The sequence below is a fragment of the Massilia putida genome (assembly GCF_001941825.1).
Lineage (GTDB): Bacteria > Pseudomonadota > Gammaproteobacteria > Burkholderiales > Burkholderiaceae_D > Telluria > Telluria putida.
On record NZ_CP019038.1, the window covers coordinates 2119370 to 2176836 of the forward strand.

General features: G+C 66.7%; 51 protein-coding genes (2 of these 51 running past the window's edge). 19 read left to right on the forward strand and 32 right to left on the reverse strand.

The genetic code is table 11. From position 1 onward, the window contains the following. The 14 genes from BVG12_RS11725 to ndk all read right to left on the reverse strand — a co-directional run. Nucleotides 1-782, reverse strand: the 5' portion of a protein-coding gene (locus BVG12_RS11725) for an ATP phosphoribosyltransferase regulatory subunit (RefSeq protein ID WP_075792538.1). Its footprint begins 373 nt before the window's first position; only the first 782 of its 1155 coding nucleotides appear in the window; the start codon lies at nt 780-782; its stop codon lies beyond the left edge, outside the window. 283 nt (nt 783-1065) lie between these two features. Next, nucleotides 1066-1944 carry a protease modulator HflC gene (hflC, locus tag BVG12_RS11730; protein ID WP_075792539.1) on the reverse strand — a complete coding sequence of 293 codons (879 nt, stop codon included), beginning with the start codon at nt 1942-1944 and terminating at the stop codon, nt 1066-1068. After that, nucleotides 1944-3323, reverse strand: coding sequence for an FtsH protease activity modulator HflK (gene hflK, locus BVG12_RS11735; protein ID WP_075792540.1), 1380 nt, complete (start codon nt 3321-3323; stop codon nt 1944-1946). The genes hflC and hflK overlap by 1 nt, the downstream gene beginning before the upstream one ends. A gap of 3 nt (nt 3324-3326) precedes the next feature. Continuing rightward, a complete protein-coding gene (gene hflX, locus BVG12_RS11740; RefSeq protein ID WP_075796316.1) occupies nt 3327-4508 on the reverse strand; it encodes a GTPase HflX in 1182 nt (393 codons plus the stop codon). A 29-nt stretch (nt 4509-4537) separates the two neighbouring features. After that, nucleotides 4538-4774, reverse strand: coding sequence for an RNA chaperone Hfq (gene hfq, locus BVG12_RS11745; protein WP_036168820.1), 237 nt, complete (start codon nt 4772-4774; stop codon nt 4538-4540). 283 nt (nt 4775-5057) lie between these two features. Beyond that, complete coding sequence (gene der / locus BVG12_RS11750; protein ID WP_075792541.1) at nt 5058-6395, reverse strand: ribosome biogenesis GTPase Der; 1338 nt, start codon at nt 6393-6395, stop codon at nt 5058-5060. 6 nt (nt 6396-6401) lie between these two features. Next, a complete protein-coding gene (gene bamB / locus BVG12_RS11755) occupies nt 6402-7556 on the reverse strand; it encodes an outer membrane protein assembly factor BamB (RefSeq protein ID WP_075792542.1) in 1155 nt (384 codons plus the stop codon). Between the two features lie 134 nt (nt 7557-7690). Further along, nucleotides 7691-8350, reverse strand: coding sequence for a YfgM family protein (locus tag BVG12_RS11760; RefSeq protein ID WP_075792543.1), 660 nt, complete (start codon nt 8348-8350; stop codon nt 7691-7693). Between the two features lie 63 nt (nt 8351-8413). Next, a complete protein-coding gene (hisS, locus tag BVG12_RS11765) occupies nt 8414-9715 on the reverse strand; it encodes a histidine--tRNA ligase (RefSeq protein WP_156895613.1) in 1302 nt (433 codons plus the stop codon). Nucleotides 9716-9850: 135 nt separating this feature from the next. Continuing rightward, nucleotides 9851-11131, reverse strand: coding sequence for a flavodoxin-dependent (E)-4-hydroxy-3-methylbut-2-enyl-diphosphate synthase (gene ispG / locus BVG12_RS11770; protein WP_075792544.1), 1281 nt, complete (start codon nt 11129-11131; stop codon nt 9851-9853). 26 nt (nt 11132-11157) lie between these two features. Further along, nucleotides 11158-12201, reverse strand: a complete 1044-nt coding sequence (locus BVG12_RS11775) for a RodZ domain-containing protein (RefSeq protein WP_075792545.1) — start codon at nt 12199-12201, stop codon at nt 11158-11160. A gap of 10 nt (nt 12202-12211) precedes the next feature. Then, nucleotides 12212-13036: a type IV pilus biogenesis/stability protein PilW gene (pilW, locus tag BVG12_RS11780; protein WP_075792546.1), complete on the reverse strand. Its 825-nt coding sequence runs from the start codon at nt 13034-13036 to the stop codon at nt 12212-12214. Continuing rightward, nucleotides 13036-14205, reverse strand: a complete 1170-nt coding sequence (gene rlmN / locus BVG12_RS11785; protein WP_075792547.1) for a dual-specificity RNA methyltransferase RlmN — start codon at nt 14203-14205, stop codon at nt 13036-13038. Before rlmN ends, pilW begins: the two co-directional genes overlap by 1 nt. A 131-nt stretch (nt 14206-14336) precedes the next feature. Beyond that, a complete protein-coding gene (gene ndk / locus BVG12_RS11790) occupies nt 14337-14762 on the reverse strand; it encodes a nucleoside-diphosphate kinase (protein WP_075792548.1) in 426 nt (141 codons plus the stop codon). Between the two features lie 257 nt (nt 14763-15019). Here ndk and BVG12_RS11795 point away from each other — a divergent pair, with 257 nt between their 5' ends. The 4 genes from BVG12_RS11795 (at nt 15020) to BVG12_RS11810 (ending at nt 21426) form a co-directional block, all read left to right on the forward strand. Continuing rightward, nucleotides 15020-15703: a Bax inhibitor-1/YccA family protein gene (locus BVG12_RS11795; protein WP_075792549.1), complete on the forward strand. Its 684-nt coding sequence runs from the start codon at nt 15020-15022 to the stop codon at nt 15701-15703. A 262-nt stretch (nt 15704-15965) separates the two neighbouring features. After that, entirely contained in the window at nt 15966-16304 is a 339-nt protein-coding gene (locus BVG12_RS11800; protein ID WP_075792550.1) for a hypothetical protein, read from the forward strand. Nucleotides 16305-16392: 88 nt separating this feature from the next. Further along, nucleotides 16393-18396 carry a TonB-dependent receptor gene (locus BVG12_RS11805; RefSeq protein ID WP_075792551.1) on the forward strand — a complete coding sequence of 668 codons (2004 nt, stop codon included), beginning with the start codon at nt 16393-16395 and terminating at the stop codon, nt 18394-18396. A gap of 345 nt (nt 18397-18741) precedes the next feature. Further along, complete coding sequence (locus tag BVG12_RS11810) at nt 18742-21426, forward strand: hybrid sensor histidine kinase/response regulator (RefSeq protein WP_075792552.1); 2685 nt, start codon at nt 18742-18744, stop codon at nt 21424-21426. A gap of 89 nt (nt 21427-21515) precedes the next feature. On the opposite strand, the gene rlmD is transcribed toward BVG12_RS11810, so the two are convergent. From rlmD to BVG12_RS11855, 9 genes are all read right to left on the reverse strand, one after another. Continuing rightward, nucleotides 21516-22901 carry a 23S rRNA (uracil(1939)-C(5))-methyltransferase RlmD gene (gene rlmD / locus BVG12_RS11815; protein ID WP_075796317.1) on the reverse strand — a complete coding sequence of 462 codons (1386 nt, stop codon included), beginning with the start codon at nt 22899-22901 and terminating at the stop codon, nt 21516-21518. Nucleotides 22902-23094: 193 nt separating this feature from the next. Then, complete coding sequence (rpoS, locus tag BVG12_RS11820; protein WP_075792553.1) at nt 23095-24108, reverse strand: RNA polymerase sigma factor RpoS; 1014 nt, start codon at nt 24106-24108, stop codon at nt 23095-23097. A 9-nt stretch (nt 24109-24117) separates the two neighbouring features. Then, a complete protein-coding gene (locus tag BVG12_RS11825) occupies nt 24118-25014 on the reverse strand; it encodes a peptidoglycan DD-metalloendopeptidase family protein (protein ID WP_075792554.1) in 897 nt (298 codons plus the stop codon). A gap of 33 nt (nt 25015-25047) precedes the next feature. Further along, nucleotides 25048-25902 carry a protein-L-isoaspartate(D-aspartate) O-methyltransferase gene (locus BVG12_RS11830; RefSeq protein WP_075792555.1) on the reverse strand — a complete coding sequence of 285 codons (855 nt, stop codon included), beginning with the start codon at nt 25900-25902 and terminating at the stop codon, nt 25048-25050. Beyond that, nucleotides 25899-26636: a 5'/3'-nucleotidase SurE gene (gene surE / locus BVG12_RS11835; RefSeq protein WP_075792556.1), complete on the reverse strand. Its 738-nt coding sequence runs from the start codon at nt 26634-26636 to the stop codon at nt 25899-25901. The genes BVG12_RS11830 and surE overlap by 4 nt, the downstream gene beginning before the upstream one ends. Before the next feature lie 84 nt (nt 26637-26720). Next, entirely contained in the window at nt 26721-28232 is a 1512-nt protein-coding gene (locus tag BVG12_RS11840; RefSeq protein ID WP_075792557.1) for a hypothetical protein, read from the reverse strand. Nucleotides 28233-28240: 8 nt separating this feature from the next. Next, nucleotides 28241-28849 carry a toll/interleukin-1 receptor domain-containing protein gene (locus BVG12_RS11845; protein ID WP_075792558.1) on the reverse strand — a complete coding sequence of 203 codons (609 nt, stop codon included), beginning with the start codon at nt 28847-28849 and terminating at the stop codon, nt 28241-28243. Between the two features lie 272 nt (nt 28850-29121). Continuing rightward, complete coding sequence (yoaA, locus tag BVG12_RS11850) at nt 29122-31158, reverse strand: DNA repair helicase YoaA (protein ID WP_075792559.1); 2037 nt, start codon at nt 31156-31158, stop codon at nt 29122-29124. A gap of 35 nt (nt 31159-31193) precedes the next feature. Beyond that, nucleotides 31194-31394, reverse strand: a complete 201-nt coding sequence (locus BVG12_RS11855) for a YdcH family protein (protein WP_075792560.1) — start codon at nt 31392-31394, stop codon at nt 31194-31196. A 177-nt stretch (nt 31395-31571) separates the two neighbouring features. Between BVG12_RS11855 and BVG12_RS11860 the strand changes: the two genes are divergently transcribed. Next, nucleotides 31572-32342, forward strand: coding sequence for a PP2C family protein-serine/threonine phosphatase (locus BVG12_RS11860; protein ID WP_075792561.1), 771 nt, complete (start codon nt 31572-31574; stop codon nt 32340-32342). A gap of 108 nt (nt 32343-32450) precedes the next feature. Here the strand turns inward: BVG12_RS11860 and BVG12_RS11865 are convergent, their stop codons facing one another. From BVG12_RS11865 to BVG12_RS11895, 7 genes are all read right to left on the reverse strand, one after another. After that, nucleotides 32451-33146, reverse strand: a complete 696-nt coding sequence (locus BVG12_RS11865; RefSeq protein WP_075792562.1) for a hypothetical protein — start codon at nt 33144-33146, stop codon at nt 32451-32453. Between the two features lie 18 nt (nt 33147-33164). After that, on the reverse strand, nt 33165-34262 hold the full coding sequence (gene zapE, locus BVG12_RS11870; protein WP_075796318.1) for a cell division protein ZapE: 1098 nt from the start codon (nt 34260-34262) through the stop codon (nt 33165-33167). Nucleotides 34263-34414: 152 nt separating this feature from the next. Then, nucleotides 34415-35848, reverse strand: coding sequence for a dihydrolipoyl dehydrogenase (gene lpdA, locus BVG12_RS11875; RefSeq protein ID WP_075792563.1), 1434 nt, complete (start codon nt 35846-35848; stop codon nt 34415-34417). A 204-nt stretch (nt 35849-36052) separates the two neighbouring features. Next, the gene (locus tag BVG12_RS11880) at nt 36053-36391 is read right to left on the reverse strand and encodes a PspC domain-containing protein (protein ID WP_370662837.1); all 339 of its coding nucleotides are present in this window, start codon (nt 36389-36391) and stop codon (nt 36053-36055) included. A gap of 59 nt (nt 36392-36450) precedes the next feature. Next, on the reverse strand, nt 36451-37713 hold the full coding sequence (gene odhB, locus BVG12_RS11885; RefSeq protein WP_075792565.1) for a 2-oxoglutarate dehydrogenase complex dihydrolipoyllysine-residue succinyltransferase: 1263 nt from the start codon (nt 37711-37713) through the stop codon (nt 36451-36453). A 70-nt stretch (nt 37714-37783) separates the two neighbouring features. Next, the gene (locus tag BVG12_RS11890; protein WP_075792566.1) at nt 37784-40639 is read right to left on the reverse strand and encodes a 2-oxoglutarate dehydrogenase E1 component; all 2856 of its coding nucleotides are present in this window, start codon (nt 40637-40639) and stop codon (nt 37784-37786) included. Nucleotides 40640-41256: 617 nt separating this feature from the next. Further along, on the reverse strand, nt 41257-42687 hold the full coding sequence (locus BVG12_RS11895; protein WP_075792567.1) for a carboxylesterase/lipase family protein: 1431 nt from the start codon (nt 42685-42687) through the stop codon (nt 41257-41259). A gap of 223 nt (nt 42688-42910) precedes the next feature. Here BVG12_RS11895 and BVG12_RS35650 point away from each other — a divergent pair, with 223 nt between their 5' ends. The 4 genes from BVG12_RS35650 to BVG12_RS11915 all read left to right on the forward strand — a co-directional run bounded on the left by BVG12_RS35650 (nt 42911) and on the right by BVG12_RS11915 (nt 48699). Next, nucleotides 42911-44626, forward strand: coding sequence for a methyl-accepting chemotaxis protein (locus BVG12_RS35650; RefSeq protein ID WP_075792568.1), 1716 nt, complete (start codon nt 42911-42913; stop codon nt 44624-44626). A gap of 1 nt (nt 44627) precedes the next feature. Continuing rightward, nucleotides 44628-45878, forward strand: a complete 1251-nt coding sequence (locus BVG12_RS11905) for a chemotaxis protein CheW (protein WP_075792569.1) — start codon at nt 44628-44630, stop codon at nt 45876-45878. Nucleotides 45879-45948: 70 nt separating this feature from the next. Beyond that, the gene (locus tag BVG12_RS11910) at nt 45949-47154 is read left to right on the forward strand and encodes an SGNH/GDSL hydrolase family protein (protein WP_169926810.1); all 1206 of its coding nucleotides are present in this window, start codon (nt 45949-45951) and stop codon (nt 47152-47154) included. Nucleotides 47155-47286: 132 nt separating this feature from the next. Continuing rightward, nucleotides 47287-48699 carry an OmpP1/FadL family transporter gene (locus tag BVG12_RS11915; RefSeq protein ID WP_075792571.1) on the forward strand — a complete coding sequence of 471 codons (1413 nt, stop codon included), beginning with the start codon at nt 47287-47289 and terminating at the stop codon, nt 48697-48699. A 157-nt stretch (nt 48700-48856) separates the two neighbouring features. Here BVG12_RS11915 and BVG12_RS11920 read toward each other — a convergent pair whose 3' ends face one another. Next, the gene (locus BVG12_RS11920; RefSeq protein ID WP_229503863.1) at nt 48857-50296 is read right to left on the reverse strand and encodes a methyl-accepting chemotaxis protein; all 1440 of its coding nucleotides are present in this window, start codon (nt 50294-50296) and stop codon (nt 48857-48859) included. A gap of 201 nt (nt 50297-50497) precedes the next feature. On the opposite strand from BVG12_RS11920, the gene BVG12_RS11925 reads away from it, so the two are divergent. The 10 genes from BVG12_RS11925 to arsH all read left to right on the forward strand — a co-directional run bounded on the left by BVG12_RS11925 (nt 50498) and on the right by arsH (nt 56768). After that, a complete protein-coding gene (locus tag BVG12_RS11925) occupies nt 50498-52051 on the forward strand; it encodes a HAMP domain-containing histidine kinase (RefSeq protein WP_075792572.1) in 1554 nt (517 codons plus the stop codon). Continuing rightward, complete coding sequence (locus BVG12_RS11930; RefSeq protein WP_075792573.1) at nt 52048-52725, forward strand: response regulator; 678 nt, start codon at nt 52048-52050, stop codon at nt 52723-52725. The genes BVG12_RS11925 and BVG12_RS11930 overlap by 4 nt, the downstream gene beginning before the upstream one ends. A gap of 89 nt (nt 52726-52814) precedes the next feature. Beyond that, on the forward strand, nt 52815-53318 hold the full coding sequence (locus BVG12_RS11935) for a hypothetical protein (RefSeq protein WP_075792574.1): 504 nt from the start codon (nt 52815-52817) through the stop codon (nt 53316-53318). 54 nt (nt 53319-53372) lie between these two features. Further along, nucleotides 53373-53756 carry a BlaI/MecI/CopY family transcriptional regulator gene (locus BVG12_RS11940; protein WP_075796320.1) on the forward strand — a complete coding sequence of 128 codons (384 nt, stop codon included), beginning with the start codon at nt 53373-53375 and terminating at the stop codon, nt 53754-53756. Beyond that, nucleotides 53753-53944, forward strand: a complete 192-nt coding sequence (locus tag BVG12_RS11945) for an oxidoreductase-like domain-containing protein (protein ID WP_075792575.1) — start codon at nt 53753-53755, stop codon at nt 53942-53944. The genes BVG12_RS11940 and BVG12_RS11945 overlap by 4 nt, the downstream gene beginning before the upstream one ends. Next, nucleotides 53941-54447 carry an arsinothricin resistance N-acetyltransferase ArsN1 family B gene (locus BVG12_RS11950; protein WP_075792576.1) on the forward strand — a complete coding sequence of 169 codons (507 nt, stop codon included), beginning with the start codon at nt 53941-53943 and terminating at the stop codon, nt 54445-54447. Before BVG12_RS11945 ends, BVG12_RS11950 begins: the two co-directional genes overlap by 4 nt. 62 nt (nt 54448-54509) lie before the next feature. Continuing rightward, nucleotides 54510-54821, forward strand: coding sequence for an ArsR/SmtB family transcription factor (locus tag BVG12_RS11955; RefSeq protein ID WP_075792577.1), 312 nt, complete (start codon nt 54510-54512; stop codon nt 54819-54821). Nucleotides 54822-54835: 14 nt separating this feature from the next. Beyond that, nucleotides 54836-55315 (forward strand): arsenate reductase ArsC, encoded by a 480-nt coding sequence (locus tag BVG12_RS11960; protein WP_075796321.1) that lies wholly within the window; start codon nt 54836-54838, stop codon nt 55313-55315. 12 nt (nt 55316-55327) lie between these two features. Next, a complete protein-coding gene (locus BVG12_RS11965; RefSeq protein ID WP_075792578.1) occupies nt 55328-56050 on the forward strand; it encodes an aquaporin in 723 nt (240 codons plus the stop codon). 1 nt (nt 56051) lies between these two features. After that, on the forward strand, nt 56052-56768 hold the full coding sequence (arsH, locus tag BVG12_RS11970; protein ID WP_075792579.1) for an arsenical resistance protein ArsH: 717 nt from the start codon (nt 56052-56054) through the stop codon (nt 56766-56768). 6 nt (nt 56769-56774) lie between these two features. Here the strand turns inward: arsH and BVG12_RS11975 are convergent, their stop codons facing one another. Next, nucleotides 56775-57467, reverse strand: partial view of a hypothetical protein gene (locus BVG12_RS11975; protein ID WP_075796322.1) — the 3' portion only. Its footprint extends 270 nt past the window's final position; 693 of the gene's 963 nt are visible here — the last part of the coding sequence; the start codon falls outside the window, past its right edge; it ends in the stop codon at nt 56775-56777.

Here is a 57467-nt window from a genome sequence, read left to right on the forward strand (position 1 = left end):
GCGAGGTCGATCGCGATCTGCGCGCGGCTCAGTGCCGAACCGGCCAGCGCGGCGAGTTCCGCCAGCGCGCGGGCGATGCCCGGCAACGCGGGCAGCACGTCTTTTGCGCGCGCGAGCACGTCGATGTCGCCGTACAGGTTCGGCAGCGCCAGCAGCGCGGCACGCGTTTGTTCGGTGTAGGTCGCAGTCGCCTCTTCCAGCCCCGGCACGTCCTTCGAGCGCAGCAGGCTGTACAGCAGTTGCTCGTCGCGCTTGGCGGCCGGGTCCTCGGCGAGGATGGCGCGCAGCACGCCGACGTGCGACAGGTCGAGGCGCGGCGCATCGAACCCGGCCAGCGCGAGCGATGCCAGCGCCAGTTCCTGGATCTCGGCATCCGCTTCGAGGCCCGCGTGGCCGTAGATTTCGGCGCCGATCTGCAGCGGCTCGCGCGTGGCGTGCAGGCCGGACGGCTGCGTGTGCAGCACGCTGCCGGCATAGCACAGGCGCGTGACGGTGTCGCGGTTCAGCAGGTGGGCATCGATGCGGGCGACCTGGGTCGTCATGTCGGCGCGCAGGCCGAGCAGGCGGCCGCTCATCGAATCGACGAGTTTGAAGGTGCGGAGATCGGTGTCCTGACCGGCGCCGGCCAGCAGCGAATCGACGTATTCGAGCAGCGGCGGCATCACGAGTTCGTAGCCGTAGGTACGGAAGGTATCGAGCATCAAACGGCGCAGCTCTTCGATCTTGCGCGCTTCGGACGGCAGGACGTCGGCGATATTCTCGGGCAGGAGCCAGGTGGGCATGGGCAAAGCGGGTCGGGTTGTTAAAGGTCGGACAACATTCGGGCGGCATGAACGCGGCTTTGCACGCGTCCACTGCGCCGAATCGACGATTTTAACCGAAAACGCCGGTCGGTTGGCGATGAAACCAAAGCCAACGTTGTCGATATTCCACGTAGGGTGGCCACCCCGGGCCCATGCGTTACGCCGGCACGGCGCGAACGATACGCGTGGGCAAGGGGTACCACCCTACGGCGCCACCCTGCGAATCGACGGTAACGTAGGGTGGGCGCCCCGAGCCCACCGATTATTTGCCGGCGCCCGGCCCTTTGAAGTACTTGAAGAATTCCGAGCTGGAATCCAGCACGATCACATCGTTGCGCCCCTTGAAGGTGGCCTTGTAGGCCTCCATCGAGCGATAGAACCGGTAGAACTCCGGGTTCTTGCCGAACGACTGCGCATAGATCTGCGACGCCTGCGCATCGCCTTCTCCCTTGATCGTCTCGGCGTCGCGCTGGGCGTCGGCCAGGATCACGCTGCGCTGGCGCTCGGCGTCGGCGCGGATCGTTTCCCCCTCGGCCACGCCGGTCGCGCGCAATTCGTTCGCCACGCGCACGCGGTCGGCCTTCATGCGTTCGTACAGGGCATTGTTGACCGGCTCGGTGAAATCGATTCGCTTCAGGTGCACGTCGACGACTTCCACGCCCAGGTCGCGCACCGCCGGCACCAGGTCCGCGCGGACGGCCTCGGCGACGTCCGCGCGCTTGCCGCCGGTCAGCACGTCGGCCAGTTTGCGCTTGCCGACCTCGGCCGTGAGCGCGTTGCGCACGAGCTGGTTCAGGCGCTCGCCGCCGCGGTCGGCGTTGCTGCCGATGGCGATCACGTACTGGCGCGGATCGACGATGCGCCATTTGACGAAGGCGTCGACGAGCAGGTCTTTCTTTTCGGCCGTCAGGAAGCGCTCGCCGTCCGGCGTGTCGAGCGTCTGCAGGCGCTTGTCGAGGTAGACGACGTTCTGGAACGGCGGCGGCGCCTTGACATTCAGGCCCGGTTCCTTGATCACCTCGCGCAGTTCACCGAACGCGTACACGACGGCATAACGGTGCTGGTCGACGACGAACACGGACGACGCCGCGAGCGCGACGACGATGGCGGCACCGATCAGGGTGGCGAGAAGGCGGCTCATCAGCGGCTCTCCCGTTCGCGACCCGTGTCGCGGCTGCGCAGGTCGCGCGTGCGGTTCGATTCGCCGCCCGACGCTTCCGGCTGGGCCGGCGCGGCCGGCGACTGCGACTGCGCTTGCGGCTGCTGCGCCGGGGGCTGCTGCGCGCCCATCACCGGACCGGAGCCCGAGCCGCGCGCGGCCTCGTTGGCCGTCGACTGGGCCAGCAGGCGGTCGAGCGGCAGATAGATCTGGTTGGTGCCGGTCTTGGCGTCGATCATGACCTTGCTGGTGCTGGAAAGGATCTGCTGCATCGTTTCGATATACATGCGGTCGCGCGTGACGGCCGGGGCCTTCGCATACTCGGCCACGATCTTGTCGAAGCGCGCGGCGTTGCCCGTCGCCACGCTGACGGTGCTGGCGCGGTACGCTTCCGCATCCTGCAGCAGGCGGGCGGCCTTGCCCTTCGCTTGCGGGATGACCTCGTCGGCAAAGGCCTGCGCCTCGCTGCGCGAGCGGGCGCGCTCTTCCTGCGCCTTGTTGGCGTCCTCGAACGCGGCGGCGACCTGGTCGGGCGGTTGCACGGACTGCATCGTCACGCCGACGATGTCCGCGCCGAGCTTATAGCGGTCGGCCATGCGCTGGATCGCTTCGCGGGCTTGCGCGGCCAGCTTGTCGCGGCCTTCGTACAGGACGGTGTCCATCTTGTTCTGGCCGACGAGTTCGCGCACGACGGTCTCGGCGGCGTCACGGACGGTCTCGACCTGGTCGCGGTTGTTGAACACCCAGGCAACCGGGTCCTTGATCTTGTACTGCACGGAGAACTGGACGTCGACGATGTTCTCGTCGCCGGTCAGCATCAGCGCTTCGTTGCGCTGCTTGTTGCGCACGTTGGCGCGGTAGCCGATCTCGGCGGTCTGCACCTGGGCCGTGTTCACGGTCTCGTGCGCCTGGAACGGCGCGGGCCAGCGCCAGTTGAACCCGGCACCCGTCACGTGCGACAGGCGGCCGAACGTCGTCACGATGCCGACCTGCCCTTCCTGCACGATGAACGCGCCGCTGGCCAGCCAGATCAGCAAGGCGATGGCGCCGACGACGGTCGCCGTCAGGCCAATGCCGCGCGCTTCCGGGCGGAACGAGCCGTCGCCGCCGCCGCGCTTGCCGCCGAACAGGCGGTTGAGGCGCTGGTTGAAATCGTTCCACAGCTGCTCGAGGTCGGGCGGACCGTCGCTGTCGTTCTTGTTGTTGTTATTGTTCGGACGGCGGCCTTCGTTCGATTTGGGTTTGTGGCCCCAGCGCGGATCATTGAGGGACAACAGGGGAACGCCGGCCTTGCGCGCGCCGGCGTGACGACCGATCGGCGCCAGCCGCGCGCCGATCCGTTTGATCAGAGAAACAAGCATAGACTAGTGTGGTCCGGAATGGGGAGTCGCGGGCAGCAGGTCGGTCGCCCCCGTCTGCACCTCGTGCGCGAAGCCGGCTTCCTCGTCTTCCTGCTCGTCGGCGTTCGGTGCGGCGGCGCCGCTGCCGGCCGCTTCGACGATCGCGTCGCGCAGCAGGTCGAGTCCGGCGCCGCTCCTGGCGCTGATGAAAACGCGGCTGATCTTACCATATTCATCACGCTCGATCCCGGGCTCGAGGCCCGCGGTATCGATCTTGTTCCAGACGAGGATCTGGGGAATATGGTCGGCGCCGATCTCGCGCAGGACCTCGTTGACCTGCTCAATCTGTTCCATCCGCACGGGCGACGCGCCGTCGACGACGTGCAGCAGCAGGTCGGCGTGGATGGTTTCTTCCAGGGTGGCGCGGAACGCCGCGACCAGCTGGTGCGGCAGTTCGCGCACGAAACCGACGGTATCGGACACGACGACATTGCCGACGTCCGGACCGAGATACAAACGGCGCGACGTGGTGTCCAGCGTCGCGAACAGCTGGTTCGCGACGTACACCCCGGCCTTCGTCAGGGTGTTGAACAGCGTCGACTTGCCGGCGTTGGTATAGCCGACGAGCGACACGGAAAACGTCTGGTTGCGTCCGCGCGAACGGCGCTGGGTCTCGTGCTGCTTGCGCAGTTTCGTCAGGCGCGTGCGCAACATCTTGACGCGCTCGCCGATCAGCCGGCGGTCGGTCTCGAGCTGGGTTTCGCCGGGGCCGCGCAGGCCGATACCACCCTTCTGGCGTTCCAAGTGGGTCCAGCCGCGGATCAGGCGCGTGGCCAGGTGCTGCAGCTGGGCCAGCTCGACCTGCAGCTTGCCCTCGTGGCTCTGGGCGCGCTGGGCGAAGATGTCGAGGATCAGGCTGGTGCGGTCGACCACGCGCACGTTGAGCCGCCGCTCCAGGTTACGCTGCTGGGCGGGCGACAGGGCGTGGTTGAAGATGACGATCTCGACCTTGTCGGCCAGGCAGGCCTGCGCGATCTCGTCGGCCTTGCCGCTGCCGACGAAATACGCGGGGTCGGGACTGTTGCGCTTCGCGGTGATCGTGGTGATCGGTTCGGCCCCTGCCGAGCGCGCCAGCAGGGCCAGTTCTTCCAGGCTGGCCTTGAAGTCGCCAGCGCTGAAATCAATACCGACCAAGGCGGCGCGCATGGTGTTGCCGGAAACGTCAGCCATCGACCTCACTCGGCGTCTTGTTCGAGGTTGAGGTTGACGGCGCGGGCCGGGACGACGGTGGAGATAGCGTGCTTGTAAACCATCTGGGTGACCGTGTTACGCAGCAGGACCACGTACTGGTCGAAGGACTCGATATGGCCCTGGAGCTTGATCCCGTTGACCAGGTAGATCGAGACCGGGACGTGCTCTTTGCGCAAGGCGTTGAGGAATGGGTCTTGTAACAGTTGCCCTTTGTTGCTCATGACAGCTCCGTGATGTTGTTGTCGTATAAAAATTGTGGCGGGATGCCGGATTTCAAGTGGCTGCGCCAACATTCTCAAGCTGTGAATGTTCGCCCAAGCTAACTGTAACCTGTTTTGCTCTTTTTTGTCGTACTGCTATGGTTAAACCTGGCTTAAAAAGCGCCCGACCCATTTGCAGGGTGGACGGCTCGCCGTCCACGCGCCGTTGGCGGCTCCGACTTCGCGCGCGACATCGGAACCGACGCGTACCGCCGCGTGGACGGGGACCCCGTCCACCCTGCGGTCATTCCTTGGCAAACGGGTTCTTGCCGCTCTTCAGCTCGATACGCAACGGCGTGCCGATCAGGTCGAACGTATCGCGGAAATGCTTTTCCAGGTAACGCTTGTACGGTTCCGTAATGCCATCCAGCGCATTGCCGTGGATGACGATGATGGGCGGGTTCTGGCCGCCCTGGTGGGCATAGCGCATCTTCGGACGCGTGCTGCCCTTGCGCTTCGGTTCCTGCTTCTCGACGGCTTCCTGCAGCGCGCGCGTCAGGCGCGGCGTCGACAGTTTCGCGGTCGCCGCCGCGTACGCCGTGTCGATCGCCTTCATCAGGTGGTTGATGCCCGTGCCCTTCAGCGCCGAGATGAATTTCGTCTCCGCGAAGTCGAGGAAGTTCAGCTTGCGGTCGATGTCGTTCTTGACCTGGTCGCGCTGGTCGGAGGTGAGGCCGTCCCACTTGTTGACGGCGACGACGAGCGCGCGGCCCGTCTCGAGGATGAAGCCGGCGATGTGCGCATCCTGCTCGGAGATATCCTGCTGCGCGTCCAGCATCAGCACGACGACGTTCGCTTCCGAGATCGACTGCAAGGTCTTCACGACCGAGAATTTTTCGACCGCCTCGAACACCTTGCCGCGGCGGCGGATGCCGGCCGTGTCGATCAGGGTGTAGTGGCGGCCGCCCTTTTCGAACGGGACCTCGATCGAATCGCGCGTGGTGCCCGGCATGTCGAACGCGATCACGCGCTGCTCGCCGACCAGCGTGTTGATCAACGTGGATTTGCCGACGTTCGGACGGCCGACGAGCGCGATCTTGACGCCGTAGTCGGCCGGCTCCAGCTCCTCGGCCTCCTCGGGACGCTGCTGCACGGCTTCGTCGATGGCCTCGTTGACAAGGTCCAGCACGCCGTCGCCGTGGGCGGCGGAGATCACGTACGGATCGCCCATGCCCAGCTCATAGAACTCGGCCGTGACGGACGTGTACTTCATGCCCTCGCTCTTGTTCACGACGAGCATGACCTTGCGGCCCGACTTGCGCAGGAAGTCGGTGATGGTCTTGTCGTGCGGCGTGAGACCCTGGCGGCCGTCGACGATGAACATCACGACGTCCGCCTCGGCGACGGCCTGGCGCGTCTGCAGCGCCATTTCGTGCATGATGCCTTCCTTGGCGACCGGCTCGAAACCGCCGGTATCGATGACCAGGAACGGCCGTTCGCCCATGCGCCCTTCGCCATAGTGGCGGTCGCGCGTCAGGCCGGGCAAGTCCGCCACCAGCGCGTCGCGCGAGCGGGTCATGCGATTGAATAAGGTCGACTTTCCGACGTTGGGACGACCTACGAGTGCGATTACCGGCTTCATTGAATCTTATTCGACCGCGATGGCGGTCACGGTTCCATTTTGTGTTTGAAAAATCAGGTTCGAACCGACGACCAGGGGCGTGGATCCGATGGCGCTGCCGTCGGTGGCGAGCCGGGACAGGAACGACCCGTCTTCGCGCGACAGGAAGTGCACATAGCCCTGGTAGTCGCCGACGGCGACGGCGCGGCCGTACGACACCGGCGTGGACAGGCGGCGGTAGGCCAGCTTGTCGTTCTTCCACGCGCTCGCGCCGCTGTCGCGGTTGTACGCATAGACGGCGCCCTTGTCGTCCGGGACGAATACGAAGCGCTGGTCCGCGGCCACGCCGACTTCCGACGAGATGTCGCGGGTCCAGCGCGGGCTGCCCGTGGCCAGGTCGAAGCAGCCGACGCGGCCCTGGTACGACACGGCGCACACGTCGTTGTCGATCACGACCGGCGTGCCGCCCATGTCGGTGACGCGTTCCAGTTCCGTCGCGCCGCGTGCGACGCCGACCTCGATCTCCCAGCGCGGCGCGCCGGTGGCGAGGATCAGCGACATCAGCTTGCCGCCCGGCTGGGCGATCAAGACGTCCTTGTCGTGGATGACCATGCCCGGCGCGAGGCGCAGGGTCAGTGCCGGCGCGGTGCGCTGCACGGTCCATTTCTTCTGGCCCGTCCTGGCGTCGTAGCCGACGATGCGGTTGTCGATGCTGCGCGCGACGACGATGCCCTGGCCCACGACCGGCGACGACAGGATCTCGGAGGACAGCTGGGCATCCCACAACTTCTTGCCGTCCATGTCGAACGCGAGCAGCACGCCCTTGGCGCCGCCGAGCACGATGACGCTGCCGTCCGTGCCGACGCCCGCCGTCAGGTCCATGCCGGCTTTCGTGCGCCAGATCTGGCGGCCCGTGGTGGCTTCCGCCCGCACGATGGTGCCGTCGGCCGCGGCCACGATGACGGTGTTGTCGGCGACGGCGGGCGAGAACATGTAGTTCTGCGACTTGCCGACTTCGAGCTTCCACGCCGTGCGCACGGCCATCGAACCCTTCATGTCGACCAGCGGCGCGGGCTGGTTGCCCTTGGGTTTCGATGCGAACGGATTGAGCGAATTCATGGTGGAGCAGCCCGTCATCAGGGCGAGGACACCGGCACCAACGAGCTTGCGGCTAATACGCATATTCTTCTTACCTTGTTCTTAGAGACGTCGTTCCCGCGCAAGCCTCGGCGGCCCCGTGGGAACCCATGCTGACTTACCGAATCCTGCAACTCAGTATGGATTCCCGCCTGCGCGGGAATGACGGGGTTGTTATGTTACGCAGCTGCCTTCTGCGCCGGCGCCGGCGCCGAACCGCCGATCGCATCCAGCTTGACCTGCACGACCTGGCGGCCCGGATGGTTCTTCTCCATCTTGTCGAGCGCGGCCTGGTAGGCGGTGCGGGCATCGGGCAGCTTGTTCTGCGCGACATAGACGTCGCCCTTGCGGTCCTGCACCTCGGCCGCGAACTGCGCCGGGAACTCGCCGTTCAGCAGTGCCAGCGCCTGGTCGTAGGCCTTCTCGTCGAGCAGCACGCCGGACAGGCGCAGGCGGGCGATGGCTTTGTATTCGTCGTCGCCATGGTCGATCGCCCATTGCAGCTGGGCCTTCGCGGTCTTGAGATCGTTCGCGTCGAACGCGGCCTTGGCGGCAGCCAGCGCCGCCATCGGGGCGTACGCGGTCGAGCCGAACTTGTTCTCGATATCGCCCGTGATGCGCGCGACCTTGGCCTTGTCGCCCGCCTGGATCGCTTCCGTCAGGCCGTCGTACAGGCCGGACGCTTCCGCGGCCTGCGTGCGCTGGTGCGAGTTCCAGAAGTTGTAGGCGGCATAGCCGCCCAGCGCAATGATCAGCACCCAGCTGATGAGGTTGCCAAAGCGGTCCCAGAAGGCCTTGAAATTGGCTATCTGTTCCTGTTCTTCGAGATCGTATGCCATGGACGTCGGTCTTTGTCTTATCGTTGGTTGAGAAGGCCCCCGCGCGCCGGCGCGGGTTCTGAATTACGGATGATAGTGCACGTGATCGTGATCGTGGTCGTGGCCACCGACGATCTGGTCGACGATGAAGTCGACGGCTTCGTCGAACGGCACGCTGTGCTGCTGCTGGCCAGCATCAAGCTCGCGCAGCGCCTTCACGGCCACGACGTCGTTCTTGACCTCGTCCTCGCCGATGATCACGGCGAACGCGGCGCCGGAACCGTCGGCCTTCTTCATCTGGCTCTTGAAGCTGCCGGCGCCCGTCGGCGTCGCGCAGTGCAGGACCACGTCCAGGCCGGCGTCGCGGATGCGCTCGCCGAGGATGAACGCCTTCATCTGCGCTTCCTCGCCCTGGTGCACGAGATAGACGTCGCACTGGGCCGGCTCGGCCGGTTCGCCCTGCGCCTTCATCAGCTCGATGAGGCGCTCGATGCCCATCGCGAAGCCGATGCCCGGCGTCGGCTTGCCGCCGAAGGTCTCGATCAGCGGATCGTAGCGGCCGCCCGCGCAGACGGTGCCCTGCGCGCCCAGCAGGTCGGTGACCCACTCGAACACGGTGCGGTTGTAGTAATCGAGGCCGCGCACGAGGCGCGGGTTCACGGTGTACTGGACATTGTTCGCGTCCAGGATCTTCTTGAGGCCCTCGAAGTGCGCGAGCGATTCGCCGCCCAGGTAGTCGAGCAGCTTCGGCGCCGCGTTGACGAGGTCCTGCATGGCCGGGTTCTTCGTGTCCAGGATGCGCAGCGGGTTCGCGTGCAGGCGGCGCTTGGCTTCCGCGTCGAGCTGGTCGATGTTCGCTTCGAAGTACGCGATCAGGTCGGCGCGGTGGCGCTGGCGCTCTTCCGCGTTGCCGATCGAATTCAGTTCCAGGCGGATGTTATCCAGGCCGAGGTCGTCCCACAGGCGGCGGCACAGCATGATCAGTTCCGCGTCGATGTCCGGGCCGGAGAAGCCGATGGCTTCCGCACCGAACTGGAAGAACTGGCGGTAGCGGCCGCGCTGCGGACGCTCGTGGCGGAACATCGGGCCCTTGTACCACAGGCGCTTCGGGCCGTCGTAGGCGAGGTTGTGCTCGATGACGGCGCGCACGACGCCGGCCGTGCCTTCCGGACGCAGCGTGAGCAGGTCGCCGTTCATCGAATCGGTGAAGGAATACATCTCCTTCTCGACGATGTCGGTGACGGCGCCGATGGCGCGCGCGAACAGGCCCGTCTCCTCGACGATGGGGGTGACGATCTTCTGGTAGCCGTAGCTCTTGAGCACGGATTCCGCGGTGTTTTCGAACAATTCCCACAGCGGCGCGTCGGCCGGCAGGATGTCGTTCATGCCTTTGATGGCGACGATTTTCTCTTTTTATCGGACATTTCTATTTTCCGTTACCGTCGTCCCCGCGAAAGCGGGGATCCATGCTGAGGTGGCTAAAGATGCTCAGTATGGGTTCCCGCTTTCGCGGGAACGACGTTAGATGGTTTCGGCTTCCTTGCCGTAATTCTTTTTCACGTAATCGAGCACGATCGTCTTGAACTCATCCACGATCCGCTCGCCCCGCAGTGTAGCGACCTTTTGCCCATCCACAAAGACCGGTGCCGCCGGCGATTCGCCGGTGCCCGGCAGCGAGATGCCGATGTTCGCGTGCTTCGACTCGCCCGGGCCGTTCACGATGCAGCCCATCACGGCCACGTTCATCGCTTCGACGCCCGGATAGGTCTTCTTCCACTCCGGCATCTGCTCGCGCAGGAAGGTCTGGATGTTGTCCGCGAGTTCCTGGAACACGGTCGACGTCGTGCGGCCGCAACCCGGGCAGGCGATGACCATCGGCGTGAACTTGCGCAGGCCCATCGTCTGCAGGATTTCCTGGCCCACGACCACTTCCTTCGTGCGGTCGCCGCCCGGTTCCGGCGTCAGCGAGATGCGGATCGTGTCGCCGATGCCTTCCTGCAGCAGCACGGACAACGCGGCGGTCGACGCGACGATGCCCTTGCTGCCCATGCCCGCTTCCGTCAGGCCCAGGTGCAGCGCGTAGTCGCAACGCTTGCCCAGTTCGCGGTAGACGGCGATCAGGTCCTGCACGCCGGACACCTTGCACGACAGGACGATCTTCTCGCGCGCCAGGCCGATTTCCTCGGCGCGCTGCGCGTTCTCGATCGCCGACGTGATCAAGGCTTCGTACATCACCGACTGCGCGCTCCACGGCTGGGCGCGCGCGGCGTTCTCGTCCATGATGCGGGCCAGCAGCGCCTGGTCGAGGCTGCCCCAGTTGACGCCGATGCGCACCGGCTTGTCGTACCTGATCGCGGTTTCGATCAACTGGGCGAACTGGGTGTCGCGCTTGGCGCCCTGCCCCACGTTGCCCGGATTGATGCGGTATTTCGACAGCGCCTGCGCGCACTCCGGATAGTCGCGCAGCAGCAGGTGGCCGTTGTAGTGGAAGTCGCCGACGAGGGGGACGTCGACGTCCATCCTGTCGAGCTGTTCGCGGATGGCCGGCACGGCGGCCGCCGCTTCCGGCGTATTCACGGTGATGCGCACGATCTCCGACCCGGCACGCGCCAGTTCCTTGACCTGGATGGCGGTGCCGATCACGTCGGCCGTGTCCGTGTTCGTCATCGACTGCACGACGACGGGCGCATCGCCGCCGACCATCACCTTGCGCGCGCCGTGCTGCACGAGCACGCCGCGGCTCGCGCGGCGCGGCAGCGGGCCGGATCCGATCGGCTCGTTCGCGTTGTTCGGAAAAGTCATCTTTCTGATCCTGTTATTACACGCTTTTACTGGAGATTGACGCGCGAGAGCGTCTTGCCCGGCACGGGCGGCAGCGCGACGGCATTGCCGCGCAGCGTGGCCGTGACGCCGCCCGGATTGCCGACGACCACGCGCACGGGCTGGTCGACGCTGACGGTTTCCGTGCTGCCGGCCTTGACGAGGCGCGACAGCAGCGGCGCGCCGCCCTTGGCCGGCCGTACTTCGATCCACGAATCCTCGCGTACGTTCAATACGAGCGCGTTGGCGCCCGCGGCGGCCGGGGCGGCGGCGGGTGCCGGCGCGGTCGCGGCCGGCGTGGCGGCAGGCGGCACCTGCGTTGCAGTCGGCGCCGCCGGTGCCGCGGGGGCAGTCGCCGGCGGCGCGCCGGTCGCGGTCGTGCCCGGCACGTTGACGACGGGGCCCGGTGCCGCATTCGCTGCAGGCGCAGGCGCAGGCGCAGATGCCGCGGCGCCCTGGCCCGGCACGGAAATCAGCGGCACGGCCGGATTCTGCAGGGGCTCGACGGAGCTGCCGCTGGCGACCTCGGTCGCGACGCCGTTCGCGGCCGGCGCGGCCACGCTTGAACTCGCCGTCTCGCCACGCTGGCTGCCCGGCACGAGGCCGAAATGCCACGCGGCGGCGGCGGCCACGACGACGGCCACGGCGCCGGCGATCCAGCCCAGCGGCAGGCTCGAACGCTTGCCATGGCTCGGGAACCTGGATTCGGAGAACGAGGCCGGCGTCGGACGGCGGTTCGCCGTGACGGCGCTCGTATCGGGCGCGGGCTCGGTCTCCATGGCGATCTGGGCCACCAGCGGCGCCGGATCGAGCTTCACCAGCTTGGCGTAGGCCCGGACGAAGCCGCGGGTCACGGCTGGGCTGGGCAGCGAGGCGTAATCGCCCGCTTCCAATGCGACGACCTGGCGCACGGCCAGTTTCAACTGGTCGGCCACCTGTTCGACGGACCACCCCATCGCCTCGCGCTGCGCGGCCAGGGCCTGGCCCGGGACGCCGTGCACGGGCGGTTGGTTGTCGGGCGTCGCCGGCTGATCTGCACGCTCGGAACTCATTGTCGTTGTCTCACTCACTAAATGCACCGCGCTCGAAGGCCGCGTACTCGGGCGAACCGGGGAAGCGCTTGCGCAACTGCGCCGCCAGCGAAGCTTCCGTGGCCCGGTCGCCGAGCATGTGTTTGACCCGGATGGCCAGCCACAGCACGTCGGCCGACAGCGTGTCGAGCTTCGCTGTCTCCGTCAGGCGGTTAATGAAAAACCCGGCGCGGGAATAATCGCGCCGCTCGAAATACACCCGCGCCAGCCCGGCGCTCGTGGCCGGCAGGTCGGGATCGTAACGCAGGGCATCGAGCAGATAGCGCTCGGCCGCGTCGACATTCTTCATCTTGAGGCTGCAATTTCCGGCATTGATCATGGCTTTGACCGGCGTCGCGTAATTCTGATTCTTCAGCGCCGCCTCGAAATAAGTCATGGCCTCCGCCGGCTTGCCGCCGGCGTCGCACAGGAACAGCCCGTAGTTGTTGGACAGGTCCGGATTGCGCGGCGCCAGGCGCAGCGCGTGCCGGTAGTTCTCGTCGGCCAGGGCATTCTCGCCCATCGCCGCGTAGATCAGCGCACGCACGCCGTATGCGTCGGCATAGTCCGGGTTGGCGACGATCGCCTGCTTCACCTCGTCCAGCGCGATGTCGTACTTGCGCTCCTGGTAATAGCCCACTGCCAGTTGCAGGCGGATCTGGGCGCGCTTTTCCGCGGCCGTCTGGTCGGACAGCGTCTTGAGCTCGTGCGTGTCGCCCGCCAGGCCGCCGTTATTGCCGGCGCATGCCGCCAGCAGCAAAGGCAGGACCAGGAGCGGGGCGAGCGCGCAGGCCAGGCGTCCGGACAGCCGCGGCATCAGGACGCGATCTCCACGATCTTGCCGAAGTTCGGGCCGAATTTTTGCTGGTATTCAGCCATCTTGCTCATGCGCTCGTTCACGCGGGTACGGTCCTTGACCTCGCCCGCCAGCTGGCCGCAGGCGGCGTCGATGTCGTCGCCACGGGTCTTGCGGATGGTGGTGACGATGCCGGCGTCCATCAGCACCTGGGCGAACGCCTTGATGCGCGGGTTCTTCGAGCGCACGAGGCCGGATTCCGGGAACGGGTTGAACGGAATCAGGTTGAATTTGCACGACACGCCGACGACCGGATCGTTGACGAGGGCGACGAGTTCGCGCGCGTGCTCGTCCGTGTCGTTGACGCCGTCCAGCATGCAGTATTCGAACGTGATGAAGTCGCGCGGGGCAAATTCCAGGTAGCGCTTGCACGCGGCCATCAGTTCGCGCAGCGGGTATTTCTTGTTCAGCGGGACCAGCATGTCGCGCAGCGGGTCGTTCGAGCCGTGCAGCGAGACGGCCAGCGCCACCGGGCATTCCTGGCTCAGCTTGTCCATGTTCGGCACGACGCCCGACGTCGACACGGTCACGCGGCGGCGCGACAGGCCGTAGGCGTTATCGTCCAGCATCAGCTTCAGCGCGGTGACGGTCGGGTCGAAGTTCAGCAGCGGCTCGCCCATGCCCATCATGACGACGTTCGTGATCTGGCGCTCGCCCTTCGGCCCCGGCTCGATGCCTTTCGTGCGGCGCAGTTCGAACTCGGCCATCCACAGCTGGCCGATGATCTCGGCGACCGTGAGGTTGCGGTTGAAGCCCTGCTTGCCCGTCGAGCAGAAGCGGCAGTTGACGGCGCAGCCGGCCTGCGTGGAAATGCACAGCGTGCCGCGCGTCTCTTCCGGGATGAACACGGTCTCGACGGCATTGCCGTTGCCCACGTCGACGAGCCATTTACGGGTGCCGTCGGCGGACGTGTGGTCGCTGATGATCGCCGGCGCCGTTACTGTCGCGCGCGTCTTGAGCTTTTCGCGAAGCGATTTCGCCAGGTCCGTCATGTCGTCGAAATCGGCGACGCCGAACTGGTGGATCCAGCGCTGCAGCTGTTTGGCGCGGAACGGCTTCTCCCCCAACTCGGCGCAGTAAGCGACGAGCTGCGCGGGATCGAAGTCCAGCAAGTTGGTGAGAGTTGCCATGATTGAATCCTGTGCCTTCAAAATAAGTCCCGCCCGCCGGGCTCTTTGAGCATGGGCGAGCGGGATATTGCGATGTTAAATCAGCCTTGGGCCGACCAACACAAAAAATTGCTACAAAAAATAAACTGCGATTAACGCGAATAGACGTTCAGTGCCGGGAAGAAGTAAGCGATCTCGACAGCTGCGGTCTCGGCAGCGTCCGAACCGTGCACGGCGTTGGCGTCGATCGAGTCGGCGAAGTCGGCGCGGATGGTGCCCTTCTCAGCCTTCTTCGGGTCGGTTGCGCCCATCAGTTCGCGGTTCTTGGCAATCGCGCCTTCGCCTTCCAGCACCTGGATCATGACCGGGCCCGAGATCATGAAGTCGACCAGATCCTTGAAGAACGGACGCTCTTTGTGGACGGCGTAGAAACCTTCGGCTTCGGCGCGCGACAGCTGTGCCATGCGGGCAGCGACGATCTTCAGGCCGGCGCCTTCGAAGCGGCTGTAGATTTGGCCGATCACGTTTTTAGCGACTGCGTCAGGTTTGATGATCGACAGGGTGCGTTCGATTGCCATTTAAAAACTCCAATAAAAAGAAAGGTTTAAATCGAGATTTGGGAACTCAATCAACCTTCTATTTTACCATACATCCGCCATCCTACCGATATTGCGCCGGCTGGACGCGAGATGTTAGAGTGGCATCGATAGACCTCGTCCATACGGGGGCCGCTTATGCAAGGCTTAAAGCTTGCGTTTACGGCAGATTCCCCCCTGTTGACGGCGGGGCCAGACCCCATATGGGGAGCAAAGTGATTTCTTCCAACGGAGGCATTATGATTCCCAGCCTGCAGAAAACCTTCGACGTCTCGGCCATCCAGGCCACGCGTCACCGCGTGTTGCGCAACACCTACTGGTTGTTGGCATTGTCCATGGTCCCGACCGTGCTCGGCGCCTATATCGGCCTGCAACTGGCCCTGCCGATCTTTGCCGGCGGCATGGGCGTACTGTTGTTCCTCGCCATCGCGTTCGGCTTCATCTTCGCGATCGAGAAAACCAAGAACTCGGCGGCCGGCGTGCCGATCCTGCTCGGCTTCACGTTCTTCATGGGCCTGTGGCTGACCCCGCTGCTGCGCTACACGCTGCACTTTTCCAATGGCGGCACGCTGATCATGACCGCGTTCGCCGGCACCGCCGCCGTGTTCGCCACGATGGCGACGATCGCGACCGTCTCCAAGCGCGATTTCTCGGGCATGGGCAGCTGGCTGTTCGCCGGCGCCATCGTCGTGATCCTGGCCGGCCTGGCCAATGTCTTCCTGCACCTGCCGGCGCTGATGCTGGTCGTGGCGGCGATGGCGATGGCGATCTTTTCGGGCTTCATCCTGTTCGACGTGAACCGCATCGTCAACGGCGGCGAGACGAACTACATCAGCGCGACGCTGGCCATCTACCTGGACATCTACAACGTGTTCACGAGCCTGCTCCAACTGCTGGGCATCGGGTTCGGCAACCGCGACTGACTTTCGCTCGATGCATGAAGAGCCGGCCTGATGGCCGGCTTTTTTATTTGCTTGGCCGTATGCATACGCGTGGGCACGGGGCCCACCCTACCGAGACGTAAATTCGGGGTCAGAGCCCGTTTCTGATCAATGTGGCCGAAGCACGCTTGCTTCGAAGATCATGCACCAAAAAGTGCCCTGACCCCGAATTTTTAACGGCAGAGCGCAGCGTCACCAAAAGTGTCGTTGTCAGAATCGAACGGGCCTGCGTACAATATGATGCATGTCCCGTAGCCTGGTCCACGTACTGCTGTCGCTTCTGCTGCTTGTTTCGCAGCAGTTGTCGCTCGGCCACGGCTATACGCACTGGGCGGACATCGACGAGACACTCGTCCAGCAAGCGGGCGCCGACGACGGCAGCGGCAAGCTGCCCAAGCCCGGCCTGCACGACCTGTGCGGCCAGTGCGCGGCCAGTGCCCAGATCGCGTTTGCGCTGCCGACCACGCTGCGTCGGTTCGTCCCTGCCGAGCTGGCTTATGCCGCCCCGGCCGTGCCGGAGACTCCGGGCATCTGCCTGCTGGCGGCGTGCCCGTTCCAGTCGCGCGCCCCACCCCAAGCTTGAATAACGTTCAGAGTTTTCTCGTACCGCCCGGCCCGGCACGTCCCGGCGGCGCGGGTCGTTATCCATCTGCTTGAGGTTTTAAAAAGTCATGAAAATCGAACGTACGCTGCTCGCCAGCGCGCTCCTGCTCGCCTTCCACCCGGCCGTTCGCGCGGCCGACGATCAACAGACCATCAACGAAGGCAAGATCCAGCAAGTCGTCGTCACCGCCAGCCCGCTGCGCAACGGCGAAGGCGACCAGATCCTGACCCCGGCGAAAGTGCTCGCCGGCGACGAACTGCGCGACAAGGTCGGCAGCTCGCTGGGCGAGACGCTGCAGAACGAACTGGGTGTATCCGCCTCCGCGTTCGGCGCCGGCGCGTCGCGTCCCATCATCCGCGGCATGGAAGGTTCACGCGTAAAAATGCTGGAAAACGGGATGGCGACGTCGGACGTGTCCGGCCTGTCGAACGACCACGCCGTCGCGTCCGAAGGCGCGGTCGCGCGCCAGATCGAGATCCTGCGCGGCCCGGCCGCCCTGCTGTACGGTTCGGGCGCCATCGGCGGCCTCGTCAACGTCGTCAACGAACGCATCCCGACGGCGCTGGAACCCAAGCCCACGGGCCAGATCGAGACGCGGCTCAGTACCGTCGACAACGGCAAGAACATGTCCGGCACGCTGGACGGCGCCGTCGGCAAGATCGGCCTGCACCTCGACGGCAATATGCGCAACACGGACGACTACCAGATCCCCGACCTGCGCGTGGTGAACGACCCGGCCTCGCGCATGAACCGCCTGCCGAATTCCGACACCAGGGAGCGCAACATCGGCGTGGGCGGTTCGTACATCGACGACTGGGGCTATGCGGGCCTGTCGGCGTCGCACCTGACGAATTTCTACGGCATCCCGACGAACGAAGGCTCGCACATCAGCCAGCGCCAGAACCGCTACGACTTCGACAGCATCGTCAAAAGCCCGCTGGACGGCTTCGAAAGCGCGCGCATCAAGGCCGGCTATACCGATTACCACCACGCGGAACTGGACAACGGCGTGCCTGCCACGCTGTTCTCGAACAAGTCGTTTGAATCGCGCATCGAACTCACGCACAAGCCGCTGACGAGCCTGGGACTGCACGGCACGTTCGGCGTGCAGACGGAAAACACGCACTTCTCGGCGCTGAGCGCGGAAGGCGGCCCGGACACCGTGCCCGTCACCCACTCGACGACGCAGGCCGCGTTCCTCGTCGAGGAATGGAAGCAGGGCCCGCTGCGCTGGAACGCGGGCCTGCGCTACGAACACGTCGACCGCAAGCCGGTCAGCAACAAGGAACGCAGCTTCGACTTGCAATCCGGTTCGATCGGCGCGCTGTGGCCGTTCACGACAGGCTATTCGTTGGGCGCGACCCTGTCGTACGCGCAGCGCGCACCGTCGACGGACGAGCTGTACTCGGGCGGCCCGCACGATGCCACCCTCACCTTCGACATCGGCGATCCGGACCTGCACAAGGAAATCTCGCGCAACCTCGAACTGTCGCTGCAAAAGACGAGCGGCCTCTTGCGCTGGCGCGTGAATGCCTATCGCAACAACGTCAACAACTTCATCTTCGGCCACATCACGGGCGCGACGTTCGACGCCGACGGCAACCCGGGCGGCGATTTCCGCGAGCGTCTGTTCCAGCAGGCCAAGGCGCACATCCAGGGCGCGGAGGCGGAGATGACGTGGAACCAGGTCGGCATGGGCTGGAACGGCCGCGTGTTCGCGGACACGTCGCGCGGCTACCTCGACGATGTCGGCAACCTGCCGCTGCAACCGGCCGACCGCGTCGGCGCGGCCGTCGGCTACCGCCAGCCGCACTGGCGCGCCAGCCTCGACTGGACGCATGCGCGCGCCCAGGACCGCCTCGCCGCGTTCGAAGCTACGCCGACGCCGTCGTACAACCAGGTCGACGCCAACGTCTCGTACACGCAGAAGCTGGAGAAGATGGACCTGACGTATTTCCTCACCGCGAAGAACCTGCTGAACGAGGACATCCGCCTGTCGACATCGCTGCTCAAGGACATCGCGCCGCTGCCGGGGCGCAACATCACGTTCGGGGTGCGGGCGAAGTTCTGATATTACCCGTCGTTCCGGCACTGCCGGAACGACTTCCGCGCAGGCGGGAACCCAAGTATTCAGCGGCCGCGCACGCGAAAATGGGTCCCGCTTCCGCGGGGACGACGAGCGGCGTATTGACGTCCCGTGCGCCGCGCGCGCGGGACGTCCATTATAGTCTTGCCATTAAACCCAATCCCATCGGCATTTGTACAACGTTTGCCGCCTAAAATGGTCCTTTGGAGACATTTTATTCTCCAGGTATCAACGGAGTTTCTCGCCCGGAAAATGTATTTTTTTTCATAGTCGTTCCAGCTTATGCATTTGCGCATAGAATGACCGCTTTCGGGCTCGGAAGCGATCAGCATGGAAGCAGCGACGCGCGACTTTCATCTCCTCGGCAGCACCGGCGCCGTTCGCGCCGGTTACCACGTCCATGACTGGTCGGCGTCGCCACTCGGCTCGCCGGATCGGTGGAGTCCCGCATTGCGCAATGCGGTCAGCCTGATCCTCGAATCGGAATTCCCCATGTACCTCGCCTGGGGCCCGCACCTGGCGCTGCTGTACAACGCCGCCTTCATTCCCCTTCTCGATGGCACCCATCCGGTGTCGCTCGGCCGTCCGCTGGCCCAGGTCTGGCCCGACCGCTGGCCCGGCCTGAAGCCGCTCGTCGAGCGCGCCCTCGCCGGCCACGCGACGTATGGCGAGGACGTGCCGAGCCCGATCGACCGCAACGGCAAGCCGTACAACGCGTGGTTCACGCTGGCGTACTCGCCGCTGCGCGACGACAGCGGCAACGTGCGCGGCGTGCTGTGCGTGACGAGCGAGACGACCCAGCGCGTCCAGCTGGAACGGCGCCACGCCGTGCAGCTGCGGGTGGTGGACAGCCTGCGCCGCATGCACCACCCGTCCGACATCATCGAATGCTCGTGCACGCTGCTCGGCAGGCATTTGGAACTCGAGCGCGCCTGCTATGTCGAAACGGATGAAGCGGACGGTAGCTTCGAAGTGATGCACGACTGGGCCCGCGATGCGAGCGCGCCGCTCATCGGCCGGCGCGCCCGCCTCGACGATTTCGGCCCGCAGGCACTGGCCCTGCTGCGCACGGGCTCGCCGCTGGCCGTGCGCGACGCGACGGCCGACCCGCGCCTGCCCGAACGCGGCGACCGCTATGCGGCGGCCGGCGCGCGCGCGATCCTCGTCGTGCCGAAGGTCAGGCGCGGCCAGCTCGTGGCGGCCCTCGTCGGCTATTCGACCCTGCCGCGCGACTGGGACGAGGAAACGCAGCGCCTCGCCACCGACATCGCCGAGCGCAGCTGGGAAGCGCTGGACCGCGTGCGCGCCGAGCAGGCCTTGCGCGACGCCGTCGCGCGCCAGACGACGCTGCTCGACATGAACGAATTCCGTCTGGAAGTGTCGGACCAGCTGCGCCACCTGAACGACCCGTCGCAGATCTTCGTGCAGACCGGCGCCCTGCTGGGCCGCTTCCTGCAGGCCAGCCGCGTGCTGTACGGCGATTACGACGCCGACAAGCAGCTCGTGACCTTCCATTCGAATTACACGGACGGCATCGTCGCCGAACTGAACGGCACGTTTCCCGCCGCCCTGTTCGGCACGGCGAACTTCGCCTCGCTGGCCCAGGGCACGTGGGTGTCGAGCGACCTGCAGCGCGATCCGCGTACGAGCGGTGCCGACGTCTGGCCGAACTATGCCGCGCTGCAGATCCGCTCCAGCGTCGTCGTGCCGCTGAACCGCAACGGCGCGCTGACGAGCTGCCTGTTCATCAACGACAACCTGCCGCGCGTGTGGAGCGCCGACATCGTGCGCCTGATCGAGGACGTCGCGGAGCGGGCCTGGAGCGCCGTCGAGCGCGTGCGCGCGGAGGACGCGCTGCGCCTCGCCGACCGCCGCAAGGACGAATTCCTCGCCATGCTCGCGCACGAGCTGCGCAATCCGCTGGCCCCGATCTCGGCCGCGGCCCAGCTCTTGAACATGGGCCCGCCGGACGGCGCGCGCGTGGAACGCACGAGCGCGATCATCGCGCGCCAGGTGGCGCACATGACGGGCCTGATCGACGACCTGCTGGACGTCTCGCGCGTCACCCGCGGCCTCGTCGTGCTCGCGCGCGAAGAGGTCGACCTGCGCCGCGTGATCGGCGACGCCGTCGAACAGGTGCGCCCGCTGATCGAGGCGCGCCGCCACCAGCTGGCGCTGCACCTGTCGACGGAACCGGCCATCGTCCAGGGCGACCCGAAGCGCCTCGTGCAGGTCGTCGCCAACCTGTTGAACAACGCGGCCAAGTACACGCACGAGGGCGGCCGGCTGTCGATCTGGATGGGCATCACGGCCGAGCAGGTGCTCGTGTCCGTGTCCGACAACGGGATCGGCATCTCGGCCGAACTGCTGCCGACCGTGTTCGAGCTGTTCTCGCAGGCCGAACGTACGCCGGACCGCTCGCAAGGCGGCCTGGGCCTCGGGCTCGCGCTCGTGAAGAGTCTCGTGGAATTGCATGGCGGGATGGTGACGGCGGCCAGCGAAGGCCGCAACCTGGGCAGCGAATTCACGATCCGCCTGCCGCGCCTGCACGGCGCCGGCGTGCCGCCCTGCGAGAAGGTCGTGTCCACGCAGGCACCAGGCAGCACGCAGGGCCTGTCGCTGATGCTCGTCGACGACAACGTCGATGCCGCCATGACGCTGGGCCTGTTGCTGGAATCCGGCGGCCACGATGTGACGGTGATGCACCACCCGGGCGAAGCGCTGGAACAGGCCGCGCAGGGGCGCTACGACGCCTTCCTGCTCGACATCGGCCTGCCCGGCATGAGCGGCTACGAACTGGCGCGCCGCCTGCGCAAGCTGCCCGCGTGCGCGGACGCGACGCTCGTCGCGATCACGGGGTACGGCCAGCAATCGGACCAGGCGAGCGCGGCGTATGCCGGCTTCGACAGCTACTTCGTCAAGCCGGTCGATCCGGCAGGGTTATTCGCACTGCTCGACCGGGTGGCACCCGGTAGGGTGGGCGGCCCTCCGCCCACGCGTTCACCCGCCGCGTGAACGGACGAAAGTTGCGTGGCAAAGCTTACGCTGGTTGAACGCGTGAGCACGTGATTGGTGCCCCCGGCATCAATCACCCGCCCTACCGGCTATTCCACGTCTTTGGGCGCACTGAATTCGCGCGGCTGGAATTCGTCGAGCAGCTCGAACACGCCGATCGATTCCACGTGCGACGTGTGCGGGAACATGTTCGCCACGCCGGCCTTCTTGAGCACGTAGCCGGCGCGGTGCGTGAGGATGCCGGCGTCGCGCGCCAAGGTCGACGGGCTGCACGACACGTACACGATCCGCTTGGGCATCAGGTCCGGATTGGTCAGGCGCAGTTCGGCCAGTGCGATGGCCAGCGCGACGGCGCCGTCGCGCGGCGGATCGACCAGCATGCGGTCGAATTTGCCCAGCGCGATCAGGTCGTCCTTCGTCACCTCGAACAGGTTGCGCGTGTAGAACGTCGTCTTGCCGGCGAGGCCGTTGGCGCGGGCGTTTTCCAGCGCGCGCGTCGTCAGCGCCGTACTGCCTTCGATGCCGACGACCTCGCGCGCCTGCGTGGCCAGCGGCAGCGTGAAGTTGCCGAGGCCGCAGAACAGGTCGGCCACGCGGTCGTCCTTCTGCACGTCCAGCAGGGTCAACGCCTTGTGCACCAGCAGGCGGTTGATCTGGTGGTTGACCTGCGTGAAATCGGTCGGCTTGAACGGCATCTTGATGCCGAATTCCGGCAGCGTGTAATACAGTTCCTTGCCGAGGGGGTAGTACGGCGCGGCGGTGTCCGGGCCCTTCGGCTGCAGCCACCACTGGATGTTCCACTTGTCCGCGAACGCCTTCACGAGCGTCTCGTCGGCGGGCGAAAGTGGCGCCATGATGCGCAGCACGAGCACGGTGGTCTCTTCGCCGACGGCGATCTCGATCTGCGGCATCTGCTGGTAGATCGACAGCGCGCCGACCAGCTCGCGCAGCGGCACGAGCATGTTCGAGAGGTGGTCCGGCAGGATTTCGCAGCTCGTCATGTCGGCCACGTACGACGAGTGGCGCTCGTGGAAGCCGACCAGCACCGTGCCCTTCTTCGCCACATGGCGCACGGACAGGCGCGCGCGGTAGCGGTAGTCCCACGTGGGGCCGTACATCGGACGCATGATGTTCTCGGCCTTCGTCTTCCCGATGTGCCACAGGTTGTCTTCCAACACGCGCTGCTTCATCGCGACCTGGGCCGACGGTTCCAGGTGCTGCATCGAGCAGCCGCCGCAATGCCAGAAGTGCGGGCACTTGGGCTCGACGCGCATGCTCGAGGCCTTTTGCAGCGTGACCATGCGGCCCGATTCCCAGTTCTTCTTCTTGCGCAGCGTCTCGAAGCTGACGCGCTCGCCCGGCAGCGCGCCTTCGACGAAGATCACTTTACCCGGCGTGCCGTCCTCGTTCTCCAGGTGGCCGACGCCGCGCGCGTCCATGTCGAGGGATTTGATGTTGATGAAGGTTTCTTGCATGGGATAGAAGAAAGCAAATCGGGACAACGGCCGGTGCATATCCGCGCCATCAAACAACGTCATCCCCGCGCACGCGGGGATCCATGCCGAGCGTCGCGGAGCCGGGATGTCAACGTATCGACTGCGGGTGCTCGGTATGGGTTCCCGCCTCCGCGGGAACGACGACATGCGGCCTATTCCGGCCAGCCGGGCATCATAGCAAGGAATCGCGGACGACGCCACGGGCGGCCATCGCCCGTTTCAGTTTGACGAGGGCTTCCTGCTGGATCTGGCGCACGCGTTCGCGCGTCACGCCCATCTCCTCGGCCAGCGTTTCCAGCGTGGCCGGATCGTCGTTGTCGAGGCCGAAGCGGCGCATCACGACGAGGCGCTGCTTGTCCGGCAGCTTTTGCAGCCAGTCGCGCACGAGCACCGTCATCTCGTGCTGTTCCGCGTGCGCGTCCGGGCTGACGTCGCCCTCGTCCGGCAGCATGTCCATCAGGCTGCTCTGCGGATCGTTGTCGAGGGGCGCGTCGAGCGACGTCGCGTGTTCGGACAGCGCGAGGATGTCCTGCACTTCTTCCACGGGCCGGCCGACGAGGCTGGCGATGTCTTCCGCGCTCGCTTCCTTGCCGTCGTGGTGCTGGGCTTCCAGGTGATACTTCGCGCGCAGTACCTGGTTCAGTTCGCGCACCATGTGCACCGGCAGGCGCACGGTGCGGGCCTGGTTCATGATCGCGCGCTCGATGCTCTGGCGGATCCACCACGTGGCGTACGTCGAGAAGCGGAAGCCGCGCTCCGGCTCGAACTTGTCGATCGCGCGCATCAGGCCGATATTGCCTTCCTCGATCAGGTCGAGCAGCACGACGCCGCGGTTGATGTAGTGCTTGGCGATGGAGACGACGAGCCGCAGATTATGCTCGATCATCTTTTGGCGCGCATTGAAATCGCCGGCCTTGGCCAGCGTGGCGTAATGCGATTCCTGCTCGGCGTTGAGCAGCGGCTTGGCGCCGATCCGGTTCAGGTAGTGCTGGGTGGTGTCCGTCGAGAGCTCGGCCTGGAGCACGCTCTTGAGCTCGTCGACGGTGTCGACGACGGCGACCACGGCCCCTTCCGGCAGCAGTTCGGCACGGTCGACGCCGTCCGCTCCGAACTCGCTGTCGTCCAGCGGTTCATCCGGATTGTCTTCCGGCGTGTCGTGGTCCAGCGGATCGGGGGGCAGCGTCATCGGCTCTCTCTAGCGACTGGGCAGGAACTTCGCCGGGTCGACCGGCTTGCCCTGCTGGCGTATCTCGAAATGCAGTTTGACCGCGTCGGCATCGGAATCGCCCATTTCCGCGATCGGCTGGCCTTTGGTCACGTTCTGACCTTCCTTCACCAGGATGGTGCGGTTGTGCGCATAGGCCGACAATAGGCTGTTGCTGTGCTTAACAATCACGAGATTACCATATCCGCGGATGCCGCTGCCGGCATACATCACCTTCCCGGAGCCGGCCGCCATCACCTGCTGGCCCATCTTGCCGGCGATGTCGATGCCTTTGTTCTTGCCTTCGTCGAAGGTCGCGACGATCTTGCCGTCGGACGGCCACATCCAGCTCAGTTTCTCGTCGTCGTTGGCCGTGACGGTGGTGCCCGGGGTCACGCCGGCCGAGATCACCCTCTCCGCCTTCGGATTGTCTTCCTTGGCCAGGTTCGATTCGCTGTACGGCTTCTTGGCGCCGTTCGGTTCGGTCTTTTTCGGGACGGCGGGGGCCTTCTCGGCGCCCGGCATCGTGATCGGCGTCGTCACGACGGCATTGCCGCCGCGCTCGGGCTGCGCCACCTTGAGCACTTGCCCGACCTTGATGTCGTCCGGATCGGCCAGGTTGTTCCAGGCGACGAGGTCGCGGTAATTCTGGCCGTGGTCGAGGGCGATGCGCAGCAGGGTGTCGCCGCGGCGCACGGTATAGGTGCCGCGCGCGTCCGGTTTGTTCTCTTCAGCGACCGGCGCCGGCGCCGGCTGAGGGCGCGGACGGAAGCTGGACGCGGTCGGGGTCGGACGATCGATCACGGGGGCAACGCGGGTCTCGGTGCTGCAGGCGGACAGGATGCCGAGACTGAGGGTCAACAGGGCTAAGCGGGGTGTGGGTTTCATTCTCTCTATAATTCTTTTACAACGTTCCGGCATTCAAGCGGTGCCCGGGCGCAGCGGCACAAAATGGCAGGCTTCCAGCGTCTCGCTGGTCCATTCCGCCTTGCCGATACGGATAATGCGCTGCAGGTGCTGGACCTGAGCACCGAGGGGCGCCACCAGTCGGGCGCCAATGGCCATCTGCTCGAGCAGTGCGCGTGGCACCTCGAGACCGGCCGCCGCCAGGATGATGCCGTCGAACGGGGCCACCTGCGGGAGCCCTAGCATACCATCTCCGTACTGCAAGCGCAGATTGGCGATACGCAACGGGCGCAGATTGGCCTTCGCCAGCTCGTGCAGCGGCTTGATGCGCTCGATGGAATACACCTCCTGCGCCACGCGCGACAGCACGGCGGCCTGGTAGCCGCAGCCCGTGCCGATCTCGAGCACGCGGCGCAGCGGCTGGCCGCTGCCCTTCAGCAGTTCGATCATGCGCGCCACGATATACGGCTGCGAAATCGTTTGATTATGACCGATCGGCAGCGAGATGTCGGCATAGGCCTGGCCCAGCATGCCGGGCTCGACGAACATATGGCGCGGCACGATTTCCAGCGCGGCCAGCACTTGCGCGTCCTTGACGCCCTGGCGCGCGGTCCGGGCCGCCATCGCGCGGCGCGGCGCTTCCGTGGCCGCCAGGTCGGACCGCGCCACCGTCTGCTGCGGAGGCAAAGGCGCCGGCTTGGCCGTGCCCGGCACGTTCGGCGGATTGCCGGCGCGGTGCTGGTTGTTCTGACGCGCGTTCTGGGTCGCCGTCTGCGGCGTGGCGACCGGCGCCGGCGCAGCGGGCTTTCGGGTGCTCCCGCCCGTCACGGACGACAGCGGCAGAGGAAACTGGCTGCGCTTTTCGCTCATCCCAACCCTCGCCGCAGCAGGTCCAGCTGGTCGCGATGCGTGAGGTCGACCTGCAGCGGGGTCACCGACACGCAGCCCTTGCTGGTCGCATAAAAATCCGTCCCCTCGCCCGCGTCGCGGCAGGCGCCGGGCGCGCCGATCCAGAAGATCTCGCGCCCGCGCGGGTCCTGGGCGCGGACGACGGGCTCGGACTGGTGGCGCCGGCCCAGGCGGGTCGGCGTAAGCGGTCCCATCTGCTCGTACGGCAGATTCGGGATATTCACGTTCAACAGGAACGGCGACTCCAGCATGTCGAAGCGGCGCAGCACGATATCGCGCGCCACCCGCGCAGCCGATTCGATCTCGGCCCAGCCGCCATGGACCTGGGAAAAGGCGATCGCCGGGATGCCGAACAGATACGCTTCCGTCGCCGCCGCCACCGTGCCCGAGTACAGGGTGTCGTCCCCCATGTTCTGGCCATTGTTGATGCCGGAAACGACCAGGTCGGGGCGTGTGTCGAGCATCCCGGTCAATGCGATGTGCACGCAGTCGGTCGGGGTGCCATTGACAAAATAATAACCATTGGCAGCCTTCGACACCGACAGCGGACGGTCCAGCGACAATGAGTTGGACGCGCCCGAGCGATTGCTGTCGGGCGCGACCACCACGATGTCGGCGACTGTCGCAAGCGCATCGGCCAGGGCGTTGATGCCGGGGGCGAGGTAGCCGTCGTCGTTACTGATAAGGATACGCATGCAGCGATTTTACCTGAAGCAACGGCGAGATCGACCTATCGGGCGGCACATTTATTGGCCCGCCGGCGCGGGCCCGGCGCCGCGTCAGCCCGTCACCAGCGGCCGCCCTCCCGCCGCCTGGATCAGGGCGCCTTCGAGCGACGACACCTCGTCCAGCGTGAAGGCCAGCAGCGCGTCCTTGTCGCCTTCCTGCAGGTAGACCTGCTTGATCATCGCGGCCCCGCGCCGTCGTAGCGGATGCGCCACACTCGGCCTCAGGATCGTCGAGCGCAGGCTGTCGGCGAGTGCGCGCGCCTCGTGCGGACTGCGGTTGTCGATCAGTTCCTGCAGGCGCGACAGCTTGTCGTCCAGCGCGTCCGGCGGCGGCTCGCCCGGCCGGCGCGACGCCGCGTGGCCGCGCTTGCCCTCTTCCATCGCGTGCAGGCCCTGCTCCAGTGCGATCACGTGCTGTTCGATGCGGCGCGCGGCCTCCAGTTCACTTTGTTGCCCTAAATACAATTGCGCCAGCCGGGCCAGTTCGCGCACGAGCGCGGGCGCCTGCGGATCGGCCGCGCGCTCGCGCAGGGACTCGACGGCCTGCACGAGCCGGACCTCGGGCAGCGGGCGCCACGGGAAATGGCCGGGCTCCAGCCATTCGAGCAGGGCTGCGATGGCGCACTGCGGTCCATAGCGGTCGTGTTCGCCCGCCTGGGCCCGGCCGCCGGCCGGCGGCATGCCGACGATGGCGGCCTGCGGCAGCAGGACTTCGTCGAGGTAGCTGTCGAGCACGACGCTGGACAGGCCGTAGCACTCGGCCAGCATGTGTTCCAGCGTGGCCTGGTAGCCGGCCTGGCCGCGCTGGGCGTCGCCGAAGCGCCAGCGCAGCCGCGCCTCCCCCGCCCCGTCGACGGGGCAAGGCAGCGGATAGACGAGCAGCGGCCGCTGCTCGTCCTCGTGGCTGCAGCGGTAATCGAGGGCGCGCGCGACGACACCCTGCAACCCGTCCAGGCTGCGCGCATCGGGCGTGAACAGGCCGACGATCTTGTCCGGCAACAGCGCCGTGCACACGCTCGCCGCCGCCGAGCGTCCGCTGCGGCAATCGATCAGGACGTGGGCGAAGCGCCGCGCCACGTGGGCCGCGAACGTGCGGAACAAGGCCGGACAGGCGCAGAACAGCGCGTCCCAGTCGAGCCGGTCGACGCGCTCGCCGTAGCTGTCGTCGAAGCGGCCGGCGCGCATCAGGTACAGCGGGCGGCTGTCGTCGACGCGCACGATGTAGTCGTCCCAGTCGAGCGTGTCGAGCATGCGGGCGGCCAGCGCGTCGGCGTCGTCGTTCGATGTGTTGCCGCTCAGTTGCTCGCGACAAGTTTCGAACAGCTCGAGCAGGCCGTCGGCGCGGTGATTGCCTTCCGCGCAGGGAAAATAGTGGTGCAGGCCCGGAGCTTCCAGGTCCCAGTCGATCATCAGCACCGGTGTCTTCGCAGACGCACGCCCGGCGAGCAGCCAGGCGGCATGGGCCAGCGCAAGGCTGCGCGCGGGTGAGCTGTCGTAGGAGTAAAACGTCGTCACCTCGCCGGTCTGCCCGGCCGGTACTGCGGTGATGCGGTTGGTTTCCATAAGGCTCCTCATTTTTTGGGGAAGGTTGGATCCGGTAACTCACGCCATGCGGGTGGGACAGCGGGAAGTACGAATTGGTTGCAGTCATGCGCCGGCGGCATGGTCTTTTTCTGATACTGGTAATGGGTCACGATGCGCCGGACCATCTTGTCGATGTCCGGCAGGAAATCGGGATTCGACTTGAGGTCGGCCGTGGCCATCGTGAAGCGCGAGAAGTCGACGTAGAACGTGGATTCGCTGATCTGCGGCGGCAGACTGACGGGGTGCCGGGTCATGACGACGGGAATGATCAGCTGGCTGGGCAGCGTGTACCACGTGCTGCGTTCGGCCTCGATCAGGCGCATGGCGGCGTACTCGCGGCGCGTGTAGGCGTGGGCTTCGTATTTGGGCGTGTAGATCAGCACCATGCACGCGCTTTCGCACAGCGCGCGGGCGATCTTGCGGTCGAGGTCGTCGCCACCACCGAGTTGTTCGGTGTCGACGAACAGTTCGTCTTCGTTGTCGAAATACGGTTCGAGGTAACAGCGCAGCGCATCGGCCAGCGTGGCCTTGAAGCGCTGCATCAGCTCATGCCGCCCATGGGCATAACTGAAAAAGCAGCCGTAACGAATCGCCATTGCTCCCCCTTGTAGGTCTGCCACCGGCCGGGCCAGTGAGACTCTAAACAAGTCACCCATCCTGCATGTTGTGGGAGCACAAGCGGCGGGCGGTCTCGACGGAGAGGTAGCGTATGACGAAGCGAGGGGCCAGAGCCCGGTGTTGCCTTTAAAGGGCTCTGACCCCGGCTCTCAAAGGTAGCGTATAACGAAGCGAAGGGGTCAGAGCCCGGTGTTGCCTTAAAAGGGCTCTGACCCCGGTTCCCAGAGTCAGCGCATAACGAAGCCCGGAATCAGGCCTTGGGCGACTTGAAAAACTCGATGACGTCCGCCTGCACCCGCGTCCGCCTGAACGGCGGCAAGCTCTGCCAGATCCGCCGCCCATACGGCTTGCTGATCACACGCGGATCGCACAGCATCAGCACGCCGCGGTCCTCGACGTCGCGGATCAGCCGGCCGGCCCCCTGCTTCAGGTTGATGATGGCTTCCGGCAAGGTGTGGTGGACAAAGCCGTTCATGCCCTTCTTTTCCATCACTTCGATGCGCGCGGCCAGCACGGGATCGTCGGGCGGCGCGAACGGCAGCTTGTCGATGATGACGAGCGACAGCGCCTCGCCGCGCACGTCGACGCCTTCCCAGAAGCTCTGGCTGCCGACCAGCACCGCATTGCCCGCGTTGCGGAACGAGTCCAGCAATTCCGTACGGCCCCGTTCGCCTTGGACGAACAGGGGGAAGTCGAGGCCGCGCGCGGCGAACTCTTCGCGCAGGCGTTCCGCGACGCGGTTGACGGCGCGGATCGTCGTGCACAGGAAGAAGCAGCGGCCGCCGGCGGCCTCGATCACGGGCAGCGCCATGTCGACGACGGCGTCCGTGTAGCCGAACGTGTTCGGTTCCGGCAGGCCGGTGGGCACGTACAGGATGCCCTGGTCCTGGTAATTGAACGGGCTGGGCCAGCTCTGCGCCGGCTCGCCCGTCATGCCGAGCTGCGCGGTGAAATGCTTGAAGTCGTTCTTGACCGCGAGGGTGGCGGACGTGAAGATCCAGCTGCGCGGCGTGCCGGCGCGCTGGCCGGCGAAGATCGGCGCGATCGACAGCGGCGTCTTGTGCAGCTGCAGCGACGACGAGAACGCTTCGACCCACAGCACGGCGTCGTCCCCTTCGATCTCCTTGCCCTTCTTGGGCTCGGACTTCCACGCCTTGTACTGGTCGAGGATCTCGATGGCGCGCACGCGGCATTGTTCGATCGTCTCGGCGCGCTCGGCCTGCGCTTCCAGCACGTCGATCATGCCTTCCAGTTCTTCCTTCAGCTTGTCCAGCGCGGGGAAGAATTCCGAGCTGGGCGGGATCTGCGGCAGCGACAGGCGCGTGCCGCCTTCCGGGAACGTCAGGCGCAGGTCGCGCGCGGCCTTCTCGACGACGGTCACGACCTTCGCCCAGTCGACGCCGCCGCGCGCGTGCGCAAGGCCTTCGGCCAGCACGTCGCGGCACAGTTCGAGCACCTGGCCCGTCGACACCGTCGTGCCGAAGAACAAGGTCGCCACTTCCGGCAACTGGTGTGCCTCGTCGAAGATGATCGTATTGGCCGACGGCAGCAGTTCGGCCATGCCGCCTTCCTTCAGCGCCACGTCGGCGAAGAACAGGTGGTGGTTGACGACGACGACGTCGGCCTGCTGCGCCTCGCGGCGCGCCTTCATCACGAAGCAGTCCTGGTAGTACTGGCACTCCTGGCCCACGCAGTTCTCGCGCGTGGACGTGACGAGATTCCACACGGACGCCGTTTCCGGGACCTTGGTCAGCTCCGCCTTGTCGCCCGACTGGCTCATCTTGATGAAGCGCGAGATTTCGCGCAGGTGGCCGACGTCGTCGCGCGACGTCAGGCGGCCGTTCGACAGCGTGCGTTCCAGGTGGTAGTGGCAGAGATAGTTCGAGCGGCCTTTCAGCAGCGCCACCGAGACGGGCGCGCGCAGCGCCCCGCGCACGGTCGGGATGTCGCGCGAAAACAGCTGGTCCTGCAGGTTCTTGGTGCCGGTCGAGATGATCGTCTTGCCGCCCCACAGCAGCGCGGGGACGAGGTAGGCGAACGTCTTGCCCGTGCCTGTGCCGGCCTCGGCGATCAGGGTGCCCTGTGTGCCGATCGCGTGCGCGATCGCTTTCGCCATCTCGGTCTGGGACTCGCGTGGCTTGAACGTGCCGACGGCGGGCGCGAGCGGGCCGCCGGCGCCGAAGATGCGTTCGACTTCGGCGTCGTACTTACCGGCGGGTTCGGCACTCGCCGGCGCGGCGTCGGGCTCGCCGGCGTCGACGCCGGACAGGGGAAGGTGATCGGTCAAGGTTGACTGCTTAAGACAGAGGCTAATGCCGGAAATCAGGCGGGAACATCGGGCACCAACTGCATTTTCAGCAGTGTGATGTGGTCCTTCAACTGCAGCTTGCGTTTCTTCAGACGACGCAGCTGCAACTGGTCGGAATGACCGTCGCGGGTCAGCATTTCTATGACTGCGTCGAGGTCGCGATGTTCCACGTCGAGTTCAATAATACGGCGCTGGATCTCCTGGACGTCGATCATGTTTGGCATTTCCGAACAGTTAAGCGTAAAGGGGTGGGAAGGCACATGCCCGCTGGCTCGGGGCGGCGCTATTCATTGTTACGGCTTGCAACTCCTGTGCAAACCGGTGCATAGTTTAAACTACACCGTCGTTGCCGCCAACAAAGTCCGGCATGACGGCATCGGAAAGCCACGTTTATGACCTCATACAAGTTAGAAGCGGGAACCGCGCAACACATCGGTAACCGCCCGCAGCAGAACGACCGGGTCGCGCTCATGACCGGCGCCCGCGCGCCCGGCTACGCATTGGCGGTGCTGTCCGACGGCGTCGCCGGCGCGGCCGGCGCGGACCAGGTCCTGCACACGGCCAAGCAGGTGTTCGACGAATTCAAGCCGGGCGACCGCCCCACCGCCCTTCGCCTGCAACAATTGCTGCGCGATATCGTGCAGGAAACCCATCTGGTCATCAACATGAATGCGGTCACGACCCAGGTCGAGGCCCACGCCAGCTTCGTCGGCCTCGTGCTCACGCCGCACGGCGACGCCGTCTGGGCCCATGTGGGCGATTCACGCCTGTACCACTTCCGTGACGGCAAGTGCCTGTCGCGTACGAGCGACGCGGCCTATGTCGAGCACCTCGTGTCCAGCGACCGCCTGCCGCCCGAGGCGGCGAAGAACCACCGCAAGTCCAAGCTGCTGGTGAACTTGCTGGGCAATAGTCGCAAGGATCCGTTCATTACGTTCGGCCAGCGGCAGGACCTGGCGCCGGGCGATACCTTCCTACTGTGCTCGGACGGTCTGTGGCATTTCTTCACTGATGCCGAGCTGGGCGCGGCGACGGCCAAGGCCAGTCCGCGCCAGGCGTCCGAGATGCTCATCAACAAAGCCGGCGAACGTTCGCAGGGCAAGGGCGGGAATTGCAGCATGGCGATCGTGAAACTCGTCAAGCCGGTGCTCGAACGGCCGTAGGGTGGGCGGCCCTCCGCCCGCGCGTGACGTTTGCATCGTGCCTGCGTTACGCGTGGGCACGTTTCATTTGAGGCCCCCGGCCTCGAACGCCCGCCCTACGTTTAATCGTTATTTTTTCGTCGTGTCCTGCGCCGCTTTCGCCTTCGCGTCTTCGGCTTCCTTCGCCGCCTTCGCGGCCTTTTCGGCCTTGCGCTCCGCGACCTTGCGCTGGCGTTCCGCCGATTCGGCCTTGCGCTTCTCGAACTCGCGCACGTTCTGCGCGCGCTTGTCGGCGTTGGCCGCTTCCTCCTGGCGCTCGGCGCGCAGGCGGGCGTCGCGCTCGGCCACGCGGCCGGGCACCGTCGGCTTGCGCGGCGGCGGGGTCGGCGTCGGTTCCGGGGTCGGCTTCGGCGGTGCGGCCGCCAGGCGCGCTTCCTGTTCCTGGAAGCGGCGTTCAGCCTCGGCCAGGTTGCGGTCGCGCTCCTCGACGATGGCCTGGCGCTTGAAGCGGTCGGCCTGCACTTCGATCGCACGCTGGGCCGCGAGGGCGCTGCGGCGGCGTTCCTTGGCCTCGTCGAGGCAGTTATTCACGAAAAACTTGTCGTAGCAGACGCGCTCCCGCTCGGCGAAGCGGGCCTCGATCGCCGCGCGCTCGCGCGCCACCGCGGCCAGTTGCTGGTCGGCCTGGGCGACGGACGTCACGGGCGGCGGCGGCACCTCGCGCGGCACCACATCCGGACCGGCGCACGCCGTCAGCAGCGCGGCGAACGCGATCGCGGGGAGCGCGCGCAAGGCGCGGGGGTCTGTTACGAAGTCAGCTTTCATTCGGTTCCTTTGATCGTGTCAGGCCAGCGCATCCGCCGCGCCACGGCGCTCGGCCAGCATGTATTCGCGCGACTGCATCTCAATGATACGCGACACGGTGCGATGGAACTCGTTCGACATCGCGCCCTCCGTGTACAGCTGCTCGGGCTCGACCTCGGCCGACATGATCAGCTTGACCTTGTGATCGTAGAACACGTCGATCAGCCATGTGAAGCGGCGCGCCTCCGACGACATCGCGGCCGACATGCGCGGCACGCCCGACAGGATCACGGTGTGGAACTGGCTCGCCAGTTCCAGGTAGTCGTTCTGCGAGCGCGGTCCGCCGCACAGGGTGGCGAAATCGAACCAGATCACGCCGCCGGCACGCCTCAGCGCCCGTATCTCGCGTTGCTCGATGTGCACGCGGGGATCCTCGTCGGCCGTGTCGGCGATTTTCGAATACGTGTCGCGCAGCGCGTGGTCGGCCGCGGCGCCCAGCGGCGTGTAATACGCCTGCACCTGTTCCAGCGCGCGGTGGCGGTAGTCGATGCCGGCATCGACGTTCAGCACGTCCAGCTTGTCCTTGAGCAGCGCGATCGTCGGCAGCATGCGGTCGCGGTGCAGGCCGTCCGGGTACAGCTTGTCCGGGTCGTAGTTCGACGTCATGACGAACGACACGCCGTGCGAGAACAGCGCGGACAGCAGGTTGTACATGATCATCGCATCGGCCACGTCGCTGACGTGGAATTCGTCGAAGCAGATCAGGCGGTATTTCTTGGCGATGCGGCGCGCGACCTCGAGCAGCGGGTCTTCCATGCCCTTGAGCTCATCGAGCTGGCGGTGCACCGCGCGCATGAATTCGTGGAAGTGCAGGCGCGTCTTGCGCACGACCGGCACCACCGAGTAGAAGCTGTCCATGAGGAAGGACTTGCCGCGCCCCACCCCGCCCCACATGTAGACGCCCTGCGGGACCTCGGGCCGGTTGATCAGGCGCTTGAACGCGGACGAGCGCTGCGACTTGTACGCGACCCAGTCGTCGTACGCCTCTTGCAGGCGGTCGACGGCGCGCTGCTGCGCGGGATCGGACTTGAATCCGCGCTCGGTCAGCGCGTGCTGGTAGTACTCTTGGACGTTCATGTAAAAGGACCGCATAAATGTAGGGTGGACGGCTTGCCGTCCACGCGTCGATAGGCAACGGCTCCGATATCGCGCACGATCACGAAGCCGCCGACAATCACCGCGTGGACGGCGGAGCCGTCCACCCTACGAATCGGCCAAAGGCCAATGAATTAGAAGTTCAGCGAACGCTTGTCGACGGCGAGCGCGGCTTCCTTGGTCGCTTCGGACAGCGACGGGTGGGCGTGGCAGATGCGGGCGATGTCTTCCGACGACGCGCGGAATTCCATCGCGACGACGGCTTCCGAGATCAGCTCCGACGCGACCGGGCCCACGATGTGCACGCCCAGGATTTCGTCGGTCGTCGCGTCGGCCAGGAATTTCACCATGCCCGACGTGTCGCCCAGCGCGCGCGCACGGCCGTTGGCCATGAACGGGAACGTGCCGGCCTTGTAGGCCACGCCTTCCTTCTTGAGCTGCTGCTCGGTTTTGCCGACCCACGCGATTTCCGGCGAGGTGTAGATGACCCACGGGATCGTGTTGAAGTTGACGTGACCGTGCTGGCCGGCGATGCGCTCGGCGACGGCAACACCCTCTTCTTCCGCCTTGTGCGCCAGCATCGGGCCGCGCACGACGTCGCCCACGGCCCAGATGCCCGGGACGTTGGTACGGCACTCGTCGTCGACGGCGACGAAGCCGCGCTCGTCCAGCTGCACGCCGACGGTCTCGATGCCGAGGCCGTTGGTGTTCGGCACGCGGCCGATCGAGACGATCAGGCGGTCGAACGTTGCGCTTTGCGCGGCGCCCGACGCATCGGCGTATTCCACGGTGACGTTGTTATCGCCCTTGGTGACGCTGTTGATCTTCACGCCCAGCTGGATGTCCAGGCCCTGCTTGGTGAACAGCTTGTGCGCTTCCTTGGCGATCTGCTCGTCGACCGCGCCCAGGAACGTCGGCAGGCCTTCCAGCACGGTGACCTTGGCACCCAGGCGGCGCCACACGGAGCCCATCTCCAGGCCGATCACGCCGGCGCCGATGACGCCCAGCTTGGCCGGGACGGCGTCGACGGTCAGCGCGCCGGTGTTCGACAGGATGACTTTCTCGTCGAACGGTGCGCCCGGCAGTTCGCGGGCGTTCGAGCCGGTTGCGATGATCACGTTTTTCGCCGTGATCGAATCGGTGGTCGGGCCCGACACGTTGACGGCGTAGCCTTCGCCAGCCTTGCCGGCGAGCGTGCCGCGGCCGTGGAAGAAGGTGACCTTGTTCTTCTTGAACAGGTAGACGATGCCGTCGTTGTTGGCCTTGACGACGCCCTCTTTACGCTTGAGCATCTGGCCCAGGTTCAGCGAGAGGCCGGCGACGTCGATGCCGTGCTCGGCGAACGCGTGGCCCGCGTGCTCGAAGTGTTCCGACGATTGCAGCAGCGCCTTCGACGGGATGCAGCCGACGTTGGTGCAGGTGCCGCCCAGTGCCGGGCCGCCCTTGGCGTTCTGCCACTCGTCGATACAGGCGGTCTTGAAGCCCAGCTGTGCAGCGCGGATCGCAGCCACGTAGCCGCCGGGGCCGCCGCCGATCACGACGACGTCGAATTGTTTTTCATTGCTCATCTAATCGTTTTCCTTTTTATTCCCGCTGCCTGACAGATACCGTCGTCCCCGACACTGTCGGGACCGACTTCCCGCGCAAGCGGGAATCCATGGAGGCCGCACCGGAATCGCATGGTTCGCGACTTCGCTGCACTCGGCATGGGTCCCCGCTTCCGCGGGGACGGCGTGCAGAGGGAGTTTCGTATTCGTTCTTCGGCCGAAAAATCACTCTTCCGGCACAAAAATCCACAACAACAGGTAAACCACGATCCCGAACCCGAACGTGATGGTGAACAGCGTGAACACGAGCCGCCACACCCAGGCGTCGACGCCCGACACCCGCGCCAGGCCGCCGCAGACACCGCCCAGCCAGCGGTCGGTGCGCGAGCGGCGCAAGGTGTTCAGTTCGGACGCGAACGTGCCGTCGGCACTCGCGGTCTTGTTCAGGTTCACCGTCGACGAGGCGGAGGACAACACCTTCGCCTTCGCCTGTTCGAATTCGGCGTCGGTCAGGGCGCCGGCCTGGTGCAGTTCGTGCAAACGCTTGATTTCATCGGCGATCATGATCGTTCCCTTCCATCAGACACGGCACGAGCGCGCCAGGCCGGCGCGCCCCTTCGCGATTACAGGTCGAGCAGCAGGCGGGCCGGATCTTCCAGCGCGTCCTTCATCGCGACCAGACCCAGGACGGCTTCGCGGCCGTCGATGATGCGGTGGTCGTACGACATCGCCAGGTAGTTCATCGGACGGATGACGATCTGGCCGTTCTCGACGACGGCGCGGTCCTTGGTCGCGTGCACGCCCAGGATGGCCGACTGCGGCGGGTTGATGATCGGGGTCGACAGCATCGAGCCGAACACGCCGCCGTTCGAGATCGAGAACGTACCGCCCGTCAGGTCTTCCAGCGTCAGCTTGCCGTCCTTGGCTTTCTGGCCGAATTCGCCGATCTTCTTCTCGATGTCGGCGATGGACATCTGGTCGGCGTTGCGCAGGATCGGCACCACCAGGCCGCGCGGCGAACCGACGGCGATACCGATGTCGAAGTAGCCGTGATAGATGATGTCGTTACCGTCGACCGACGCGTTCAGGATCGGGTACTTCTTCAGCGCGGCGACGGCGGCCTTGACGAAGAAGGACATGAAGCCCAGCTTGACGCCGTGCTCTTTCTCGAACTTGTCCTTGTACTTGTTGCGCAGTTCCATGACCGGCGCCATGTTGACTTCGTTGAACGTCGTCAGGATGGCGTTGGTCGACTGCGATTGCAGCAGGCGCTCGGCGATACGGGCGCGCAGGCGGCTCATCGGCACGCGCTCTTCCGGACGCTCGCCCAGATTGGCGACCGGGGCGGCGACTTGCGGCAGGGCTGCCTTCGGCGCTGCGGCGGCCAGCGGGGCCGGTGCGGCGACGGCCGGTTTGTTGGCGACGGCGGCCAGAGCGTCGCCCTTGGTCACGCGGCCGTCACGGCCGGTGCCGGTGGCATCGAGAGCGGTCAGGTTGTTGTCGGCCAGGATCTTGGCGGCGGCCGGCATGGCGACGTCGCCTTTGGAGCCGGTGGCGGCGCCTGCTGCCGGCGCTGCGGCCGGGGCGGCTTCCGCGGCCGGTGCCGGGGCGGCGCTCACCTGGCCGGTGCTGGCGCCTGCCGAGGCTTCGGTATCGATGATCGCGATGACTTCACCCGCGACGACGGTCGCGCCGTCGTTCTTGATGACTTGCACGATCACGCCGGCAGCCGGGGCCGGCAGTTCCAGGACCACCTTGTCGGTCTCGATGTCGATCAGGTTCTCGTCGCGCGAGACGGCTTCGCCGACTTTCTTGTGCCACGACAGGAGGGTTGCTTCAGCGACCGATTCCGACAATTGGGGGACCTTGACTTCGATTTGTGCCATTTAAAAAACTCCGTTTTTGTATTCTGTGCAAAGACCCCGCGCCGCGGGCGCGGGGTCGTCTGAGCGCTGCTTATTTGGTGAGGACAAAGCCCTTCAGCTTCGAGAACGCGGTATCCAGCAGTTCCTTCTGCTGCGCCACGTGCTTGTCGGTGTAGCCGACGGCAGGCGACGCGGAAGCCGGACGGCCGGCGTACGCCAGGCGCTGGCCGGTTTCCATGCTTTCGAACACGTTGTGCTGGATCTGGAACCACGGACCCTGGTTCTGCGGCTCGTCCTGCGCCCACACCACCTCGGTCACGTTCGGGAACTTCTTCAGTTCGGCGCCGAATGCCTTGTGCGGGAACGGGTACAGCTGCTCGACGCGGATGATGGCGGTGTCCGTCGTGCCGCGGGTCTTGCGTGCGTTGACCAGGTCGTAATACACCTTGCCCGAGCAGGCGATGACGCGCTTGACCTTGTTGGCGTCGATCTTGTCGTCCAGTTCGCCGATGACGGTCTGGAAGCCGCCCTTGGCCAGGTCGGTCAGCGGCGAGCCGGCGTCCTTGTTACGCAGCAGCGACTTCGGCGTGAAGATGACGAGCGGCTTGCGGAACTGGCGCACCATCTGGCGGCGCAGCAGGTGGAAGATCTGCGCGGCCGTGGTCGGTTGCACGACCTGCATGTTGTGGTCGGCGGACAGCTGCAGGAAGCGCTCGATGCGGGCCGACGAGTGCTCCGGACCCTGGCCTTCGTAGCCGTGCGGCAGCATCATGACGAGGCCCGACGCGCGGCCCCACTTCACTTCGCCCGACGCGATGAACTGGTCGATCACGACCTGCGCACCGTTCACGAAGTCGCCGAACTGGGCTTCCCAGATCGTCAGCGTGTTCGGCTCGGCGGTCGAGTAGCCGTATTCGAAGCCCAGCACCGCTTCTTCCGACAGCACGGAGTCGATGACGGTGAAGTTGGCCTGGTTTTCCGACACGTTCGCCAGCGGCAGGTAGATGCCCTGGTCCCAACGCTCGCGGTTCTGGTCGTGCAGCACGGCGTGGCGGTGCACGAACGTGCCGCGGCCGGCGTCCTGGCCCGACAGGCGGACGGCGTAGCCCGAGGCCAGCAGCGATGCGTAGGCCAGGTGTTCGCCCATGCCCCAGTCGAGGTTCATCTCGCCGCGGCCCATGGTGGCGCGGTCGCCCAGGACTTTCTCGACGAGCGAGTGCAGCTTGAAGTTTTCCGGCACGGTCGTGATGCGCTGGGCCAGGCGTTTCAGCTCGGTCAGCGGCACGGCGGTGTCGGCGGCGTCCGTCCACTTCTTGTTCAGGAACGGCGCCCAGTCGACGGCGTACTTGTTCTTGAAGTCGGTCAGGACCGGGTCGACCGTGTGCTTGCCGGCGTCCATCGCGGCGCGGTATTCGGCCACCAGCTGGTCGCCGCCATCTGGAGCGATGGTGCCCTGCGCGGCCAGCTTGTCCGCGTACATCTTGCGGGTGCCCGGGTGCTTGGCGATCTTCTTGTACATCAGCGGCTGGGTCAGGGCCGGGGTGTCCTGCTCGTTGTGGCCCAGCTTGCGGTAGCAGATGATGTCGACGACGACGTCCTTATGGAACTCGGTGCGGTAGTCCATCGCGATCTGCGTGGCCAGCACGACGGCTTCCGGATCGTCCGCGTTCACGTGCAGGACCGGCGCCTCGATCATCTTGACGACGTCGGTGCAATACAGCGTCGAGCGCGCGTCGCGCGGGTCGGACGTGGTGAAGCCGATCTGGTTGTTGATGACGAGATGGACCGTGCCGCCCGTGCCGTAGCCGCGGGTCTGCGCCAGGTTCAGCGTCTCCATGACGACGCCCTGGCCGGCGAAGGCCGCGTCGCCGTGCACCAGCACCGGGAGCACTTCCTTACCCAGGCGGTCGCCGCGGCGTTCCATGCGGGCCTTGGCCGAACCTTCGACGACCGGGTTGACGATTTCCAGGTGCGACGGGTTGAACGCCAGCGACAGGTGGACCGGGCCGCCCGGGGTCGAGATATCGCTCGAGAAGCCCTGGTGGTATTTCACGTCGCCTGCCGGCAGGTCGTCGGCGTGCTTGCCTTCGAATTCTTCGAACAGCTCGGACGGTGCCTTGCCCAGGGTGTTGACCAGCACGTTCAGGCGGCCGCGGTGGGCCATGCCGATGACGACTTCCTGCACGCCGTGCTCGCCGGCGCGGCGGATCACTTCGTCCATCGAGGCGATGAACGATTCGCCGCCTTCCAGCGAGAAGCGCTTGGCGCCGACGTACTTGGTGTGGAGGTAGCGCTCCAGGCCTTCGGCCGCGGTCAGGCGCTCGAGGATGTGCTTTTTCTTTTCAGCGGTGAAGCTCGGGGTCGAACGGATCGACTCGAGCTTCTCCTGCAGCCAGCGCTTCTCGGTCGGATCGCTGACGTACATGAATTCTGCGCCGATGGAACGGCAATACGTGTCGCGCAACATGTTCAGCAGGTCGCGCAGCGAGGCGGTTTCCTGGCCGAAATAGGTGTTGCTGATATTGAACTTGGTGTCCAGGTCGGCTTCGGTGAAACCATAGAACGACGGTTCCAGTTCCGGGATCGGCGGGCGTTCCTGGCGCTGCAGCGGGTCGAGGTTGGCCCAGCGCGAGCCGAGGTAGCGGTAAGCGGCGATCAGCTGCGTCACGGCGACGCGTTTGCGGCCGAGTTCGGCGTCCGGAGACGCGGTCACGGTGCGGATCGGGCCCTGCTTGGCGCGTTCGGCGAACGAAGCGATCACGGACGAGTGATCCACGTCCGGCTTGGCGGTACCGTCGACAGCGGGCATGTGCTGCATCGCGTCGAAATAAGCGCGCCAGTTGTCCGGCACGGAGCCCGGATTGTTCAGGTACGCTTCGTACAACTCTTCCACGTACGGCGCATTACCGCCGAACAGGTACGAGTTGGCGTTATATTGTTGCATCATTCTTGCTCACCTTTCTTCGCGTTTCGCGAGTTTAGGGCGGGTTAATCTAACCTTCCGCGACACGGCCTGACCGGTTAGCGGATCGCACTTACTACATATCAAGTTGTGGGGGAAGGACTTTGCAGGCAAATCAATGCGGACGACCTGCCCAATTGCGCACGGTATTGTAACGCAAGGATTGCAACCCGGCGGGCTCCACATCGACATTTTATTCATGACAAAATTACTTTTTTCATCTTGTCAACAAGATCATTAACGGATCGGCTGACCATCTGAATAGTAATCGTTATCGTTTACACATGGACCCGACCGGTTCCGTCCCTCCCCTTGGCACCGCCCGCCGCGCCGTTTTCCTGCACCGGTTGCACCCGGTGCCTGATGCCATGCGGGTGTTCGCCGCCACCGGCTTCCCCTTGCAGCACGCGTCGCCGATCGAGGCGACGCCCGCCGTCACACGCCGGAAGGCTGTGTTGCCGCCCGCATTGCGCGCGCAGATCGAAGCCATCCCCGGCGAGCGCGCGCTGGAGGGACCGGCAAGCGACGGGCGCTGCCGGCGCGACGTCTACGCGTCACGCCAACGCGGCGCGTATTTCACGCGCGGGCACAAAGTGCCCACCCTAGCGGCCCGCGACGGTCGTCGCGTCGATGTCGGGTCCCCACGGATCGCGCTGGGCGACCGGCCTGCCGCTCGCTGCGAAATCCATGATCACGTCCTCGTCGCCGGCATAGCGCGGCCACGCCGGCAGCTTGCGGCCGTTCGGGTCGCCCTTCTTCGCGAAGTTCACGAGATAGGCGCTCATCGCGCGGCCCATCGCGACGTCCTTCTTCGTGACCGCCGCGCCGTACTTGACGTCCACCGTGTCGAAGAAATACGGAATGTCGCTCGCGTGCTGCGCGCCCGGCTTGCCGATGGTGTCCGCCACGTACGAGAAGCGGTATGCGTACACGGGCACGCCCTGCGCGGCGAGGCGTCCCGCCAGGCCGCGCGCACCGGCGACCATGAAACCGGTCTTGCCGCCGATGTCCGCGCTCGTCGCGCCGATCATCACGGGCACCTTGGCAAAGCGGCCGGACGCGAACGCGGCCCCCGTCTCGACGGCCACCTTGCCGTCCGCGAACGGCCCGGCATACGTGGACGGATTCTGCGGCGCACGGTTGGCCAGGTTCATGCCGTCGACGACCTGCTCCGCCGGCAGCGCGCGCAGTTTCGCCAGCGCCTGCGGATCGTCGGCCGCGATACCCTTCGCCGCCGCGAAGTTCACGCCGACCTGTTCGACGCTTGCCAGACCCGGATCGGCCGTCGTGCCGTCGCCGCCGGACAGCACGACGGCCTTCGCGAACAGGCCTTGCGCCATGGGTGACGTCAGCAGCGCATTGACGGACATGCCGCCCGCCGATTCGCCCATGATCGTCACGTTGGACGCATCCCCGCCGAACGCCGCCACGTTGCGCTTGACCCACTGCAGGGCCGCCAGCTGGTCCATGTAACCGTAGTTGCCGAGCGCTTCGCCGTGCGCCTGCTGCGTCAGCTGCGGATGGGCGAAGAAGCCGAAGCGGCCCAGCCGGTAATTGAAACTGACGAGGACGACGCCCTGCTTCGCCAGCGCGGCGCCGGCATACGTCGGCGGCGACGAACCGCCGTTGACGAAGCCGCCGCCGTAGATCCACACGATCACCGGCAGTTTGCCGGATGCCCTGGCTTTCGCCGGACGCCACACATTCACATACAGGCAATCCTCGGACGGCGGCGTGCCCAGCGGCGCGGCGTCGCTGGGGAAAGGCAGTTGCATGCAGTCGCTGCCGTAGGCCGTGGCCTCGCGGACGCCGGACCAGGCGGCGGCCGGCTGCGGCGCGCGCCAGCGCAGGTCGCCGACGGGCGGGGCCGCAAACGGTATGCCCTTCCAGCTGGCCACGCCTTTCTCGACGGCGCCCCGGACCTTGCCCGTGTCGACGGTGGCGACGGGACCGCTGGCACCTTGCGCGGCGCCGGAAGACACGAGGAAGGTTAGCGCTACCATCAACAGGGATTGCAGGGGCGGACGTGGCATGGTGTCTCCTTTTTTCGAATGAATGGTTGCCGGATCAACATCCGATGCTAATGACGACCTGGAAACCCGTCAATTAAAACCTCGCACCGCCCTGTACGTACCCCACAACAAATAATCGAATTCAACAAAATTCCCTCGCATTCTCATGAGAAAAATGATTAAATCATCGAATGAGTTGCCAGATGGCAATAATACAAACATCATGACGCCACTCCGAGAAGCCATGCATATGACCGCCGCTGCCCCCGTCACGTCCCGGGACGAACTCGCCCATGCCGCGCTGGACGCCATCAACCGCGCCCAGGCCGTGATCGAATTCGGTCTGGACGGCCGCATCCTGCACGCCAACCAGAACTTCCTCGACACGCTCGGCTATGAACTGCACGAAGTCGTCGGCCAGCCGCACGCCCTGTTCTGCGAACCGGACTATGTACGCTCGCAGGCCTACCGCGACTTCTGGAAGCACCTGGCCAGGGGCGAATACCACGCGGGCGAATTCAAGCGCGTGGCCCGCGACGGCAGCCCGGTGTGGATCCAGGCCACGTACAACCCGATCTTCGGCGCCGACGGCAAGCCGACGAAGGTCGTGAAGTTCGCCACCGACATCACGGCGGCCAAGCTGCGCAACCTCGACTTCGAAGGCAAGATGGCCGCGATCGACCGCACCCAGGCCGTCATCGAATTCGACCTGCAGGGCAACGTGCTGCACGCGAACGCCAACTTCCTCGCCGTGACGGGCTACACGCTCGAGGAAGTACGCGGCCGCCACCACCGCATGTTCTGCCTGCCGGAACACGCCAGCTCGGCCGAGTACCTGGCGTTCTGGGAACGGCTCGGACGCGGCCAGGCCGACACCGGCGAATACCGGCGCGTGACGAAGGACGGCCGGACCGTGTGGATCCTCGCGTCGTACAATCCGATCCTCGGCGCCGACGGCAAGCCGGTCAAGATCGTCAAGTTCGCCACCGACATCACGGCGCGCAAGCGCCACGCCGCGGAAACGCGCGGCCAGCTGGACGCCATCGGCCGCTCCCAGGCCGTGATCGAATTCGACCTGCACGGCAACGTGCTGGCCGCGAACGACAACTTCCTGCGCACGCTGGGCTACCTCGAGGACGAGGTGATCGGCCGCCACCACAGCATGTTCTGCGACGAGGCACTCATCAAGAGCAGCGCGTACCGCAACTTCTGGGCCGACCTGGCCCGCGGCCAGTTCCAGTCCGGCCGCTTCCGCCGCCGCGGCAAGCACGGCGCGGACATCTGGATCCAGGCCACGTACAACCCGATCCTGGACGCCGACGGCAAGCCGTACAAGGTCATCAAGTTCGCGATGGACGTGACGGACCAGGTGCACCGCGAAGAACAGCTCGGCGCCAAGATCCACGCCATGTCCGGCGTGCTGACCGACCTGTCGCAATCGATCACCTCCATCGCCCAGGGCTCGCAGCAATCGGCCGGCCTGGCGGTGCAGACGCGCGACCAGGCGGCCGAGGGCAGCACCTTGCTGGCGCGTTCGAAGGACGCGATCCTCGCGATCCAGAAATCGTCCGACGACGTGCAGGAGATCATCGACACGATCAGCGACATCGCCAGCCAGACGCACCTCCTCGCGTTCAACGCGGCGATCGAGGCGGCGCGCGCGGGCGAACACGGCATGGGGTTTTCCGTCGTCGCCAACGAGGTGCGCAAGCTGGCGGAAAAGTCCGCGCTGGCCGCGCGCGAGATCGCGAAGCTGATCAACGAGACCGCGAACCGCGTGGGTGAAGGCACGCGCCTCGCGGGCGACGTGGAGGACGCGTTCGGCCGCATCGTGCGCTCGGTCGCGGCGACGAGCGAATCCATCGCCGGCATCCACGCTTCGACGAGCGCGCAGGCCAACGCCACGCGCGACGCGTCGGCCCTGCTGGCCGAGCTGGAACGCGTGGCCACGGAGCACTGACATGCGGCTGGCCGAAGTGCGCATCGACGCCGTCGACGTCGGCATCGCCGCGCAAGCCGTCGTGCAGGCGTTGCCGCTGCCGCAGACGCTGGCCGCCCCGCCGCGCCGCGCGGGCGCCCTGGCCGGCGTGGTGGAGCACGGCGGCGTGCCGGTGCCCGTCGTCGACCTCGCGCGCTGGGTCGGCACGGGCGCGCGGCAGGACGGGCGAGAAACGCGCATCCTCGTCCTGCGCGACGGCGACCGCACGCTGGGCCTGCGCGTCTCGGCCGTCAGCGGCCTCGTCGACGTGGCGCCGGAGGGCATCACCCGCCTGCATCACGACGACGATGCGGACGAAGTGTTCCACAGCGTGGCGCGTTCGCCGGAGACGGGGCGCGTCCTCAGCGTGCTCGACGTCGGCAGGCTCGCCACGCTGGCCTGCGCGTGGAGCGGCCCCGCTGCGTCGGCGCCGGCCACCGAACCGCCGCCGGCCGCGCGCGACACGCGCACGTACGCCCTGCTCGACGCGGGCACGGTGCGCCTCGGCGTACCGGCCGGCGCGCTCGCGGAAGTCATTCCCATGCCGGCGCGCATCCCGATCGGCGACGGCGCGTGGTGCACGTGGCACGGCCGGCACCTGGCGATCGTGCCGCCGGCCGCGCTCGATCCCGGCCTCACGGCCGAACAATGCAACCTGCTCGCCGTGCTGGAACGCGACGGCCTCGCGCTCGGCGTGCCCGTGCGCGCAACCTTGCGCCTGGCGGATTTCATGCCGGCCGTGACGGTCTACGACGACGACGGCGCCGAGGTCCGGCTGGTCGACGTGGCGGCGCTGTTCGCGGCCCGTCCCGAGGCAGCGCTGTCCCGGCACGCGCACGGCGCCGCCCCCGCGACGGGCGGCGCGGACGCCGGCCGGCCCAACGACGCCGCGTACGTCGTGTTCGAAGCGGACGACCTCGTCGCCACGCCCCTGGCCGGGCTGGAATGCGTGCTGCCGCTCGCGGGCGCGCCTGGCGCGACGATGCGCTGGGGCGACCGCGCGCTGCCCGTCGTCGACCTGCGCCGTCCCGGACACGCGCCGGCGGACGACGGCCAGGTGCTCGTCGCGCGCGCCGGCGTGCACCGCGTCGCCTGCGTGGTCGCGCGCGTGCACCTCATCATCCCGGCGGGCGGCGGACGGATGTACCGCCTGGGCGCGGGCGCGTTCATCATGACGGGCGACGGCCGCGCGCGCGCCAGCTATCGCACGGTCGACCTGGGCACATACTGCTAGCACAAGTATGAGTTGCGCCGGCCAGGGGCCGGTGCGAGCATCGCGGTCCAACCTCATCACTGGAGATGCCATGACCGCACGCGCGCTCGCCACCCTGCTCCTCTATGCTCTGCTCACGACCACCTCCACCGCAGCGAACCAGGGCTGGCGCACCGGCTGGTCGTCCGCGCCCGATTCCGACGGCCCCGCCCTGCCCGCGCAGACGCTGCGCCAGGTCGTGCGCACGAGCGCGGGCGGCACGCGCGTGCGCATCCGCCTGTCGAACCTGTTCGGCAAGGCGCCGCTGACGGTGGGCGCGGCCCGCGTCGGCCTGTCCGCCGGCGGCGCGCACGTCGCGCCCGGCAGCGACCGCGCCCTGCTGTTCGGCGGCCGGACCGCGGTCACGATCGCGGCAGGCAGCAGCGCGTTGTCCGATCCCGTCGACCTCGCCGTCGGCGCGCGCCAGCAGCTCGCCGTCAGCCTGTACCTGCCCGCGCAGGTCGACGTGTCGACGGTCCACGGCTTCGCGCTGCAGACGGCATACCTGAATGCACCGGGCGATGCGACACGGTCCGCCGACTTTCCCTCCACCGCCACGGACGACAGCCGCTACTTCATCAGCGACGTCGAGGTGATGGGCACGGACGCGGGACGCACGCTGGCCATCGTCGGCGACTCGATCGCGGACGGCGTCGGCGCCGGGACCGGCCACGACGCGCGCTGGCCGGACGCGCTGGCCGCGCGCCTGCAGGGCGATCCGCTGCTCGCCACGATCGGCATCGCGAACGGCGGCATCGCCGGCAACCGGGTGCTGAACGACGGTGCCGGCATCTTCGTCGGCCCGAGCGCGCTTTCCCGCTTCGGGCGCGACGCGCTGGACAAGCCCGGCGTGCGCTGGATCCTCGTGCACGAAGGCGTGAACGACATCACGGCCACGCAGATGCTGGCCGAGCCCGCGCAGCACGTGACCGTCGAACAGATCGAAGCCGGCTTGCGCACGCTGGCGGAGCGCGCGCATGCCCGCGGCATCCGCATCTGGGCCGGCACCCTGATGCCGCTGGCCGGCACCAAGCCTTTTTATTCCGAGGCCGCCGAGCGCCAGCGCCAGGCCGTGAACGCATGGATCCGCACGGCCGGCGTGTTCGACTCCGTCATCGACTTCGACGCCGCCCTGCGCGACCCGCTCGAGCCCACGCGCCTGAACCCGGCCTACGACAGCGGCGACCACCTGCACCCGAACGAGGCGGGCTATCGCCTGATGGCGCAACAGATCGATCTCCGCCTGCTGAATCGTTAAGAAACGGAGCCGTGTCGTTCACACAACAGAAATAGAACGGTCGTGCGAAATGGTGTATGCTTCGGCACCCGCCCACCCGGTCAGTCCTGGTCCGGGAGCGGGATGACGAATCATTACTTGGAGTGAGACCGAATGAATCAGAAACACCTGACCCTGCTCGTCGCCCTGGCCCTGGGTACGTCGCTCGACGCGACCGCTTCCGGCTACCGCTTCGGCTCCCAGAGCGTGTCCGCGCAGGGCACCGCCGAAGCCAACGGCGCCGAAGCCAACGACGCTTCGACCATCTTCGCCAACCCGGCCGGCCTGTCGCGTCTGGAGGGCCGCCAGATCACGGGCGGCATCACCGCCGTCGTGCCGCATTCGACCTTCCAGGACGCCGGCTCGACCCGTTTCACCAAGACGCCCACCGGCGGCCTGACGTCGCAGGACGACTACGCGCCGAGCGTCGTCGCCGGCCCGTCGCTGTACTACAGCCAGAAGATCGACAGCCAATGGACGGCCGGCGTCGGCGTGTTCGTCCCGTACGGCACCAAGCTGGACTACGACAACAACTGGTCGGGCCGCTACTCGCTCACCAACATCAAGCTGGAATCCGTCAACATCAACCCGTCGGTGGCGTTCAAGCTCTCCGAGCAGCACAGCGTCGGCTTCGGCATCGACATCGAATACATGAAGGCGCGCCTGGGCCAGGCCGTGGACGTGCCGGGCTCCATCGCCGCCGCGCAGGCCGCGGGCAGCGGCGCCGCGCTCGTGCGCCAGATCGCCACGCTGGGCGGCAATCCGGCGCTGCTTGCGACCGCGCACGACGCGCACGCGGGCGTGGACGGCAAGGACTGGGGCTATGGCTTCAACCTGGGCTACCTGTACTCGCCGACGCCGGATACGCGCTTCGGCATCGCCTACCGCTCGTCGATCAAGCATGAACTCAAGGGCGGCGCGGTGTGGGACTTCTCGACGGTCACGGGCGACGCCGTCGTCAACAAGGTGCTGCAGGGCGCATCGCACCACGCCAACTCGGCATCGCGCGTGGACGTAAGCACGCCGGAGACGCTGTCGCTGAACGCCTTCCACCAGTTCGATCCGAAATGGGCCGGCCTGGCCGACGTGACCTGGACGCGCAACTCGCGCATGCAGGACATCAACATCCAGTTCGTCGGCGCCGGCGTGGGCGACCTGGTGATCCGCCAGAAGTGGAAGAACACCGTGCGCGTGGCACTCGGCGCGAACTACCAGTTGAACGACACGACGGTCCTGCGCGCGGGCATCGCCCACGACGACGCCCCGGTCCAGGGCGACACGCTGCGTCACGCCGCCCTGCCGGACGCCGACCGCCTGCAACTGTCGTTCGGCGCGAACTGGAAGCTGACCCCGGCCTCGTCGCTGGACCTGGCCTACAGCTGGCTGCACTTCAACGATGCGAGCGGCAACTACACGAACAACTGCAACCCGCTGATGACGACCTGCACCGGCAACGGCGAGACGACGCGCGGGACGTGGAAGACCCGTATGCAGCTGATCGGGTTGGCGTACAACTACAAGTTCTGACCATTCGTCATTCCCGGCACTGCCGGGAATGACTTCCCGCGGACGCGGGAATCCATACTGAGTGACCGAATTCGGTATGTCGGAATACCGTGATGTTTTTGATGTCTGACTTCGGAGCTTCAGTATGGGTTCCCGCCTTCGCGGGAACGACGGTGTTCTACAACTTGGACGAATCAAACCCTACCCGCACCGCCCCCCAATGCCGCCCGCCGATCTCGAGCGGCATCGACAGATCGTTGATCACCTCCCCCGTATCGCGCAGATACGTCTGGAACAGGAAAGGCTTGCGGTTGGTCGCCAGCTTCGCGCCGACCGGGTCGTCGAAGATGCGCTTGTTGCGGCAATAGACCAGGTCATGCTCGCGGCGCCCCGTCGGCGCCTGCGAGAACTTGCTGTTGTGCGTGGGCGCGTAGCCGCGCGTGTCGACCGCCAATGCGTACGTGCAGCCCGGCAGGTCGCCGAGCACGCGGTCGTACAGCGCCTGCAGATCGCGCTCCACGGCGCGGTCGTAACCCGTCGTGAAGCGCGGTGGGTCGGAACCTTCGATCGGCCGGTAGGCCTGGTCGAAGATGTCGACGCCGCGCGCCAGATGGCCTGCTAAGCAGCGGCCGGCGGCGTCGCGCAGCTGCGTCGTCGCTTCGACGAGGCCGTCGAACGGCGTGCCGCCCGTGCGGAACTCGGCCAGCACGCCCTGCATCTCCTCGGTCGTCGCGCGCACCTCGTCGAGGCGGCGCGACGCGTCGGCCATCGACTTCCCCGTCTCGGACGCATTCGCCGCCATGTCGTCCACCTGGCGGCCGATGGACTGGCTGACGGCATCCAGCGACTGCATCGCCACGGCCATCTCGTTGACGGTGCCCGTCATGCGCTCGAAGTCGGCGACGAAGGTTTGGAAATGCCCGGCCGCCAGCCCGACCTCGCGCGCGGAGACGTTCACGCCTTCCAGGATGTCGTGCGTGGCGCCGGTCGTCGATTCGACGAGCGTGCGCATCTCGCTGTTGACGCCGGCGATCTTGGACGTCTCCTCGTTGACCAGCTGCGACAGCCGCCGCACCTCGGCCGCCACGACGGCGAAGCCGCGGCCGGCCTCGCCCGCGCGCGCGGCTTCGATCGCGGCATTGATGGCGAGCAGATTGGTCTGGTTGGCGATGCGCTGGATGATGCCGCCGAATTCGCTGATCGAGCGGGCGTGATGGTCGAGCTGGCCGACGGTGCGCGCGAAGCCGTCCACCTTTTCCTCGATCGCGCGCATGCGTGCTTCGAGGCGCATCAACTCGTCCATCGACGCGCGCGCCACCGCGAGGTTGCGGTCCGCCGTGCCCGCGATGTCGTCGGTGCCCGCCTTGACGCTGGCCGACAGCGCCGTCACGTCCCGCGCCGACGCCGCCAGCGCGCGCGCGGCGGCGTACTGCTGGCGCGCCTTGTCGAGCGACTGGTCGACCTCCTTGCGCAGGCGCGCCGCGTTGATCGCGGTGCGGATGCTGCCGTCGCGCGCATTCAGCACGAGGCTGCGCACGCGCGCCGTCATGCCGGACCGTCCGGCCGGCGCGAACGCCGACGCGGAAGGGACCAGCTTCCCCTTCATCCAATTCAACATACTTTCTCTCCAAGTGGTCGGCTCATTTGGTTCGACGGCCGATTTTATTTTTAGAAATTATAAGTGCACCCTGGATACATGCAATCATTCGGCAAAAATCAATATGCTGTCCAGCCAAATCAGGTATAAGGGACCGCCACGTCGTATTTATCACACGAAATACCCTAGAATGGACTGTCGCCACTTCCCACCCTCACCGCCTTGAAGTTCTCGATCGGCCACCGCCTGTTCGCATCCGTCCTGCTGGCGATCCTTGCCGTGGCCGTGGCCGCCGTGTTCCTGCTGCGCCAGAATGTGCTGGCGAGCTTCGGCGACTACGCCGTCGGCATCGAGCTGGACCGTCTGGAAGAACTGTCCACCGCCCTCGCGCGCCAGTACCGCACCCGTCACGGCTGGGATTTCATTCCGCCGGAGGCCCGCCAGGAGTGGGTCGCGCAGGAGCTGGCGCGCCTGCAGCGCGTGCGCGAGAACGGCGCGCCGGCCGCCCCTGCCCCTGCCCCGGCCGCGCCGCCGGCGCCGCCCGCACCGCCCGCGCCACCGCTGCCGCCGCTGCCCGGACCCGAAGTGCCGGATGCCGCGATCGCCCCGCCTCCGCCCGCCCCCGCCCCCGCCCCCGCCCCCGCCCCTGATCCCGATCCCGGCCCGCTGCCGCTGGCACGCCGCATCACGCTGCTCGACGCGCACGGCGCGTGGCTCGCGGGCCGCCGTCCGGGGCCGGCCGCCACGCTGGCCCGGCGCGCGCTCGACGTGGATGGCCGCACGGTCGGCTACCTGGCCGTCGCCCGCAGCGCCCGGCCCAGCGACGCGCTGGCCTACGCCTTCCTGCGGCAGCTCACCAGCAGCCTGTGGCAGATCGTGGCGCTCGCCGTGCTGCTGAGCGCCCTCGCCGCCGTGCTGCTGGCGCGCCACTTCCGCAGCCCGATCCGGCAACTGGCGGCGGGCAGCCGGGCGCTGTCCGAGGGCCGCTTCGACCTGCGCCTCGATGCGCGCCGCAGCGACGAACTGGGCGACCTGGCCCGTCATTTCAATGCGCTCGCGGGCCGGCTGGCCAGCGCGGAACAGGCACGCCGCCAGTGGGTCGCGGATACGTCGCACGAACTGCGCACGCCGCTGGCCGTGCTGCGCGCCCAGATCGAAGCGCTGCAGGACGGCGTGCGCAGCGCCACGCCGGACACCCTCGACGCCATGCTGCGCCAGGTGCTCGCGCTGAATAAACTGATCGACGAGTTGTACGCGCTGGCCCGCGCCGACGTCGGCGCGCTCGACTGCAAGCCCGTGGCACTGGACCTGTGGGCGCTCGCATGCGACCAGGCGCGCGGCTTCGAACAACGACTCGCGCAAGCGGGCCTCGCGCTGGAACTCGGGCCGGCGCCGTCGACGCCCACCGTGTCCGCGGACCCCGACCGCATGCGCCAGGTGCTCGACAACCTGTTCGAGAACAGCCTGCGCTACACGGCGCCCGGCGGCCGCGTGCATCTGCATGCGCACGCGGACGGCCGCCAGATCCGGCTACACCTGGACGACAGCGCGCCTGGCGTGCCGGACAATGCGCTCGCACACCTGGCGGAACGCTTCTACCGCGTCGACGCCTCGCGCAGCCGCGCGCACGGGGGCGCCGGACTGGGACTCGCGCTGTGCCGCCGCCTGCTGGAAGCGCAGGGCGGTACGCTCGCCTTCGCGCATGCGCCGCTCGGCGGCCTGCGCGCCACCATGACGTTGCCGCTCGCCGAGGACGCGGCAGGAGCGTCCGCATGACCGCACGCATCGCCATCGTCGAGGACGAGCCGGAACTGGCTGCGCTCGTGGCCGACTATGCGCGCGCCGCCGGCTACACGGCCGACGTGTTCGGCGACGGCGCGGCCGCGCTCGACGCGCTGCGGCGCGACCCGCCCGCGCTGGTCGTGCTCGACCTGATGCTCCCTGGCCTCGACGGCCTGTCGCTGTGCCGCGCGTTGCGCGCCGACGCGGATCCTGTGCTGGCCGGCCTGCCCGTCGTGATGGTGACGGCGCGCGTGGAAGAGATCGACCGCCTGCTGGGCCTCGAGGCCGGCGCCGACGACTACCTGTGCAAACCCTTCAGCCCGCGCGAACTCGTCGCGCGCATCAAGGCGATCCTGCGCCGCGCGGGCGGCCCGGTCCCGGCCATCGCCATCGACACGGCCGCGCGCCGCATCGCCATCCACGGCAAGGTGCTCGACCTGACGCCGACCGAATACGGCATCCTGGCCGCGCTGGCGCGCCGGCCGGGCCAGGTGTTCTCGCGCGCCCAGTTGCTGGACATGGCGCGCGAGGGCAACGCGAGCCTCGACGTGACGGACCGCGCCATCGACAGCCACGTCAAGAACCTCAGGAAAAAACTGGACGCCGTGCTGCCCGGCGTGGATGCGATCCATTCGATCTACGGGCTCGGTTACCGCTTCGATCTCTGATCCGCGGGTCTTCATTTTTTCTCCACAATCCGGATGCAGGATGCACGCATGGCCCGCCGATCGGCGCGGGCCGCGACAAGGAGACCACCATGAAAGCCGCCACCCTCGCCATCCTGCTCGGTGCCGCCATGCTGCCCGCGCTGGCGCAGACGACCGACCACGACGACCGGGACATGCCCGTCCGGGACATGCCCGTCGGGGACATGCCCGTCCGGGACGCCCACGTGCACGTGAGCATCCACTGCAAGACGAACACCGGCAAATGCAAGGCCCCGCCCGTACCGCCCGCTCCGCCAGCCCCGCCCGCGCCGCCGGCACCGCCCGCACCACCGGCACCGGATGCGCTCGACGCCGGCGCGCCGCCCGCCCTGCCGGCCATCCCGGCCGTGCCCGCGATGCCGCCCGTCCCCGTGCCGCCCCCGCCACCGAAGCTGCCGCCCGTCCCGGCCGAGGCGCACGCGGCCTGCGCCGACAAGGCGGCCGGCAGCGCCCTCACGTGGGACCTGGGCCAGGGTGAAGTCATGAAAGGCGTCTGCACGCGGCGCCACGGCAAGACGGTGTTCGTGCTGCGCAGCTATGAGCTGAACGGCTGAGCGCGGGGTGGGCGCGCCTCGACTTCCGCGGCACGATTGGGTATGCTGGCGCGCATGTCTCTTCCCGTCCCACCCAAGCCCACGCCGTCCGAACTGGAGCTGCTGCGCACCCTGTGGCAGCTCGGTCCCGCGACGGCCAAACAAGTGCATGAAGCCATCGCGGCCGAACGCCCCGATCTGACCGCCGCCACCGTGCTGCGCCTCCTGCAACTCATGCACGGCAAAGGCCTGCTGCTGCGCGACGAAAGCCGGCGCGCACACGTCTACGCGCCCGCCCAGCCGCAGGACACGCTGCAGACGAGCCTCGTCTCCGACCTGATCCACAAGGTCTTTTCCGGCTCCGGCAAGGCGCTCGTGCTGGCCGCCCTGCGCGGCCACGTGAGCGACAAGGAACGCGAGGAGATCCAGGCGATCCTCAACGGCGGGAAAAAGCCATGAGCGCGCCCGACCTCGACCCGCGCCCGCTGCCGCCCATCGAACCGGCGCTGGAGGATTGCTGCGGGTCCGGCTGTCCGAACTGTATTTTCGATGTCTACCAGATGCTGCTGGAGAACTACAAGCTGGCGTTGGCGGCTTGGGAGGCGCGGCATCCGGAGCAGGCCGGCCAGGAACCGCCATCACCATGACGATATCTACCCACATCCGCCCCGCCTCCCCCCTTGATGCCGCCCGCATCTGCGGCATCTACAACCACTACGTCACGACGACGACCGTCAGCTTCGAAGAAGAACCGGTCGCCGAACCGGAGATGGCGCGGCGCATCGCCGACGTCGCCGCCGCCGGCCTGCCGTGGCTCGTGCTGGTAGTCGACGGCGCGCTCGCCGGCTATGCCTATGCCACGAAATGGCGCGTGCGGCCCGCGTACCGGCATTCCGTCGAGAGCTCGGTGTACCTCGACCGCGCATTCGCCGGCCGCGGCTTCGGGCGGATGCTGTACGGCGCCCTGCTCGACGCCCTGCGCGGGCGCGGGCTGCACCTCGTCATCGGCGGCATCGCGCTGCCGAACGACGCCAGCGCCGCGCTGCACGAAGCGCTCGGGTTCCGCAAGGTCGCGCATTTCTCGGAAGTCGGCAAGAAGTTCGGACGCTGGCTCGACGTGGGCTACTGGGAACTCAGGCTCGGCGACTAGTCGCCGGCGCGGCGGCCCGGCCGCGCTTGTCCGCCGCCCAATATTTCGACTATACTGGAAATATGGAAAACAAGAACGCCATCGCGGCCCTCGCCGCCCTCGCCCAGGAGTCGCGCTTGGCCACGTTCCGCCTGCTCGTGCAGGCCGGTCCGGAGGGTCTCGCCGCCAGCAGGATCGCGGAGACGCTCGGCCTGCCCGCTTCCTCGCTGTCGTTCCACCTGAAGGAACTGACGCACGCCAACCTCATCGTGCCGCGCCAGGAAGGCCGCTTCGTCATCTATGCCGCGCGCTTCGACACGATGAACGCGCTGGTCGGCTTCCTCACCGAGAACTGCTGCGGCGGCCGTCCCTGTTCCCCAACCTCATGCGCCTGAACCACCTGCCCACGATGAACGTACTTTTCCTTTGCACCGGCAACTCCTGCCGCTCGCTGATCAGCGAAGCCGTCTTCAACCACCTGGCGCCCGCCGGCTGGCACGCCATCAGCGCGGGCAGCCAGCCGACCGGCAAGTTGAACGACAAGGCGCTCGCCCTGCTGGCCAGCAAAGGCATCTCCACCGAAGGCTACTCCAGCAAATCCTGGGACGACCTGCCCGTCACGCCGGACATCGTGGTGACGGTGTGCGCCAGCGCGGCCGGCGAAACCTGCCCCGCGTACCTCGGCCCCGTGCTGCGGACGCACTGGGGCGTGGACGATCCGAGCCATGTCGTCGGCAGCGAAGACGACATCCATGCCGCGTTCGAACAGGCTTACCGCATTTTGCGGGCGCGCATCGAGGCATTCCTGGCCCTGCCGCTCGACGCACTGAAGGACGATCCGGCCCGCCTGAAGGCCGAGCTGGATCGCATCGGCACCGTGCAGGGTTGAGGAGAGACCGGCATGACGCTCGCACGACGTCTGGTCGCTGAAGGCGTGGGTACGGCCCTGCTGCTCGCGGTGGTGGTCGGCTCGGGAATCATGGCCGAGCGCCTCGCGGGCGGCAATGTCGCCATCGCGCTGCTGGCCAACACGATCGCCACCGGGGCTGGGCTGGTGGCGCTGATCCTGATGTTCGGCACGATTTCCGGCGCCCATTTCAATCCGGTGGTGACGCTCTCCGAAGCGTGGCAAAAAAATCTCCCGGCCGCCGATGTCCTGCCCTACGTGGCGGTGCAGATCGCGGGCGCATTCGCCGGCGTGGCGGCGGCCCATGCCATGTTCGACGAACCGCTTTACGTCGCGTCCGAGCACGTGCGCACCGGCGCGGCGCAATGGTGGAGCGAGTGCGTCGCGACATTCGGACTGCTCGGCGTGATCATCGGCTGTTCCCGCAGCCGGCCGGGCATCACGCCGTTCGCCGTGGCCGCGTATATCACGGCCGCCTACTGGTTCACGGCGTCGACGTCCTTCGCCAATCCGGCCGTCACGCTGGCGCGCGCCGCCAGCAATACGTTCGCCGGCATCCGCCCGGCCGATGCGCCCGGGTTCATCCTGGCGCAGCTTGTCGGTGCCATCGCCGCGACCTTGCTCTTTACGTGGCTGTACCCGGCGGCACCCAGAGGCGCCACGGTCGGCGGTACGGTCGCACCGAGCGACTTCACCGAGCGACGCTCGACCCACTGACATGAACAAGATCCCGGATCTCCCCAATATCGAGCCCGAGCTGCTGGACTATCCGACGATCGGGAAGCTCGCGCCGGCCGGCGGCCCCGATCATCCGCCGCGCATCCTGATGCTGTACGGTTCCCTGCGCGAGCGCTCGTTCAGCCGCTTCCTCACCTTCGAAGCGGCGCGCATCCTCGAGCACTTCGGCGCCGAGGTGAAGATGTTCGACCCGATGGACTTACCGATGGTCGGCAGCGTGCCGGAGACGCATCCGAAAGTGGTCGAGCTGCGCGAACTGTGCCTGTGGTCCGAGGGCCAGGTGTGGTGCAGTCCGGAGCGCCACGGTGCGATCACGGCCGTCATGAAGAACCAGATCGACTGGATACCGCTCGAACAGGGCGCGGTGCGGCCGAGCCAGGGGCGCACGCTCGCCGTGATGCAGGTCTGCGGCGGTTCGCAATCGTTCAACGTGGTGAACACGCTGCGCCTGCTGGGACGCTGGATGCGCATGTTCACGATCCCGAACCAGTCCTCGGTGCCGATGGCGTACAAGGAGTTCGACGACGCCGGCCGCATGCGCCCGTCCGCCTATTACGACCGCGTCGTCGACGTGATGGAAGAGCTCTACAAGTTCACGCTGCTCACGCGCGGCCGCACGGCGTATCTGACCGACCGCTACAGCGAACGCAGCGAACGCGCGCGCAAGGCGATCGACCGCCAGATCGCCAAGCTGTAACGCGTTTTAGAACACGACGCCCGCGCCCAGCAGGAACACGTCCGAGTCGCGGTGGTAGTCCGTGATGACGCGGTTCCACGTCAGTTGCGCGCGCCACGTGTCGTTGATGCGGTAGCGCATGCCGATCGATGCCAGCCCGGTGAGCCGGGTGACGCGCTCGGCCTCGGCATTCGTGCGGTCGAGCTGGTCGCGCACGCCATAGGCGCCTAAGCCCATCTCCAGCACGGTGCGTTCCGTGAACGGGCGCAGCAGCCAGACCTGGGTCGAGACGCCGATGCGCTCGGCCACGCCGACCTTACCCTCGTTCATCAGGATCACGCTCCATTCGGCGTTCGGATTGACCGTGCGGCGATACTCGATGCCCGATGCCGTCGCCTTTTCCGATTTAAAGCTGTTCACGATGGAGCGGCCGCCCAGCAGCATGATCGTCTCGTCGCCCTTGTCGGCGTTTTCCTTGCGCTCCCAGTTCGGCACCGTGCCCAGCTCATAGCCCATGCCGACCATCAGCTGCGTGGTGTCGCGGTCGGTAATGCCGTGCACATGCGACAGCCGCGCCTCGACGTAGGCGTGCGAATGCAGGTGGTAGATCGCATCCACGCTCATCAGCTCGCCCCAGCCGTGCTCGTTGCGGTAATCGCTCAGCGAGCCGTTGCCCGTCGTCGTGTCGAAATAATAGTAAGGGCCGGCGCCCGCGCCGAA

Excerpts from the sequence above, each read along its gene's own strand:
- hflC (WP_075792539.1), bottom strand. The coding sequence starts at position 1,944 with ATGAGCCGCCTTCTCGCCACCCTGATCGGTGCCGCCATCGTCGTCGCG.
- hflK (WP_075792540.1), bottom strand. The coding sequence starts at position 3,323 with ATGCTTGTTTCTCTGATCAAACGGATCGGCGCGCGGCTGGCGCCGATC.
- hflX (WP_075796316.1), bottom strand. The coding sequence starts at position 4,508 with ATGCGCGCCGCCTTGGTCGGTATTGATTTCAGCGCTGGCGACTTCAAG.
- hfq (WP_036168820.1), bottom strand. The coding sequence starts at position 4,774 with ATGAGCAACAAAGGGCAACTGTTACAAGACCCATTCCTCAACGCCTTG.
- der (WP_075792541.1), bottom strand. The coding sequence starts at position 6,395 with ATGAAGCCGGTAATCGCACTCGTAGGTCGTCCCAACGTCGGAAAGTCG.
- bamB (WP_075792542.1), bottom strand. The coding sequence starts at position 7,556 with ATGCGTATTAGCCGCAAGCTCGTTGGTGCCGGTGTCCTCGCCCTGATG.
- BVG12_RS11760 (WP_075792543.1), bottom strand. The coding sequence starts at position 8,350 with ATGGCATACGATCTCGAAGAACAGGAACAGATAGCCAATTTCAAGGCC.
- hisS (WP_156895613.1), bottom strand. The coding sequence starts at position 9,715 with ATGAACGACATCCTGCCGGCCGACGCGCCGCTGTGGGAATTGTTCGAA.
- ispG (WP_075792544.1), bottom strand. The coding sequence starts at position 11,131 with ATGACTTTTCCGAACAACGCGAACGAGCCGATCGGATCCGGCCCGCTG.
- BVG12_RS11775 (WP_075792545.1), bottom strand. The coding sequence starts at position 12,201 with ATGAGTTCCGAGCGTGCAGATCAGCCGGCGACGCCCGACAACCAACCG.
- pilW (WP_075792546.1), bottom strand. The coding sequence starts at position 13,036 with ATGCCGCGGCTGTCCGGACGCCTGGCCTGCGCGCTCGCCCCGCTCCTG.
- rlmN (WP_075792547.1), bottom strand. The coding sequence starts at position 14,205 with ATGGCAACTCTCACCAACTTGCTGGACTTCGATCCCGCGCAGCTCGTC.
- ndk (WP_075792548.1), bottom strand. The coding sequence starts at position 14,762 with ATGGCAATCGAACGCACCCTGTCGATCATCAAACCTGACGCAGTCGCT.
- BVG12_RS11795 (WP_075792549.1), top strand. The coding sequence starts at position 15,020 with ATGATTCCCAGCCTGCAGAAAACCTTCGACGTCTCGGCCATCCAGGCC.
- BVG12_RS11800 (WP_075792550.1), top strand. The coding sequence starts at position 15,966 with ATGTCCCGTAGCCTGGTCCACGTACTGCTGTCGCTTCTGCTGCTTGTT.
- BVG12_RS11805 (WP_075792551.1), top strand. The coding sequence starts at position 16,393 with ATGAAAATCGAACGTACGCTGCTCGCCAGCGCGCTCCTGCTCGCCTTC.
- BVG12_RS11810 (WP_075792552.1), top strand. The coding sequence starts at position 18,742 with ATGGAAGCAGCGACGCGCGACTTTCATCTCCTCGGCAGCACCGGCGCC.
- rlmD (WP_075796317.1), bottom strand. The coding sequence starts at position 22,901 with ATGCAAGAAACCTTCATCAACATCAAATCCCTCGACATGGACGCGCGC.
- rpoS (WP_075792553.1), bottom strand. The coding sequence starts at position 24,108 with ATGACGCTGCCCCCCGATCCGCTGGACCACGACACGCCGGAAGACAAT.
- BVG12_RS11825 (WP_075792554.1), bottom strand. The coding sequence starts at position 25,014 with ATGAAACCCACACCCCGCTTAGCCCTGTTGACCCTCAGTCTCGGCATC.
- BVG12_RS11830 (WP_075792555.1), bottom strand. The coding sequence starts at position 25,902 with ATGAGCGAAAAGCGCAGCCAGTTTCCTCTGCCGCTGTCGTCCGTGACG.
- surE (WP_075792556.1), bottom strand. The coding sequence starts at position 26,636 with ATGCGTATCCTTATCAGTAACGACGACGGCTACCTCGCCCCCGGCATC.
- BVG12_RS11840 (WP_075792557.1), bottom strand. The coding sequence starts at position 28,232 with ATGGAAACCAACCGCATCACCGCAGTACCGGCCGGGCAGACCGGCGAG.
- BVG12_RS11845 (WP_075792558.1), bottom strand. The coding sequence starts at position 28,849 with ATGGCGATTCGTTACGGCTGCTTTTTCAGTTATGCCCATGGGCGGCAT.
- BVG12_RS11855 (WP_075792560.1), bottom strand. The coding sequence starts at position 31,394 with ATGATCGACGTCCAGGAGATCCAGCGCCGTATTATTGAACTCGACGTG.
- BVG12_RS11860 (WP_075792561.1), top strand. The coding sequence starts at position 31,572 with ATGACCTCATACAAGTTAGAAGCGGGAACCGCGCAACACATCGGTAAC.
- BVG12_RS11865 (WP_075792562.1), bottom strand. The coding sequence starts at position 33,146 with ATGAAAGCTGACTTCGTAACAGACCCCCGCGCCTTGCGCGCGCTCCCC.
- zapE (WP_075796318.1), bottom strand. The coding sequence starts at position 34,262 with ATGAACGTCCAAGAGTACTACCAGCACGCGCTGACCGAGCGCGGATTC.
- lpdA (WP_075792563.1), bottom strand. The coding sequence starts at position 35,848 with ATGAGCAATGAAAAACAATTCGACGTCGTCGTGATCGGCGGCGGCCCC.
- BVG12_RS11880 (WP_370662837.1), bottom strand. The coding sequence starts at position 36,391 with ATGATCGCCGATGAAATCAAGCGTTTGCACGAACTGCACCAGGCCGGC.
- odhB (WP_075792565.1), bottom strand. The coding sequence starts at position 37,713 with ATGGCACAAATCGAAGTCAAGGTCCCCCAATTGTCGGAATCGGTCGCT.
- BVG12_RS11890 (WP_075792566.1), bottom strand. The coding sequence starts at position 40,639 with ATGATGCAACAATATAACGCCAACTCGTACCTGTTCGGCGGTAATGCG.
- BVG12_RS11895 (WP_075792567.1), bottom strand. The coding sequence starts at position 42,687 with ATGCCACGTCCGCCCCTGCAATCCCTGTTGATGGTAGCGCTAACCTTC.
- BVG12_RS35650 (WP_075792568.1), top strand. The coding sequence starts at position 42,911 with ATGCATATGACCGCCGCTGCCCCCGTCACGTCCCGGGACGAACTCGCC.
- BVG12_RS11905 (WP_075792569.1), top strand. The coding sequence starts at position 44,628 with ATGCGGCTGGCCGAAGTGCGCATCGACGCCGTCGACGTCGGCATCGCC.
- BVG12_RS11910 (WP_169926810.1), top strand. The coding sequence starts at position 45,949 with ATGACCGCACGCGCGCTCGCCACCCTGCTCCTCTATGCTCTGCTCACG.
- BVG12_RS11915 (WP_075792571.1), top strand. The coding sequence starts at position 47,287 with ATGAATCAGAAACACCTGACCCTGCTCGTCGCCCTGGCCCTGGGTACG.
- BVG12_RS11920 (WP_229503863.1), bottom strand. The coding sequence starts at position 50,296 with ATGTTGAATTGGATGAAGGGGAAGCTGGTCCCTTCCGCGTCGGCGTTC.
- BVG12_RS11930 (WP_075792573.1), top strand. The coding sequence starts at position 52,048 with ATGACCGCACGCATCGCCATCGTCGAGGACGAGCCGGAACTGGCTGCG.
- BVG12_RS11935 (WP_075792574.1), top strand. The coding sequence starts at position 52,815 with ATGAAAGCCGCCACCCTCGCCATCCTGCTCGGTGCCGCCATGCTGCCC.
- BVG12_RS11940 (WP_075796320.1), top strand. The coding sequence starts at position 53,373 with ATGTCTCTTCCCGTCCCACCCAAGCCCACGCCGTCCGAACTGGAGCTG.
- BVG12_RS11945 (WP_075792575.1), top strand. The coding sequence starts at position 53,753 with ATGAGCGCGCCCGACCTCGACCCGCGCCCGCTGCCGCCCATCGAACCG.
- BVG12_RS11950 (WP_075792576.1), top strand. The coding sequence starts at position 53,941 with ATGACGATATCTACCCACATCCGCCCCGCCTCCCCCCTTGATGCCGCC.
- BVG12_RS11955 (WP_075792577.1), top strand. The coding sequence starts at position 54,510 with ATGGAAAACAAGAACGCCATCGCGGCCCTCGCCGCCCTCGCCCAGGAG.
- BVG12_RS11960 (WP_075796321.1), top strand. The coding sequence starts at position 54,836 with ATGAACGTACTTTTCCTTTGCACCGGCAACTCCTGCCGCTCGCTGATC.
- BVG12_RS11965 (WP_075792578.1), top strand. The coding sequence starts at position 55,328 with ATGACGCTCGCACGACGTCTGGTCGCTGAAGGCGTGGGTACGGCCCTG.
- arsH (WP_075792579.1), top strand. The coding sequence starts at position 56,052 with ATGAACAAGATCCCGGATCTCCCCAATATCGAGCCCGAGCTGCTGGAC.